Source organism: Microcoleus sp. N3A4 (assembly GCF_036701805.1).
In the GTDB taxonomy this organism is placed as follows: Bacteria; Cyanobacteriota; Cyanobacteriia; order Cyanobacteriales; family Microcoleaceae; genus Microcoleus.
Window position 1 is genome coordinate 57,672 of the sequence record NZ_JAUBRJ010000024.1, and the last position, 43,623, is coordinate 101,294.

The 43,623-nt window shown below is 45.2% G+C and carries 24 protein-coding genes; 13 read left to right on the top strand and 11 right to left on the bottom strand.

Annotated features, from left to right (window positions below):
* A complete protein-coding gene (locus QUA56_RS15960; protein ID WP_333359215.1) occupies nucleotides 1-750 on the bottom strand; it encodes an SDR family oxidoreductase in 750 nt (249 codons plus the stop codon).
* 279 nt (nucleotides 751-1,029) lie between these two features.
* Here QUA56_RS15960 and QUA56_RS15965 point away from each other — a divergent pair, with 279 nt between their 5' ends.
* A complete protein-coding gene (locus tag QUA56_RS15965; protein ID WP_333359217.1) occupies nucleotides 1,030-1,926 on the top strand; it encodes an AraC family transcriptional regulator in 897 nt (298 codons plus the stop codon).
* 490 nt (nucleotides 1,927-2,416) lie between these two features.
* Here the strand turns inward: QUA56_RS15965 and QUA56_RS15970 are convergent, their stop codons facing one another.
* Nucleotides 2,417-3,502 (bottom strand): hypothetical protein, encoded by a 1,086-nt coding sequence (locus QUA56_RS15970; protein WP_333359219.1) that lies wholly within the window; start codon nucleotides 3,500-3,502, stop codon nucleotides 2,417-2,419.
* Nucleotides 3,503-3,589: 87 nt separating this feature from the next.
* Nucleotides 3,590-5,251: a TonB family protein gene (locus QUA56_RS15975; protein ID WP_333359221.1), complete on the bottom strand. Its 1,662-nt coding sequence runs from the start codon at nucleotides 5,249-5,251 to the stop codon at nucleotides 3,590-3,592.
* Between the two features lie 761 nt (nucleotides 5,252-6,012).
* Between QUA56_RS15975 and QUA56_RS15980 the strand changes: the two genes are divergently transcribed.
* Both QUA56_RS15980 and QUA56_RS15985 read left to right on the top strand, forming a co-directional pair.
* Complete coding sequence (locus QUA56_RS15980; RefSeq protein WP_333359223.1) at nucleotides 6,013-6,672, top strand: MotA/TolQ/ExbB proton channel family protein; 660 nt, start codon at nucleotides 6,013-6,015, stop codon at nucleotides 6,670-6,672.
* Nucleotides 6,656-7,057: a biopolymer transporter ExbD gene (locus QUA56_RS15985; protein WP_333359225.1), complete on the top strand. Its 402-nt coding sequence runs from the start codon at nucleotides 6,656-6,658 to the stop codon at nucleotides 7,055-7,057. Before QUA56_RS15980 ends, QUA56_RS15985 begins: the two co-directional genes overlap by 17 nt.
* A 735-nt stretch (nucleotides 7,058-7,792) precedes the next feature.
* Here the strand turns inward: QUA56_RS15985 and QUA56_RS15990 are convergent.
* Entirely contained in the window at nucleotides 7,793-8,395 is a 603-nt protein-coding gene (locus QUA56_RS15990; RefSeq protein ID WP_333359227.1) for a 2OG-Fe(II) oxygenase, read from the bottom strand.
* Nucleotides 8,396-9,164: 769 nt separating this feature from the next.
* Here QUA56_RS15990 and QUA56_RS15995 point away from each other — a divergent pair.
* The 5 genes from QUA56_RS15995 to ilvB all read left to right on the top strand — a co-directional run bounded on the left by QUA56_RS15995 (nucleotide 9,165) and on the right by ilvB (nucleotide 21,192).
* On the top strand, nucleotides 9,165-11,522 hold the full coding sequence (locus QUA56_RS15995; protein ID WP_333359230.1) for a glycoside hydrolase family 31 protein: 2,358 nt from the start codon (nucleotides 9,165-9,167) through the stop codon (nucleotides 11,520-11,522).
* A 148-nt stretch (nucleotides 11,523-11,670) separates the two neighbouring features.
* The gene (locus tag QUA56_RS16000) at nucleotides 11,671-12,279 is read left to right on the top strand and encodes a Uma2 family endonuclease (RefSeq protein WP_333359232.1); all 609 of its coding nucleotides are present in this window, start codon (nucleotides 11,671-11,673) and stop codon (nucleotides 12,277-12,279) included.
* Between the two features lie 230 nt (nucleotides 12,280-12,509).
* Nucleotides 12,510-16,970, top strand: coding sequence for a WD40 repeat domain-containing protein (locus tag QUA56_RS16005; RefSeq protein WP_333359234.1), 4,461 nt, complete (start codon nucleotides 12,510-12,512; stop codon nucleotides 16,968-16,970).
* 75 nt (nucleotides 16,971-17,045) lie between these two features.
* Nucleotides 17,046-18,911, top strand: coding sequence for an ABC transporter ATP-binding protein (locus tag QUA56_RS16010; protein ID WP_333359236.1), 1,866 nt, complete (start codon nucleotides 17,046-17,048; stop codon nucleotides 18,909-18,911).
* 445 nt (nucleotides 18,912-19,356) lie between these two features.
* A complete protein-coding gene (gene ilvB / locus QUA56_RS16015) occupies nucleotides 19,357-21,192 on the top strand; it encodes a biosynthetic-type acetolactate synthase large subunit (protein WP_333359238.1) in 1,836 nt (611 codons plus the stop codon).
* 280 nt (nucleotides 21,193-21,472) lie between these two features.
* Here ilvB and QUA56_RS16020 read toward each other — a convergent pair whose 3' ends face one another.
* The 4 genes from QUA56_RS16020 to QUA56_RS16035 all read right to left on the bottom strand — a co-directional run bounded on the left by QUA56_RS16020 (nucleotide 21,473) and on the right by QUA56_RS16035 (nucleotide 26,727).
* Nucleotides 21,473-22,249: an ABC transporter permease gene (locus QUA56_RS16020; RefSeq protein WP_333359240.1), complete on the bottom strand. Its 777-nt coding sequence runs from the start codon at nucleotides 22,247-22,249 to the stop codon at nucleotides 21,473-21,475.
* Between the two features lie 233 nt (nucleotides 22,250-22,482).
* Nucleotides 22,483-23,205 carry an HAD-IA family hydrolase gene (locus tag QUA56_RS16025; RefSeq protein ID WP_333359242.1) on the bottom strand — a complete coding sequence of 241 codons (723 nt, stop codon included), beginning with the start codon at nucleotides 23,203-23,205 and terminating at the stop codon, nucleotides 22,483-22,485.
* A 98-nt stretch (nucleotides 23,206-23,303) separates the two neighbouring features.
* Nucleotides 23,304-25,226 (bottom strand): S9 family peptidase, encoded by a 1,923-nt coding sequence (locus QUA56_RS16030; RefSeq protein WP_333359244.1) that lies wholly within the window; start codon nucleotides 25,224-25,226, stop codon nucleotides 23,304-23,306.
* A gap of 307 nt (nucleotides 25,227-25,533) precedes the next feature.
* Complete coding sequence (locus tag QUA56_RS16035; protein ID WP_333359246.1) at nucleotides 25,534-26,727, bottom strand: NAD(P)/FAD-dependent oxidoreductase; 1,194 nt, start codon at nucleotides 26,725-26,727, stop codon at nucleotides 25,534-25,536.
* Between the two features lie 375 nt (nucleotides 26,728-27,102).
* Between QUA56_RS16035 and QUA56_RS16040 the strand changes: the two genes are divergently transcribed.
* Complete coding sequence (locus QUA56_RS16040; RefSeq protein ID WP_333359248.1) at nucleotides 27,103-30,174, top strand: PAS domain S-box protein; 3,072 nt, start codon at nucleotides 27,103-27,105, stop codon at nucleotides 30,172-30,174.
* 131 nt (nucleotides 30,175-30,305) lie between these two features.
* The gene (locus QUA56_RS16045) at nucleotides 30,306-30,728 is read left to right on the top strand and encodes a DCC1-like thiol-disulfide oxidoreductase family protein (RefSeq protein WP_333359250.1); all 423 of its coding nucleotides are present in this window, start codon (nucleotides 30,306-30,308) and stop codon (nucleotides 30,726-30,728) included.
* A gap of 109 nt (nucleotides 30,729-30,837) precedes the next feature.
* On the opposite strand, the gene QUA56_RS16050 is transcribed toward QUA56_RS16045, so the two are convergent.
* The 3 genes from QUA56_RS16050 to QUA56_RS16060 all read right to left on the bottom strand — a co-directional run bounded on the left by QUA56_RS16050 (nucleotide 30,838) and on the right by QUA56_RS16060 (nucleotide 39,589).
* The gene (locus QUA56_RS16050) at nucleotides 30,838-31,257 is read right to left on the bottom strand and encodes a hypothetical protein (RefSeq protein WP_333359252.1); all 420 of its coding nucleotides are present in this window, start codon (nucleotides 31,255-31,257) and stop codon (nucleotides 30,838-30,840) included.
* Between the two features lie 281 nt (nucleotides 31,258-31,538).
* The gene (locus QUA56_RS16055) at nucleotides 31,539-37,007 is read right to left on the bottom strand and encodes a protein kinase domain-containing protein (protein ID WP_333359254.1); all 5,469 of its coding nucleotides are present in this window, start codon (nucleotides 37,005-37,007) and stop codon (nucleotides 31,539-31,541) included.
* Nucleotides 37,008-37,204: 197 nt separating this feature from the next.
* Nucleotides 37,205-39,589 (bottom strand): GAF domain-containing protein, encoded by a 2,385-nt coding sequence (locus QUA56_RS16060; RefSeq protein WP_333359256.1) that lies wholly within the window; start codon nucleotides 39,587-39,589, stop codon nucleotides 37,205-37,207.
* A gap of 507 nt (nucleotides 39,590-40,096) precedes the next feature.
* Between QUA56_RS16060 and QUA56_RS16065 the strand changes: the two genes are divergently transcribed.
* The 3 genes from QUA56_RS16065 (at nucleotide 40,097) to QUA56_RS16075 (ending at nucleotide 43,474) form a co-directional block, all read left to right on the top strand.
* Nucleotides 40,097-40,876, top strand: coding sequence for a calcium-binding protein (locus QUA56_RS16065; protein ID WP_333359258.1), 780 nt, complete (start codon nucleotides 40,097-40,099; stop codon nucleotides 40,874-40,876).
* A 306-nt stretch (nucleotides 40,877-41,182) separates the two neighbouring features.
* A complete protein-coding gene (locus QUA56_RS16070; RefSeq protein WP_333359260.1) occupies nucleotides 41,183-41,788 on the top strand; it encodes a Uma2 family endonuclease in 606 nt (201 codons plus the stop codon).
* Between the two features lie 183 nt (nucleotides 41,789-41,971).
* Entirely contained in the window at nucleotides 41,972-43,474 is a 1,503-nt protein-coding gene (locus QUA56_RS16075; protein ID WP_333359262.1) for a tetratricopeptide repeat-containing serine protease family protein, read from the top strand.
* The last annotated feature ends 149 nt before the right edge of the window (nucleotides 43,475-43,623 follow it).

Here is a 43,623-nt window from a genome sequence, read left to right on the forward strand (position 1 = left end):
TCAGTAAGGGCTGGCGGTAGGGCGCACAATGATTTCGCTAACATCAACATCGTTCGGTTGCTCGATCGCAAATGCGATCGCCCGGGCAATTGCATCCGCTGGAATAGCGACCTTGCGGAAGTCCTGCATCACAAATCGCGCTTCGCTATCGGAAATGCTATCAGCCAGTTCTGACACAGTGACTCCAGGCGAAATTACCGTCACCCGAATATCGCTGACTTCCTGGCGCAGTCCCTCGGAAATAGCACCGACTGCGAACTTCGTGGCACAGTAAACGGCTGCGGTAGGGCTGACGGTATGCCCGCCAATCGAAGAAATATTGATAAAATGACCCGAACCCTGTTGCTGCATCAGTGGGAGTCCAGCCGCGATGCCGTGTAGAACACCGCGGATGTTCACATCAATCATGCGGTTCCATTCGTCAATCTTGAGCGCGTCCAGCTTGGAGAGGGGCATCACGCCCGCATTGTTTACCATTACATCAATGCGATCGAACTTTTCCTTCGCAAAGCCGACAAACGCTTGCATATCTTCGAGGCTGGTCACGTCCAAGGCGCGGTATTCTGCCGAGCCACCTTCAGCGCGGATTTCGGATACTAGCGTTTCCAGCCGATCCGTGCGCCGCGCCCCTAGCACGACCTGTAAACCCTTGCCTGCTAGCAGACGCGCTGTTGCTTCACCGATGCCGCTGCTCGCGCCTGTAATCAGTACAACTTTCTGTTTGTGTGCGTCGTTTTCGTGGGTAGTCATTAGATGGTATCTCCGAGTTGTTGTGGGTCTGGATTAATTTGCGGTGCTGGTATTTGATGGAGTAATGTTGCACAAAACCTTGGCTTGATTGCCACCAGTCGATCGCACAATCAATTTAATAGAGTCAGCGTTTGCAGCGGTAGTCTGAATCTGCTGAATTCTTGCCTAATCCTGCATTTGTGCTTCATTGCCTGTGGAAAAAGATAGGCTTGTGCAAGTAGCTGAACTTGTTGCCGCTCCTCGATCGTGTTAGTTTTGTCAAAAATTTGAAAGGACGTGATGGAAGAAACCGTTCCAAAGCAACAGTCTGAACTAGCAGCCCTGATTGCACAAAACGCTGACACAGATGGTGTCCAGGCCACGGCAATCGATCGCTTATTCCTGATTCGCTCCTCGCAACCCACCGCGCCTCTCCACGCTTTGCACGAACCAGCCCTGTGTATCGTCGCTCAGGGCAAGAAGCAGGTGATATTAGCGGATGAGCTTTATGTTTACGGCCCCGACCAATGTCTGGTAGTGTCGATCGATTTGCCTGTCACGGGTCAAGTAATAGAAGCAACGCCAACGGTTCCGTATCTCTGCCTCCGGCTCGATTTAGATCCCGGAGAACTCGGCGCAGTAATGATTGAGGCAAAACTAGAAACTCCAAATAGCCAACAACCGAGACGTGCCTTATCTCTGAGTCCTGTTAGTCCTCAATTGCTTGATGCAGCGATACGACTGATACGGTTGTTGGAAACTCCGCAGGATATTACCATCCTGGCACCTCTGATCGTCCGAGAAATTCTCTACCGTTTGCTATCGGGCGATTGCAGTGTGCGGTTGCGTCAGATTGCCCGCGGAGACGGTCAGCTTTACGCAATCAACCGGGCGATCGACTGGCTCAAATCGAACTACTCAAAACCCTTTCGGATTGATGTGCTAGCGAGCGAAGCGCGGATGAGTCCGTCGGCGCTCCACCATCACTTCAAGTCCGTCACGGGCATGAGTCCTTTGCAATATCAAAAGCAACTGAGACTTCAGGAATCCCGCCGCTTGATGTTGGGGCTGGGCATGGATGCAGCAACCGCCAGCCATCATGTGGGTTATGAAAGCCCCTCACAGTTCAGCCGTGAATACAGGCGGTTATTCGGTACACCCCCGTCTCGCGATATTGCTCGGCTGAAAAATAGTTAAGAAGCTCGATCGTGAAGCGAAGGCTTGTAAGCTGTACTTAAAGTAATTGCTAACACGTTCAAAACTTAAAAAGGCTTTGGATCTGATAAAAATTTTGTAAGGATTCAGGTATCTGAAACGTAGTCACAGAAGGACTTCTAGAATTAAAGCCTTCGCTAAATCAACAGTTTAATTCTCAATAGGTACGAAAATACAAGCTTTCATGGTTTCTTAATAAGAATGTATATTTGATGATTATTCGATCAAATGGTTACACCGTATAGGTTTTACTGCTTTTCACATGACCTGAATCCTTACAAAATTTTATTGTTGCATCTGAGTTTGACAAATACATCAAGTGGAAAGTTGCAGAGTAAGAGCATCTCAATCAGTCTTGACAAAAGAGAGATAACTCCGCCTGAGACCCAAATGGAATAAAACCTAGCCCAATAGTGTTAAAATTGGTTGGGTGCTTTTTTAGAAGGAGAGCGGCGCGAAAAAGGAAAAACGATTATTTTTGAAGTTTACCTTGTTGCCAATTTCCTTCTAGCTTAGTTCCATCTGTATAAATGTAGGAACCTTGACCGTGTTTCTGGCCGTTGAGGAATTCACCTTGATAGCGATCGCCATTGGCGTAAATGCAGCTACCTTTGCCGCTGAACTGACCGTCGCGAAATTCGCCTTCGCAGCGATCGCCATTGGCAAAAACGTAAACTCCTTTCCCGCTCATCTTACCCTTGACAAAAGTGCCTTTATAGCTATTTCCATTGGCGAACTCGCGGACACCTTCACCACTAAATTCTCCACTGTCGAACGGCCCTTGATAACGTCCCCCTTCTTTAAAAGTAAGCAACCCCTGACCTTGAGCGCTGCCCTTCACAAAATCTCCTTCATAGCGGTTGCCGTTCGGATATTCGCGAACCCCTTTGCCGTCAAATTGCCCTTCACTAAATTGCCCCTCATAACGACCTCCTTCAGCAAAGGTATAGGTTCCCTGTCCGTGAGGCAAGTTATTCAGCAACTCTCCTTCGTAGCGGTTTTTATTAGCATATTGACAGACACCTTTGCCGTTAACTTTTCCTTCTTTAATATCTCCTTCGCAGCGAGTGCCATCACTGAACGTAAAAGCCCCTCGACCGCTGGGAGAACTATTGGTAAAAGAGCCTTCGTAACGAATGCCGTTAGTTGAGGTAAAAGTGCCTGTACCGTCGAACTCGCCATTTTTAAAACTTCCTTCGTAGCGGTTGCCGTTAGGAAATTCGCGGACACCTTGACCGTTAAATTCACCCGATGCAAATTCTCCTTTGTATCGACCTTCTTCTTTAAAGGTATAGATGCCTTGACCGTGAGGTTGGCCGTTGAGAAATTGGCCTTCGTAGCGATCGCCGTTGGCATATTGACAGATGCCGGGGCCGCTGAGTTTTCCGTCACTCAATTCTCCCTCGCAACGTCCGCCATCGGGTAAAGTAATCACTCCTGCCATTGCGCTGTGAGGGTTTGCAAATAACTGAGCCATTCCCAAGTTGGCACCAAGTAATAGAGCGAGTCCAAGTCGCTGAAGTTTACTTAATTTTGCTGGCGATCTTCCTAAATTCATAATTCACAAAAAATTAAATTTTTAAGTTTGCACTTGCGTTCCCGGTACTGAATTCCCAGGCAAATTACTGATGTTTCCAGCAATTCCCTAATCATCGAGGCGGAAGGTAATGGATGCTGTTTTTCCTTGCAGGCCACTCTCTGATGAGGCGAATTTCCATTTTTCTACTGTTTTAATCGCTGCGCGATCGAAGTCGTCGTAGTTGCTAGAAATCAAGATCGCGATGTTGAATGCCTTACCGTTGGGGTCAACGTCAAACTTGACTTGCACTCGGCCTTCCCGCCCTTCTTGTCTGGCTGCGCTCGGATAGTCAGGTTTACCGCAGCTAATGCAAGTGCCGGGTGCCGGGCCGGAACCCCGCGAAGGACTCCCCCCTCTTCCTGGATTTGTCGGTTTTGGCACCGATCCCGAACCGCTGCCAAATGGCTCTGACGAAAGCCCGCCGCCATTTCCACCTCCACCGGATGATGAGTTAGAGTCACGTCCTCCAGGGCTTCCAGAGGAGGCGAGGTTTCCTACACCTTCGATCGCATTTCTAGAATTGCCGCCGCCTCCTGGCCTAGTGGCCGTGACTGGCGAGCCCGCCCCGGGCGATCGCTGTATTGGCCCCGAACCAGCCCCAAATGGCTCTGAGGAAGGTATGTCGCCATTTTCGCTGGCGCCGCTGGATGGTGAGTTCGACGCACTTCCTCCAGGGTTTCCGCCTCCAGGGCTTCCAGAGGAGGCGAGGTTTCCTACACCTCCGATCGCATTTCTCGAATTGCTGCCGCCTCCTGGCCTAGTAGCTGTGACTGGCGAGCCAGCCCCGGGCGATCGCTGTATGGGCCCGGAAGAAAAATTTGATGCCTCTGAGGAAGGCTCCCCGCTACCCGCCGAAGCAGATGGCGAGACCGGGTTATTTTTTTCAGGGCTGTCGGAGGACTTGGGGTTTCCAGCATCTTTTGTAAAGTCTGCGGAACTCCCAGCGCTCTTGGGGCGGGAGGCGGTAACGGGTGGTTCCCTGGGAGGCGATTGCTGGGGAGCCGTTGTGCTGGGGCGATCGATTGTTGGCTCGGGCGAGGGGTTTTGGGGTTCGTTGGCGATCGGGGTTTTAGGAGTTTCTGGGGAATTGAAATCTTGTTTAGGTGCGATCGGGGAAGGCTCCACAGGAGTTGGTGGCGAAGTTTCCGTTAAGGGCTGCTCTTTATTATTAATCTCTGGTGGTGGCGCTGCCGCAACCGGTGACTCCTTGGGAATCGGTGGTGGCGCTGCCGCAACCGGTGACTCCTTGGGAATCGGTGGTGGCGCTGCCGCAACCGGTGACTCCTTGGGAATCGGTGGTGGCGTTACCGCAATCGGTGGCTCCTCTGGAATCGGTGGGGGTGTTGCCGCAATCGGTGGCTCCTCTGGAATCGGTGGGGGTGTTGCCGCAATCGGTGGCTCCTCTGGAATCGGCGGTGGCGTTGCGGCTATCGGTGACTCCTCTGGGGGAGTTGGCTCTGGTAGCGGTTCTGGTTTGAACGTCTCAGGCGGGGGAGATACATTTTCTGGAATATCCGGCTTTGGCTTGGTTTCCTCTACTTGAGGCTCATCAACCATGACAACTTCAATGGGCTCCTCTGCAAATTCAGCAGGTTTGACCAACTTGAGGCTCAACGGCAGCGCGACACCGTGCAAAAAGGTTGAGGCTAACAGACTGAGCGCCAGAACTTTTTTGAGAGCTTCTTCTTGTTGTTCTCTTTGCGTCGCCGAAACATTTGAAAAACTCATGCCTTATGAATCTCCTTGATGGATGGGTTGGCAACATTTTCGCTGGCTCCCCCACATAACCCAAAACAACCTACCAACTGCATGTTGAGCTTGCTATCAATGATGAACCTACCAATCCTATAAGAAGACTGTCACCCTGTTCAAGACTCTTGCAATTATTTTTCATTTATTTAATTTTGATAGAGCGAGTAAACGCCACCACTCAGCATTTCGTTTGGGTGGGCCTACGTTGCTCGCACGGGCGCTGTCAATGTTCGGATTCTGGCAGGGCAAGCTTCCAAAATGCGTTAACTCCAATACTCCACCCCCGAATATACCAACAAATTTCAGCATTCTCAAGCTTTTTAGAAGTTTTAATATAATAATTAATTATTGAATAATTTTTAATTATAAGTAAAATCTATATTAAATTGTGGGTGATGGCTTGACATTGCCTGAATTTTGTGGAAACCTAGTTGAGAATCTTTTAAATTATTGAAGATTATTGTCAAGTCCTAACACAAATATTTAGCAAGGAAGCACTGGTAGAAAAATCGGTAGCGATAACAGTAGGAGCATTTTGGGTACAGATTTGGTAAAGACGAAGATAGTCACATACGTGTAGTGCGTTTGTGCGATCGCGATCGCGCTTGAGTGAAACAATTCGCAGTCTGAATCACTTGTGCCGACTTGACGCAGAAACTCTACCAGCCTTCTATCGGGCTAATTGCAGCATTAGGCAGCTTGCGATCACTCAACAGAGCTAGCGAGAGTAAAAACCAATGGATAGTCTCATTTACATTTTTAAGTCAGCAGGCATTGTTGCTTGGCCGCTGTTTGCCTCGTCAATCATAGCAGTCGCACTGATCATAGAGCGTCTTGCGTTTTGGTTTAAGGTAAATCGGCGGCAGCGGCGAGTGGTGCGGGAAGTGCTACAAGTATACAGTCAAAACCCCGATTCCGCGATCAAAAAGTTACAAGTAAACGGCGATTTGCCCCTAGCCCGGATTTTTTTAGAAGCTTTAGAATTAGACTCGCCCAACATCGAAGAATTGCGTTTGGCCCTAGAGAGTGGCGCTCAGGCAGAAATCCCCATCCTGAAGCGATTCAATACAATATTTGACACCATTATCAGTGTTGCCCCGTTATTTGGGTTGCTCGGAACAGTTTTGGGGTTAATTACTACCTTTGGTGCCCTCAAACTGGGGGATGCCGGGGGCACTAATGCCACAGGAGTTACCGCTGGGATTAGCGAAGCCCTCATCTCTACGGCACTGGGGTTAGTGGTGGCAATTTTTACGCTCCTATTTGCCAATATGTTTCGCGGGTTTTACTTACAGCAGATAGCTTATATTCAGGAAGCCGGAGGCCAGCTAGAGTTACTGTACCGTCACCGCTACGAACAACTACTAAGAGAATCTAAATATGCGCCTACCCGATGAACCTGATAATATTCCCCAGATTAACATCGTGCCAATGATTGATGTGGTCTTCGCCATATTGACATTTCTAATTGTTTCCTCTCTGTCTTTATCCAAATCCCAGGGTCTGCCGGTAAATTTACCGAAAGCATCAACCTCTCAGAGTCAGGAAGCACCTTTTAAAATCACCGTCACCATTGATGCTCAGGGAAAATTAATGGTTGATAAAAAGTCAGTCAACTTAGAGCAGATTGAGAGTACGGTGCGACAGGTGATGGGGTCAAATCAGACCTCATTAATTATCCTGAATGCGGATAAAAGCGTCTATCACGGGAATGTTGTTGCAGTTATGGATCGATTACGCGGAATTAAGGGAGCTAAGTTAGGGATTGCTAGTACAAAGTAGAGAGCTAATATAATTCCTAATTTGTAATTCCCTCATACCTTTAAACTGAAATTATCCCGCGCAGATGTACTAAAAAAGCCTGTAAGCCAGATTAAAAAATGAATAAGCTGTTGTGCATTTAAACCACTAACTTGGCTGTTCCGGGTGCGTCATCCGCGCGCGAACACGCTCCGCTTAAACGGGAAACACTTCGGACGCCCGGCACCATACAATCTGTTTTAAATGTTCAACAGCTTACAGGCTTTACTAAGAAATGAGAATTAAATAACTTACACTCTTGAAAGTGGGGAGTAGGGGTTGGGCGTCCCGCCCGCCCTTTTTGGACGGGCGGGACGCCCATCCCACCATAACAATTAAAATTGTAAGTTATTTAATTCGCGATCCTAAGCTGTTGAATATTTAAATATTTTGTAAAAAAAAATTAAAGTCTTGTGGGGTGTCCCGCCCGCGTCGAATATGCAATTTAAATGCCGCAACAGCTTAGTGCAGCATAAATCCGGTAATTTCTTACCCAGAATTGCTGGATATCCCGGTTGATATCTACACAATTAATAAATCCTATTTGTGGTGAAAAGCTGTGTTTTTTCCTATAGCAATCCTAAATGATTTGCTTGCATTATACGCGAGCTTTCTGGCTCGCACTGCAAGGATTCTGGTCTCGCTCGATTTTGCGACAGATTTAGGATTGCTATATATTGACGTTGAACTAATGCGATTCTTTTTATCCAATAGACCTTACTTGCTTTTGGCTTTTACAGCCCTAGACTCCACTGTGAATGCTGGAATATCTTGCAGTTCTGTTGCGCTCAAACTGTACTGTTCGCAAACCAAACTCAAACGAGTCCCGGTACTTTTAACAGCGTTGACAGAATGAGTCAAATCTCCTTGAAAATAGACCAGCGAGTTCGCTTGCGGCTTAATCTGCCCGACTTGCTGTTTGTTGCGCCGCAGTATCAACTCTCCCCCTTGCAAGTTCGGCGGCACTTGTACGTACAAAACGCTGACGGCTGCGGGAGGTTCCACCGTTTTGCAGTACGATCGCAAAGATCGATCGATATGCGGATCGACGCGAGAACCTTCACCCAGCAACAGGGGGTTGAGGTAAAAAGCATTGCATTCAGCCTGTAATGCTTGGTCTAGATAGGGTTTAAACAAGGGAAACCGCCGTTCTACTTCGGCGATTTGGGAACGCTGAAACACCACGGAAAAGCCTTTTGTGCCAATGAAATCGCGGTTGAGGTTGTTGATTGCTAGATATGGGGATGCTAGAATTGCTCCTCGCAAGTCGTTGAGGTAGTCGATCGAGAAAGCGTTAGGATGTTGGCTGTAGTATTTCAAGGCACTAAAAAATCATCAAAGTTTAAGGAAACAGCAGATAGGAATGCAGCAATCGCTCAGACTTGGGATTGCTTGGTTCCTCGCAATGACATACAGCATATTCCAAGTTCGTGAAGTACAGTATAAAGCTATATTGTGCGGTACGTGTTATGTAGGGTGCGTCGCTGCTCATGTTTAATGGAACTTGCTCGCTTTGCGGGTGGCGACGCACCTTACTTACGACCCTTGTTGTGTGTACCGCATATACATGGAATATGCTGTAATGATGTTGATTTATGTCCGCGTACATAAGTCAAAGGTTTTTCTCAACTGCGGGCGATCGCCCGGAAGTGTCGCCACCGATTAGCAACTGCCAAATACTACTATACAGGCGATCGACATACAGGCGATCGTCCGATGGCAAAACTCAGACCAACAAATTTTTTAACCCGCTATAAGTAAGGGGGAGGCGCACCCTACAAATAATGTCGGCGATTTTGAGAGGTTCGCACGCGCGAAGTTCACGCTGGCATTATTTGTATTTCTGAAGGCGACTTGCTGGGAAGCGAATAGATTGCGATCGTCAAAGAAGCTGTTGCTGCAATATATACTGAACTTGAAGCTGGGCGCGATATGGTGAATCGAGTTCTTTACATAGCAGCAAACGGCACAAATAATTTCGAGACTTTACCGCCAAATATGTAAAAAGAAGCATGGTAGTTCAGCCTTTGGCCAGATGACAACTCTTAACTCCTCACAGCAAAATCGATAATATTTCAGGTCAGGGTATATGCCGCAATACTTCGGAAAACTCCAAACTACCGAACAGCCTTGGTCAACGATCGGCTCCGTAGAATCCATCAATAAAACCGATCGCACAATTCACTTCAACTGTACCAACTCCGCTCTCAAAATCAGCATCCTCGCACCGAATTTAATCCGAGTGCGAATGTCACCGACAGGTGAATTTAACAGCCGATCGCACTCAATAACTCTCGATGACGAACAGTGGGAAATTATACCATTTGAAGTGCGAGAAACCGACGAAAAAATCGAAATTGAAACAGCACAAATCACGATTTCAGTCAAGCGCGATCGTCCTGCAATCGAATGCTTTGACAAATCGGGAAAACCGTTTGCTACCGACTGCGATCGCGCGATGGGATGGCGCGCCGGTGCAACCGCAGCTTGGAAGCGCATCGAAGCAGACGAGCACTTCTACGGTTTCGGCGAACGCACCGGCTTTCTCGACAAACTCTCCGAAGTCAAGACAAACTGGACAACCGACTCCCTCGACTACAATTCCCTCACCGATGAAATGTACCAGGCGATCGCATTTTACATCGCCCTGAATCCCGATCGCGCTTACGGCATCTTTTTCAACACGACATTTTGGAGTCAGTTCGACATCGGCGCGGAACAACCGGGGGTTTTGCGGATGGAAACCAGAGGCCCGGAACTCGACTACTACATCATTTACGGCCCGGAACCCGCCCAAATTATCGCCACCTACACCCAGTTAACCGGCCGGATGCCGATTCCGCCAAAATGGGCGCTGGGATACCACCAATGCCGCTGGAGCTACGAATCCGAGGACGTTGTGCGCGAGTTGGCGAAGGAATTTCGCGATCGGGCGATTCCCTGCGATGTCATCCACCTCGACATCGACTATATGCGCGGCTACCGCGTTTTCACCTGGAGCCCGAAGCGTTTCCCCGATCCCGCTAAACTGATCGCAGACTTGAAAGCAGCCGGTTTTAAGGTGGTGACGATTGTCGATCCCGGTGTCAAGTACGAACCGGAAGCAGATTATGAAATATTCGATCGCGGTGTGGAGAACGACTATTTCGTCCGCACCGCCGACGGAAAGCTGTTTCACGGTTACGTTTGGCCCGACAAAGCCGTGTTTCCCGACTTCATGCGGCCGGAGGTGCGCGAGTGGTGGGGCGACCTGCACAAAAGCCTTACAGATATTGGGATTGCAGGTATTTGGAACGACATGAACGAACCTGCGATCGCCGAACGGCCTTTTGGTGACGGCGGCGAACACATCAGCTTTCCCCTGGATGCACCGCAAGGCCCGGAATCCGATCGCGCAACTCACGCGGAAACCCACAATTTGTATGGGTTGATGATGGCGAAAGCTTGTGCTGAGGGGTTGCAAAAACTGCGATCTGGCGATCGATCTTTTGTGCTGACGCGATCGGGTTTTGCGGGCGTTCAGCGTTACTCCTCGGTATGGATGGGCGACAATCAATCGCAGTGGGAACACTTAGAAATGTCCCTACCAATGCTTTGCAATATGGGGCTTTCCGGCGTAGCCTTTGTCGGTTGCGACATCGGCGGTTTTGCGGGGAATGCAACGGCTGAACTGTTCGCGCGGTGGATGCAGGTGGGGATGCTGTATCCCTTGATGCGCGGTCATTCGGCGATTAGTACGGCCCAGCACGAACCGTGGGTTTTTGGCGATCGCACTGAGAAGATTTGCCGCGAATACATGAATTTGCGCTATCAGTTGTTGCCTTACATTTACACGTTGTTTTGGGAAGCTGCGACGGCGGGAACACCGATTTTGCGACCGTTACTATATCATTTTCCGCGCGATCGCACAACTTATCACCTTTACGATCAAGTATTACTCGGCCCGTCGCTGATGGCTGCACCTGTTTACCGGCCGGGAGTTGAGCATCGCGCCGTGTATTTGCCGGAGGGGACTTGGTACGATTGGTGGACGGGTGAATGCTATCAGGGCCCGATGCACATTTTAGCTTATGCACCTTTGGAGAGAATGCCGCTTTACGTCCGGGGAGGAGGCATAATTGCGTTAGCGAAGCCCTCGAAGAGGATCGCACCTGTGAGGCAATTTGTCAGCGAAGAACCGCTTGAGTCATTAAAAATGCGAATTTGGCCCGGAAGCGGTGAATGGACGCTTTATGAGGACGACGGACACAGTTTTGAACATGAAAAAGGTGTCTGGGTTACGACTAATTACAAGGTGTATTTGGAAGGGGAAAAAATCATCGTTGAAATTGCCGCGCGGGAGGGTCAATTTTTGATATCAGAACGCGAAGTTATTGTGGAAGTTGTTGACGTTGGCGAACAGCGATTTACAGATGACGGTACGGTGCGGCGTTTGACATTTGGATAACTTTGGCATAAAGCGGTTTATGCTATCGTGGGATTGATTCAGGGCGATCGCTCGATCTGGTAGAGTTTGAGATGGAAAGGGCGATCGCATCCCTCGATCGAACTCAAAATATAATTATTCATCGACCTATCACTAAAGAGGCTTTCTGATGACTCAAACAATATCCAAGTTAATAACTTTTGATGATTTTCTGGAAGGAAAACCAGAAAACGGACATTATGAATTACATAACGGAGTTATTGTTGAAATGCCAAATCCAACTGGTAAACATTCAGCCAGCGCCGGTTTTCAGGCGATCGAGTTTGGGTTAGAAATCAGGCGACTACAGCTTCCTTACTTTATTCCCAAGGAATGTACAATTAAATTTAGCGATAACTCTGGCTACGATCCCGATGTAATTGTATTAGATAAACAAGCCGTAGCAGCCAATGAGTCTCGATGGGAAAGAGAATCAGTTATTACTCAGGGAAATTCCGTCAAATTAGTTGTTGAAGTTGTCAGCACAAATTGGCGCGACGATTATGCACACAAAATGATTGATTATGAAGCATTAGGCATTTTTGAATATTGGATTGTCGATTATTTGGGTTTAGGTGGTAGCCGTTATATTGGTTCTCCGAAACAGCCTACTTTATCGGTTTATCAGCTAGTAGATGGTGAGTATCAAATTAAACTGTTTCGAGGAGATGAAAGGGTTGACTCGGCAGTGTTTCCAGAGTTGAATTTGACCGCCAAGCAAATTTTTAACGGTGGGTAAGTGTAATGCACTGATAAATTTTCAACCAACCTGGGAAACTTGAGGATAAAGAAACAGAAATTATGTCATCATCATTTACAATGATTAACCGATCATCTGTTATAATCTACATAGATAACTTAGATGAAATTTTATTATCACCACATTTACGGGAAAACCCTATCACCTAGCTAATTTGTTGCTTGTGGCTGCCAAAAAATCAGAAAGTTAATGATTGGGAGAGAAATAGAATGTCTACAACAATTGAAGAAGTTAAGAAGCAGTTATCTAGTGAAAGTGAGCAAGAAAGACTTGCTGCTTTATCAGAGACTCTCAATTATGATCAACAAGGTTTAGAACTATTGATTGAACAGTCTATCAAAGATCAATCAGACAGAGTTAAACAATTTGCCTACAGAGTTTTTCGTGGTGATAATTATTATTTGAGGGAAAATACACCTGAAAGCTTAACACCTTGTCCAACAGATGTTATTACTTCTCTGGCAATAAGTCCAGATAATACTATTTTAGTAGGAGGGAGTTGGGAAAAGATTTGGGTATGGGATTTGCAAACGGGGGCAACAATTCGTAGTATTGAAGGACACTCGCACTGGGTTTTGTCTGTGGCTATTAGTCCTGATGGAAATACTTTGGTTAGCGGAAGTGCCGATAAAACTATTAAGGTATGGAATTTAAAAACTGGGAAGCTTATTCATACATTAAATAGGCTAAGTTGGCATGGTTGGGTTACTGCTGTTGCTATCACTCCTGATGGAAAAACCATTGTCAGCGGTAGCACAAACAAAAATATAAAAATATGGAATTTAACAACGGGCAAATTAAATCAAACTATAGAAAGTTCAAAAAAACTATCTTCTGTTTTGAGCTTATGTATTTCTCATGAAGGAAAATTTATCGTTTGCGGTAGCACTAATAAAAAAATTACAGTATGGAACTTACATAGCGGTCAATTCATACGTAGTCTTGAAGGGGAATCGGATTGGATTCAATCTTTAAGTATTACTTCAGACAACACAACCTTAATTAGTGGAAGTCGTGATGGTGTTGTCAACTTTTGGAAATCACAATCTGAAGAAGGATCTTCAAATAAATTGGGCGCTGGGGTTATTGTTGCAGGTACAGGATTAACTACGGCAATTGGATTTGCATTTGGTGGCCCAATAGGTGCATTAATAGGTGCAGGCCTAGGTGCCGGAATCTTGGGAGGTGGTAACTTTTATACTCAATTTCCGGCTGACAGTTTAGAACTTGTAAATACTTCTAAATATCAAGGATTAATTAATTCTATAGCTTGTCATGTCGAGCAAAATATACTTGTAGTAGGTTTTTCCAAAAAAATTAACATCTTTGATTTAAAAGATAATAGAATCATCTACACTTCACCCGAACAGCCTGAATTGATTAGCTCTGTAGCAATTAATTGTGAGGGAAAAACTCTGGCTGTTGCAGGTAAAGATTGGGTAAAATTGTTGGACACAAAAACAGGAAAACCACTCCATCCTATTAAAGGATGTTCTGAGCCAAAACTAAGCAATATTGTTATTTCTGAAATTCCCCAAGCACTCATTTGTGGTCAAGCCCAGAATTTTACAGTTAAAGGTTTAGACCAGAATAATAGAGAGATGAGCCTTAATAATACAGATGTTAAATGGGAAACTACCGGAGGGAAAATCGAACAAGGTTTATTTACAGCAGGTCAAAGGCAAGGAAGATTTGAAGTTAAAGCAAAAATAAGCTTTTTTGAGGCTTCTGTCACAATTAATATTATTCAGCCTCCTAGAATCACTGAGATTTCTGTTACTCCTTCTAGCATTACTTTGGACTTTGGTAAAGCGCAACAATTTACAGCACAAGTTTTAGATCAACGAAGAAATCTCATGCAGGAAACTGTATTATGGGAAGTAAATGGAGGTGGAACGATTGACCCCAATGGCAATTTTATAGCTGGAGACAAGCAAGGAAATTTTGAAATTAGAGCTTCAGTTAGTTCAATTCATCAAGTTGTTCCCATTACTATTATTGCACCTCCGAAGCTAACAGAACTAATTATTACATCCTCAATATATCGATTAGAGTTTGGGCAGACTTTTCAGTTTCGAGTTAAAGGAGTAGATCAGTATGGTGACAACATACAAACTGGAGCAATTACTTGGTTAGTAAGTAGTGAATGTGGAGCGATTGACCAAAATGGCAATTTTATAGCTGGAAGCAAGCAAGGAGATTTTGAAGTTAGAGCTTCAGTCAGTTCAATTCGTCGAGTTATCCCAATTACGATTATTGCACCTCCGAAGCTAACAGAAATAATTTTTACATCCTCAACATCTCAATTAGAGTTTGGTCAGAGCTTTCAGTTTGAAGTTCAAGGATTAGATCAGTATGGTAACAACATACAAACTGGAAAAGTTACTTGGTTAGCAATTAGTGGAAACATTGATAATCAGGGCATATTTTATGCGACCGACCGAGAAGAAAGTGTTATTATTAAAGCAAGTATAGGGACAATTAACACTTGCACAGAAGTTAAAGTTTACGAACCTTCTCGGTTAACATTCATAGAGATTTTCCCTTCATCTGTTATTTTAGAGCCAGGACAAAGCCAAAAATTTAATGTGGTTTCTTTAAATCAACGAGGTGAAGAAATATCTGTCAGCGATATTGAATGGAATGCAACAGGCGGCTTCATTGATCAAAGTGGCAATTTTTGTAGTGGAGAACAGCAAAAAGGTGATTCTCAAGTAACCGTCAATGTAGGACATTTAAGCGCTAACGCTGAAGTTACTGTTACTCCTGTTTTGAGAGGGCTAAAAATATCTCCTGAACAGGTAGAACTTAAACCAGAAGAAGCATTTACTTTTACTGTAACTGGATTCGATCAAGTCGGCGATCCTTTAGACATAATGAATGTTATATGGAACAGTACAACTGGTGGATTAATTACCAATAAAGGAGCTTTTAAAGGCGATTATAAAAAGCGCGAAGTTACTGTCACCGCAAAATTAGGAAAGCTTAGCGGTACAGCTAAAGTTATCCTGCTACCTGTGTTAAAGCGTTTAGAAATTAAACCTAGTTTTGTTTATCTTAAATCGAGCGAACAACAAACATTTGTTGTTAAAGGATTAGATCAATTCGGCTTTTCAATCGCGCCTGGTGAGGTTGATTGGGAAACAACCGGAGGTGAAATTGCTCAAGATGGTACATTAACTTTTACTCAGAATGAGCAAGGTTATTTTCAAGTAACTGCAACATCTCAATTAGCCCCGAAGTATACGCAAGATATAAGAAAGCTCTTTTTATATACTGGAATTTCTAGCAGAATAATATCTTACTTAATTTCCTATGAAATGCTGCTCCAAGAAATATTTGCTTTAGATTCAGGCTCAACAGATACCGAGGAAAATTTAGATAATTCAATAGTTGATGAGACACAAGAATTAGATATAAGTACAGAGGAATTCGATGCAATTCAAGAGACAGATACGATAGTAGAAGCTGACGAACAACTAGATATAGAGGTATATCAAACAACAGATATTGATACAATTGTAGATCCAAATGTATTAGATTTTCATACGGCTTTAGAAGGGTGGTTTTGGAAAAAGCTGCAAAAGTTAGTAGCTAGGGTTTTCCTATCTATCAGTCGTTTCTGTTTGAATGAAGCGAGTGCAAACTTAAGCGCTTCTGCTGATGTCTTTGTTTTGACTGTTGAATACAATCCCTATCAATATTTTGAGTGTCTTAATACCCTTGATGGTCATTTTGATAGTGATTTGGATCGTGATTTGGGGTTGATTCATACTTCTTTGGCTATTACACCAGATGGACAGAGACTTGTTAGTGGTAGTCCGTGGGACAATACTATAAAAATCTGGAATTTAAACACCGGAGAGTTACTTAGTACGCTAGAAGCCTGTGTTTACTGTGTTGCGATTACTCCAGACGGGCAAACGCTTGTTAGTGCGGGTTGCGATAACACCATTAAAATTTGGGATTTAAAGACTAACGAGTTACGACACTCTCTACATTGTTCAAATGAAGTTTATTTAGTGGTAATTACACCCGATGGGCAAAAGTTAATTGGCGTAGAAGACACCAAGATTATTCAAATATGGGATTTAAACAACCAAGAACTCTTAAAAAAATTTAAAATTTATTCATTTAACTCTTGGTCTCTTTATTGGTGGGATAGTAACTCTATGGTTATTTCTCCTGACCAACAGAGACTAATTGTAAGCCATAAAACCATCAGATCCTATGATTTAACAACCGGGAAATTGCGAACAATTATAGGAAGGAATTTAGGGTGGGTTTATGCTTTGGCTATTACGCCAGATGGTAAAACACTTATTAGCAGCCATGACAAAAAGATTAAAGTTTGGGATTTAACATCAAAGAAATATCCAGAGGTTCGGCTAACTTTAAACAGTTATGCTGGAGAAGTAGAAGCTCTTAAACTTACACCAGATGGTCAAAGAATTGTATCTGCTGGTTATAGATTCATAAAATATGAATCTTATGAGTGGTTTATTGAAATATGGGACTTAAATACTGGAGAAAGACTTCGCTATATAAAAAGGTATTGCACAAGCAATCGTTTCATTTCTCTTGCAATTACGCCAGATGGAAAAAAAATTATTAGTGGTCATGGTGATGGAACTATTCGGATATGGGGAATACCAGAGTTGAGTCTGTAAGAATAGATCCTAAAAAGCACCTTTGTTATAATATAGCGTCCGGGGATGAGTAGACCCGACACCTACCCACAAACTATGCAACCGATCCAAATTACCACATTCCAAGCTTTGCGGCGCAGCTTGGGCCTGATAATCAAAGCCGCACCTATAGAACTCCGCAATTTAATATTACTCAACATCATTCGCGGTGCGGCCCCATCAGGCGTGCTTTTTTTAGATAAATTAATCATTGATGAAGTATCTCGGTTGCTGTCGCAAACCCAAACAGCACAGCCCTTTACTTTGATGCTTTCTCACCCCATATTGCTGTGGAGTATTGGCGGAGTCTTAAGTCTCAAGTTAGTCGGCGACTCCCTCGAAACAATGAGTTCCTTTGCATCGACATCTTTGCGCGATCGCGTTCAAGGATTCGTTGAAGGAAAAGTCCTCGAAAAAGTCGCCAATTTCGACGATATCGCCCTGTTTGAAAACCCCGAACTATTAAATATTGTAGAACTCGCAAAAACCGGAGTATCCAAAATACAGCAACTAGCCTTTACTCTCAGCATGACCATCACGGGGATTTTTATATTTATTCCATCTATTAGCCTTGCTGCTGCCATAGCTTGGTGGGTGCCAGCGCTGATGTTAATCTCATCATCTCCCTCAATTTACATCCAAAGGAAATATAGCAGAATCATCTGGAGAGTTCAAAAAAAGCAAGCTAAAATCAGCCGCGAGATGAACTTATCCTCTAGAGTATTGACGGGAGAAGAATACGCTAAAGAATTGCGTTTGTTTGGCTTGCAGGAACTTTGGCTCAAACGCTGGCAGGGTCAGTTTGTGCAGTTTTTTAGCGAGATGCAACGCATCCGAAAAAAAGGAGCAATTGTTGTACTTTTCTGGTCAGTGTTTAGTAGAGTAGGAGTAGCTTTGCCATTTGTTTATGTGGTAATGGGAGCTTTGGGAGGGCGCTATACTTTGGGGGATTTGGCGCTTTATTCGGGTTTGATTGTTCAGGTGGAGCAAAGTTTGCAATTACTGATTGGCAATTACACTAATTTGTACGATATTTCCCTCGGCGTTAGTCCGATTTTTCAACTGTTGGATCTGAAACCAGAGTTGCAGTCTCCGCTTGTGGATGTGGCATCTCGCCTGCCTAGTTTACCAGATGGCGGGCAAGATTCCCGCCCCACAAAAGATAAAATTGGCATCGAGATTAAGCATTTATCTTTTCGCTATCCCGGTAGCAATAAAAGCACGGTTGAAGATATCAACTTAACCATTAATCAGGGTGAAATGCTAGTGCTTGTAGGGGAAAATGGCGCGGGTAAAACAACCCTTGGCAAACTCCTCGGCCGCCTGTACGATCCTACAAGCGGTACGATCGCCTGGAACGGTCAAGATTTGCGATCGTACTCTCTAGCATACGTGCGATCGCGCATCGCCGTCGTCATGCAAGATTACGCCCGTTTCCCCTCCACAGTCCGCGAAAACGTCGGTTTCGGCGACTTGCTTTCCCTGTCGGATGACAGCGCAATTAACGAAGCTATTTCCGAAGCAGGGATTGCAGCTAAAGTCAACAGTTTAGAGCAAGGTTTAGAGACTCCGTTGGGGAAACAATTAGAAGACGGCATAGACTTATCGGGGGGACAGTGGCAAAGAATTGCGATCGCCCGCGCCTTAATGCGGCTTTCTACAGCCGAAGTGCTAATTTTTGACGAACCAACCGCCGCCCTCGACCCCAAGACAGAACACGAAATTTACAGCATCTTCCGCCAAATAGCCGCCGGAAAAACCACGATTGTCATCAGTCACAGATTGGGATTAGCAAAAATTGCCGATCGCATCGCCGTGATGGAAAATGGTAAAATAGCAGAAATAGGAACTCACGACGAATTGATAGCATCAAACGGAATTTACTGCTCGATGTTCACCCGTCAAGCTAGCAGTTATATTTAGTCATTACTTGTTATTAGTTATTTGTTAGTTGTTATTAGTTATTTGTTAGATAAAATCCGGTGAGATCGGAATTATGTAGTGCGAGCGTCCCCGCTCGCGATCCGCGCAGCGAGCGGGGACGCTCGCACTAAAATCATCCAAATATATGATTCCGATGCCACCGAAAACGATATTAATTGCTGAAACGATTGTTTTTCTTGTCAAATGCCGAATGACGAATGCTATACAAGGGTCATATCGCGGTAAACCGGCATAGAAGCCGCGATTTCCTCTGTTTCTTTTCTGCCTCTGCTGTTCTACAATTTCTCGATCGGGCGAACCCTCTGCGATCGCGAAATCTTTTGTAAAATCTCACCACTTAAATTTTCATAGTTTGATTAATTGAGATTAAAGTGGTATGAAAGCTTTCATTAAAAATCATAATTAGTTTAAGGACGGAACTTCTGTGCAACTAAAAACTAAAGTGGCCATCAGGCGTGCAACTGGTGGATTTGCTCTGATTGACAGCTTGATCCGCCACGGCGTCAAGCATATTTTTGGTTATCCCGGCGGCGCAATTCTGCCGCTTTACGACGAACTCTACCGCGCTGAAGAAACAGGCGCTATCAAACACATTCTGGTGCGGCACGAGCAAGGTGCTGCTCACGCGGCAGACGGGTACGCCCGCGCTACCGGACAAGTTGGGGTTTGTTTCGCTACTTCGGGCCCGGGCGCAACTAATTTGGTGACGGGGATTGCGACGGCCCACATGGATTCGATCCCGATGGTAATTATTACCGGTCAGGTTGCCCGTCCGGCGATCGGCACTGATGCGTTTCAGGAAACTGATATTTACGGGATTACCCTGCCAATTGTCAAGCATTCTTATGTAGTGCGCGAGCCCAGAGATATGGCGCGAATTGTGGCAGAAGCTTTCCACATCGCGAGTACAGGGCGGCCGGGGCCTGTTTTGATTGATGTGCCCAAGGATGTGGGTTTAGAAGAATTTGACTATCTGCCCGTGGAACCCGGATCTGTGAGAATTCCGGGCTACCGGCCGACGGTGAAGGGAAATCCCCGGCAAATCAGTCAAGCAATCTATTTGCTGAAGGAAGCAAAACGTCCTTTGCTTTATGTGGGCGGCGGGGCGATCGCGGCGGCGGCGCACGAGGAAATTAAGGAACTGGCCGAACTTTTCCAATTGCCGGTGACGACAACGCTGATGGGCAAAGGTGCCTTTGACGAAAATCATCGTTTGTCGGTGAAAATGCTGGGGATGCACGGCACTGCTTACGCTAATTTTGCCGTTACCGAGTGCGATTTGCTGATTGCTGTTGGAGCTCGGTTTGACGATCGCGTGACGGGCAAATTAGACGAGTTTGCCGCGCGGGCGAAGGTGATTCACATCGATATCGACCCGGCAGAAGTGGGCAAAAATCGCGGCCCTGAAGTGCCGATTGTCGGAGATGTCCGGCAAGTTTTGATCGATTTGCTGCGCCGCTGTCGGGAAACTGGAGTTTCGCCGAATCCCGGACAGACTGCCGAATGGCTGCACAGGATCGATCGCTGGAAACAGGACTATCCGTTAGTTGTGCCTCATTACCCAGACATTTTGGCTCCGCAAGAGGTGATTTCGGAGTTGGCTACTCAAGCGCCAGATGCTTACTACACAACGGATGTCGGTCAACATCAAATGTGGTCGGCTCAATTCTTGAACAACGGGCCGCGCCGCTGGATTTCGAGCGCTGGTTTGGGCACGATGGGTTACGGGCTGCCGGCGGCGATGGGCGCGAAAATGGCGCTGCCGCACGAGCAAGTGATTTGTATTGCTGGCGATGCTAGCATCCAAATGAATATTCAAGAGCTGGGAACACTAGCACAATACGGCATTAATGTCAAGGTTGTGATTGTAAATAACGGCTGGCAAGGCATGGTGCGGCAGTGGCAGCAGGCGTTCTACGGGGAGCGTTATTCGTCGTCGAATATGACTGTGGGGATGCCGGATTTTGTGATGCTGGCTGAAGCTTATGGCGTGAAGGGGATGCTGGTTTCGCGGCCGGAGGAACTCAAAGATGCGATCGGTCAAATGCTCGCTCACGACGGCCCGGTGCTGATGAACGTGAAGGTGACGAGGGACGAAAACTGCTATCCGATGGTAGTTCCGGGCAAGAGTAACTCTCAAATGGTTGGTTTGCCCGAACGCAGCAAGTTGCAATCTGCAGAGTTGATTTATTGTCCGACTTGCGGCGCTAAGAATGTTTCGACCAATAAGTTTTGTCCTGAGTGCGGGACAAAAGTTTAAGTAGGGACACCTAGCCCGCTCAGGAGTGCGATCGACCTTAACAAGATATAGCAATCTAGTTCGATCGCGGCAATCCAGACCACATCTTTAACGGCACCTAAAGGCGGGCGCTCTTGATTTGGCCGCTTGAGAGTTCATCTCCCGCCTTTAGGTGCCGTTATTCTACCGGGCTGGTGCGAGGACGATCTTGGATCGTGAACTCATCAGACAATATAGTTTAAGTACGATCGCCCTGCCTTACCGCTATTGCGTAAGTCCAGGACACTTATGACTTATTCCTTCAGTCTTGCTGGGTAGTAAACTGGCGGGCACCGATTAAAGAAAAGGCGATCGCAGCCACTAACAAAACAGGTATGCTGTACCAAGGAAACTTTGCCATATCGTAAGCAGCGGCTCTCAATCCAATGCTGGCATAAGTCAGCGGCAACAGATAAACTATTCCTTTCAGGGCTACGGGTAGCGAGGCTGGGTCGAAAAATGTCGCTCCTAAAAATGACATCGGAGTTATCAGAAAATTGTTGTACAATCCCACGGATTCCAGAGATTTTACGGTTAACCCAACTATCACTCCCAGGCCCGCAAATACAGCGGAGTTGAGAATTATCACTAACAAAAATAGCGGATTCAAAAAGACGAGTTTTTGAGTAAACAAAACTGCTACTAAAATTACCGAAACAGAAGTCAGCATTCCCCGCAGTATTCCTGCTAGCATTTTGCCCGCGTGCAAAGCGAGCGGGTGTACTGGCAGCAACAGCAATTCCTCAAATGTTTTAGTAAAAAGGCGTTCGCCGCAAATCGAAAATACTGTGCCGGTAAAACTTACTGTCATCGATGAAAGTGCTACCATTCCCGGCAGCATAAATTCTAGATAATTGCCGCCAATTGCAGGTTTAGGCAAGGAACTTCCCAAGCCAAAACCAAAAGCTAGAATGTAAATTACTGGGGATACTAAACCAGCGGCGGCAACTGGCAGGATTCGGACTCGCAAATCTAACCATTCTCCCCAAAACACGGTGATTGTGTCTGTTAATATAGTTGCCAGCGATGTTTTTTTCATGATTAGATACTACGTTTACCCTATAGCAGTAAAGCTATTGATGTATTAAATCTTGTACGTTAGTTAATAACGGTAAGGTGCACAAGCACCCGGAGGATAACCGTAAGCGCCCCTAAGCTCTTGTAGGGAGACGGCAGTGCCGTGTCCCTACGGCACTCGCCCGAGTTCGCGGTGTACTTCATAAACGTGGAATCTGCTGTATTAAATCTTGTACGTTAGTTAAAATTGTAAAGTTAAAACGCCAAATAATCAAGGCTGCTGCACTGTTCTATTTTTGTTTCAGTTAAAGGCAATTTGCCGGATTCTACTACTTTTTCCGGTTCTCGGTTCAACCAAATTGCTTTTAATCCAGCGGCTTTAGCACCGCAATAATCTGCTTTGAAGCTGTCGCCGATATGCAACACATTTTCTGCAAGGCAGTTGTGCTTTTGCAAAGCAGCGGTAAAAATTTGAGAATCGGGTTTGGCTGCACCTACTTCAGTGGAAATTGTCACTGATGTGAAATATTCAGCTAATTTTAGTGCTTTTAATACTGCATAAATTCGGGAATCGAAATTCGAGACGACGGCTAATTCAATTCCTTGTTTTTGCCACTTATTTAATGCTGGGAATACGTCGGGATAGACGAACCAAGGTTCGGCGGTGGCAAAATGAGCGTAGAGTTCGGCAAAGAATTGGGGAAAGTCGGAAAATTGGTGAAAAACGCCTGCTATTTGAAAAGCTTTTGCGGCAACTGCTTGCCACCACTCAAATTCTAGCTGGGGAATTTTTGCTAATTCTATCCCTGGAAATGCCATCGGACTTGCTGAGGCGAAGCTTTGGGAAAATGCTGCATTTAACTCTTGACTATTAACTGTTACTCCAAAACTATTGGCTAATTGTCGGTAAACTTCGCCGACGCTGCCGCGAACGTCAAACAGTGTACCGGCGGCATCTAAAAAAATTACTTTGGTCATTTGTTATTTGTTATTTGTTATTGGTTTGTAGTAAGGACTTTAGTCCTGGTTGCCTAGGATTTTAGGTTTGAGTTCTTCAGCCCTCACTACAAACTTTTTCAGTTGTGAGTTGTTTGCGGATTCACCACACCCGAATGATTGGCAATATTGCCCGCAGGTTCAAATCTTCCTCCTAAATATTTGGCGAGGAATTCTTCGGCGATCGCATAAAAGTGCAGGCGATTTTCCGGGCGCGCAAATCCGTGTCCTTCATCTGTATAAAGCACGTATTCTACAGGTTTGCCGGCTTGCTTCATGGCATTGACAATTTGCTCGCTTTCTGCTAATTTAACTCGCGGGTCGTTAGCACCTTGGGCGATGAGTAAGGGTTTCTGGATGCGATCGACAAAAGATAAAGGCGATCGCAATTTCAAAAACTCTGGTTCTGTTTCCAAATTGCCGACGCGGTGATACAGACTTGCTTTTCTCGGTTCCCAGTAAGGGGGAATAGTTTGCAGCAGTGTAATCAAATTGCTTGGCCCGACAATATCGACGGCGCAGGCAAAAACATCGGGACTAAAAGTCAATCCGACTAAGGCAGCATAACCACCGTAAGAACCGCCCATAATCGCAATTTTATCCTGTTGGGCAATTCCTGTTTCTACCAGCCAATTAACCCCATCTAGCAAGTCGTCGTGCATCTTAGCCGCCCATTCGCGATTGCCGGCATTGAGGAAGGCTTTGCCGTAGCCGGTGGAACCGCGAAAATTGATTTGCAAAACGGCGTAACCTCGGTTTGCCAGCCATTGGGCTTGTGGATTGTAACCCCAGGTATCGCGTGCCCAGGGGCCACCGTGAACAAGCAAGACTGTCGGTACAGGTGTGGCGACTCCGACAGGTTTTGTCAGGTAGCCGTGAATGGTTAAACCATCTCTTGCGGTGTAAGAAATGGGTTCCATTGAGGATAGCGGTAGCCCTTCGAGTTTAGGTTGGTTGCTGAACAGAAAGGTGCAGGTTTTGGAAGTGCGATCGTAGGTATAGTAGTAAACTGGGTCGTCGTCTGTCCTGTAAGCAATTAGCCAAGTAGTGTCGGCGAGGTTGCGGCTGGTGATGGAGAATTCGCCGGGACGGAATTTGCCGATCGCCTCAAAATCCTCTGCTATACTTTGGTCTAAAATCTGCCACTCTTGCTTGTCTTTGTAGAAGGAAACTGCCTGAATCTCTCGCTTGGTGGGGTGTACGACAATGTTGCCGACATCGTATTCTGGGTCAGAGGCGAGATCGGTTTCTTGTTTGGTTTCCAAGTCTAAGGCGATCAAACGTTTGCCGTTAGCATCGTGATTGCCCATGATGTAAAGAATTTTGCCGTTTTCTGAGAACATGACGGCACCGCCTTCGTCGTCGGGCCCCCAGCTTCGCAGGCTTTCCCAAGACTTCTGTGCAGTTTCCCGAAACACCAATTCTGAGCCGCCGTCGGCAGTTGTGGCTGTGGCCGCCCGCACTTGAAATTGGGCGTCAGCAGTCCAAGTCCGACTGAGGATGTTACCTGGGTTTTTGGTGTCGAGTTCAACGGCACCATTTTTGAGGTTGATGCGGTAAACGTCGTGTTTGCTGCGATCGCGGATGTTCATTCCCACTAATATTTCATTGGGGAAGTTGCGGTCAAAGGCGATCGGCTGAGCTTGAACGCCTTGAAATGGTGTCAAGTCGCGAACCAGATTTGACTGGATATTTACTAAATATAAATGCCAGTTTTCATCACCCTCAGCATCTTGGAGGTAAATTAACTCTTCGCCGCTGTAAGTCCAGAAAAAGATGCGGATGCCGCGTTTTTTATCGGCTGTCAGTTGGCGATCGTCTGCTTGACCGACGGTACGGAGTCGCACTTGCAAGACGTTGTTTTCGTCGGGTGCAATGTAGGCGAGATACTTGCCGTCGGGTGAAAGTTGGGGGCGGGTTTTTTCGGGATTTCCGAACAGAATTTCTCGCTCGATTAGGGGGGGAAGTTCGGTTTTTGGCTTTTTAAATGTATAATTTTGCATTTTTTATTCTGCCTCATATTCTATTATCTACAGTCCTGGATGTATCTCAAAAAAATATAAAATTAGTAGGTTGGGTTGAGGAACGAAACCCAACGAAAGTGACTCGCGAGAGAGTTGAGTTTCGCTCTCGCTTGCGACCAAACCTACTACAACGTTGGGAGTTGGGTTTCGCTTCGCTCTACCCAACCTACTAATGCTGAGGACTAAAGTCCTCACTACAAACTTTCTCGATCGTGGTAATTGATCGGAGCTCATATGACTGAGGCTTAAGTCCTACGATCGACAGTCAACGGTCAACAGTTAACTATTAGTTTTTCAGCAACTCTTGAATCGGCTTGCTAATCCAATTGAAACCAACTTTTAGTTGATGGTCAAATGTGGGCATCCGATAGAGATAGGCTAGGCGGCGAGCAATGTGGGCTAGTTGTCCGTCGAGTTTAATTCCTAAACCGGCGAGGGTGGCGTTGTCAATTCCTAATGTCATCATTTCTCCTAGCGGCTGATAGCGGAAAGGAAGTAATGGGCGGCCGGTGAGGGATGCCCAAATGTTCCAGGCGGTGTAGTCAGCTTGCTGGAAGGCTGTTTGGGCTGTTGCGGGGACTTTTTGACCAGTTGCATCGTGACATTCTGCTAAGTCTCCCAAGGCAAATATGTCTGGATGGTCGATAATTTGCATTGTCGGATTGACTGTTAATTGACCGCGGCGGTTTTGTTTGAGGGGTAGCGATCGCACTGCTTGACTAACTTGAGTTCCTACTGTCCACAATACTATGTCTACGGGGAGAACATCTAATTGTCCTTTGTAAAGTAAGGATATTGTGTCCGCTTCGATCGCCTCTACAGTTGTTTCTAAGTCGATCCACACTTTCCGTTTTTCTAAAGCTTTGCTTGCGGCTTCGCGGTTGAACTCCGGCGATGTCTGCAGAATCCTGTCGCTTTGCTCGACTAACCGCACGCGACCTTTGTCTCCGAGTCGATCGGCTAATTTACAAGCTAATTCTACTCCCGAATAACCGGCGCCGACGATCGCAATCCGAATTTTGTCGGTGTTGCTGGCTTCTAAAAACCGCAGTCTTTCTTCTAAGCGGTAGGCGTCGTCGAGGGTGCGAAATGAGTAAGCGTATTCAACAGCACCTTTGACGGTATCTAGAGGGGTTTCGCCGCCTAAAGCTAACACGAGTCGATCGCACGGAATTTCTGGCCCGTCGTGCAACTGCACTCGCTTTTCCTCCAAGTCGATACCGGAGACAGTACCTTGACAAAAGCGCACGCCTGTGTTTTGCAAGAGTTCGGCAAACGGCGGGGCAATTTCCCAGGTTTGGAGTTCGCCTGTCAGGAGTTCGTACAGCAGGGGAACGAACAAAAATCGATCGCGGCGGTCAACGAGAACAATTTCGGGTTTTTCGGTTTTGGAGAAGGGTAACTGACTCAAGCGCAGGGCTGTGTAGAGTCCGCCGAAGCCTCCGCCGAGAATGCAAATCCGGGGTTGTTGTTGAGTCATGATGTTTTGTTTGAGGGGCGATCGGTAGCAAGGCAAGTTATCTTATTGTAACGAGAGTGGGGGAGTGGGAGTGGGAGAGTGGGGGAGTGGGGGAGTGGGGGATGGGGGAGAGTGGGGGAGTGGAAAAATCTTCCCTGTTTCCCTCGAACCTCAACATCCATCCGTTAAATCCGTTAGACAATGCGTTTCCGAACTGTTTTCTCTATCTCTAGCCTTGATTAGCTTTACCTATTACCCGGCCTCAAATTTTCTGAATGTTCGCAGAAGTAATTTTGTACTATATTAGTTGGTAACGAATTATTTCGCAAATTAAATTCACTTTTTATAGGGTCATCTACTCTAACACTTGCCCCGCACTCTCAAGTGAAAAAACTCATGCAAATTTCCTCGAATTCTTCTAAATATAAGAACGGCGATCGCAATAACGAAGACAGCTCATCTTTGTTAAGCAGCGAAGAAAAATATAAAAATTTAGTAGCTAATATTCCCGGTGCTGTCTACCACTGTACCTGCGACTGTACTGGCGACGGCGAATTAACACGGACAATGGGGTTTTTGAGCGATGCCGTTCAAGAAATATCAGGCTATCCATCTTCTGATTTTATCAACGATCGCGTCCGTTCTTTTGCCAGCATTATCCATCCTCAAGACCGTAAAAATGTGGATGCTACTGTCAAAAAAAGTGTAGCAACTAGAACTCCGTACATCCTTGAATATCGGATTGTCCGGGCTGACGGCGAAATTAGCTGGGTTTGCGAAAAAGGTCAAGCTGTTGGCTGCGAGGCCCAGGAGGCTAGAGGAAAACAAGAGAGAGAAGGGGAAATAGAGGGATTTTTGGCAGCACGGGTTTCGCCGGTTTCGCCGATCGCAAATTCTCTGTCTCGGGTTGTTTATCTCGACGGAGTGATATTGGATATTACGGAGCGAAAACGAGCTGAGGAAAACTTGCGAAACACTCAAGATTTTCTGAATGCGGTACTGCAAAATCTGCCGATTAGCGTCTTTATTAAAGATGCTGTAGAACAAAAATTTATTTATTGGAATACTGCTAGCGAGGAATTGTTTGGCTATTCCAGCGATGAAGTGCTCTTCAACAATGCTGCTGACTTGTTGGAGTCAGAGCAGGCTAATTACTTGCAAGCACAAGATTTAGAAGTCCTTGCAACGAGAAAAGGCGTCGATTTGCCCGAACAAACTATCGAACTTCCGCACCGGGGAAAGCGGATTTTGCACGCGAAAAAAGTTCCTTTGTTTGACGATTCGGGCGCGCCTAAGTACATTCTGGGTATTGCTGAAGATATTACGGAAAGCAAAAAAACTGAAACAGAATTGTCGCGCTTGGCCATTGTGGCTCAAAAAACCCAAAATGGTGTGATTATTACTGATGCTCAAGGCTGCATTGAATGGGTGAATGAAGGATTTACTCGGATTAGCGGTTACGTGCTGGCAGAAATGCAGGGAAAAAAACCGGGTGATGTATTGCAAGGCCCTCAAACAGACCCGCTAGCTATTGCTCAACTGCGATCGGCTTTGGCTGCCGGTGTGCCGTTTAATCAGGAAATTTACAATTACAGCAAGGAGGGAAAGGGTTATTGGGTGGCGCTTTCGATCGCCCCAATTTATCAAGAAACGGGGGAACTCGAAGGTTTTATAGCGGTGCACACTGATATTAGCGATCGCAAACAGACAGAGGAAGTGCTCAGGAAGAGCGAGAGTTATTACCGCTGCATTGTCGAGACGGCTTCGGAGGGCGTTTGGATGTTTGACAGCGAAAGTATCACGACTTTTGCTAACTCTCGGATGGCCGAAATGCTGGGTTATACTGTGGAGGAAATGCTGGGGCGATCGCTATTTGAGTTTATCGACTGCGAATCTAGGGAAATAGCTGAAAGTTATGTCCAGCGCAGGCGGGAAGGCATTCGCGAACGCCACGATTTTAAGTTTACTCGCAAAGACGGATCTCACTTGTGGGCGATCGTGTCGGCGACGCCGATGTTCGACGGTGAGGGCAATTTTTCCGGGGTTTTGCGGATGATTACTGATATTAGCGATCGCAAACAAGCCGAAGCAGAATTGCGCCAAACTCTCAAAGAGTTGGAATTTGAAAAATTTGCTTTGGATCAATCGGCAATTGTCTCGAATACCGACGAATTCGGAGCAATTACCTATGTCAACGATCAATTTTGCGAACAATTTAAATATTCCCGAGAAGAACTGATCGGCAAAACCCACAGACTTGTAAATTCTGGCTATCACCCAGCAGATTTTTTCAAGAAGCTTTGGTCAACCATCCGCCAGGGAAAGGTTTGGCGGGGAGAAATGAAAAATCAAGCTAAAGACGGCACATTATTCTGGTTGGATACTACGATTGTACCTTGCTTAAATACCAGCGGAGAACCCCATCAATATGTAGCAATTCGCAAAGATATTACCAAGCGCAAACGCGCCGAAGAAGCGGTGCAGCTTTCCGAAAGTCAATTGAGGAGTAAGAATCAAGAATTGGCAAAAGCCCTGCGGGACGTGCATAAAACTCAAAGCATGATGGTTCAAAATGAAAAAATGGTAAGTTTGGGGCAATTAGTCGCTGGCGTTGCTCACGAAATTAACAATCCAGTTAGCTTTATTTACGGCAACGTCATGCACGCTAACGATTACTTTAAAGACTTGCTAAAAATGCTGCAACTTTACCAGCAGGAATACCCGCACCCCACACCGGAAATTCAACGAGAGATAGAAGAGATAGATTTGAATTTTATGCTCGCAGATTTGCCGAAGCTGTTAAATTCCATGAAAATGGGAGCTGAGCGAATTCGCCAGATCGTGCTGTCGCTGAAGAATTTCTCGCGCTTGGATGAAGCAGAACAAAAACAGGTTGATATTCACGAAGGGATTGAAAGCACTTTGTTGATTTTGCAGCATAGGTTAAAAGAAACGGCAGGACATCCGAAAATTACGCTGCTCAAGGAGTTCGGAAATTTGCCCCGCGTACAGTGTTATGCGGGACAGTTGAATCAGGTTTTTATGAATATTATCGGCAATGCAATTGATGCTTTGGAAGAGGCAATGGAAACCGGACAGTGGGCCGAGGGGGAAATGGCGCCGATTCCTTATTGTCCTTCGCCGACGCTGCGGATTTGTACGGATGTAAAGTACGAACAGGATGCTTTGATGCAGGGATCTCATGCTATTTCTGATGTTTCGAGGCGGCATCCTTCTCATATTGTGATTCGGATTGCTGACAACGGGCCGGGGATTCCGATAGATGTTCACGAAAGGTTGTTCGATCCGTTTTTTACTACGAAAGAACCGGGTAAAGGTACTGGTTTGGGGCTGTCTATCAGCTATCAAATTGTGGTTGAAAAACACGGCGGGCAGCTTAAATGCCATTCCGCACCGGGTCAAGGTACGGAATTTGCGATCGAGATTCCTGTAGTCAGCAGTCAGTAGTCAGCAGTCAGCAGTCAGCAGTCAGCAGTCAGCAGTCAGCAGTCAGTAGTCAGTAGTCAGTAGTTATTTACTACCAATTACCCATTCCCAATGCCCAATGCCCAATTCCCCATTCCCCATTCCCCACAACCATGAAATATAACGTAATTTACGACGGCAATTGCAATCTATGCGTTACCTTGGTGCAGTTACTAGAAAATTTAGATAAAGGCCAAAATTTTGAGTATATTTCGATGCAAGATTTAGAGGAATTAAAGCGCTTTGGGATAACTTCTGGTGACTGCGAAATGGGGATGATTTTGATAGATGGCGACAATCCCGAACGGCGCTGGCAAGGCAGCGACGCGGCGGAAGAAATCGGCCGGATATTGCCTGCTGGCGAGGTATTTGTGGCTGCTTATCGGGCAATGCCGGGGATGAAGTGGATGGGCGATCGCGTGTACGAACAAGTCCGCGACAACCGCTATACTTTGTTTGGCAAGCGATCGACAAGTTACAAATCTGTTTATGCAGTTGGCTGTAGGTCGATCGACAATTGCGACAATCGGGACTAATACCAAATCTGGCTTAAATTTCCCGGTTATTTCTTAGTCCTCCTCTGCTGGGACGAAAGTTTTTGTGCCCGTAAACCCCGCGATTTCAATCGCCGAGTGAATATCATTTCTAATGATTAAACAAACCGAATATCTCGCGGCAAAAGTCTTTGAGCTTTTGGGCTGACTCCGCAGCGGGTTCGGTTTGACCGAGAAAACTCCAATTTTCCACAGTGGAAAAGCGCCACTGCTGACCAGTATGATCGTAACCGGCCGCCTCAACCCCGATCGCCCGCCGATATCCTTCCACCGGATCTTGGTAAAATCGGATTTGAATCAAGATGCTGCGGCTTTGCAGCAAACGACTTCTACCGGGGAAATGGAACCCAATGTCGATCGAATCTGGATCGACAAGTTCTCTGGTATCCTCGTCATTCATCCAAGGTTTCAAATCGACTTTTGCATCCGGGAATTCGGACTTGAATAAATTAACAACCGCAGCAATTTTGCTCGTAAGTTCTATATTTTTGGCTTGTTCGGCAGCGTTCACTCGAAAAACTCCTATCCAATACAGTTATTACATGATTTAGCTAACAATGTAACTGCATACTGCCGAATGTAGACTGTGAACAGCGGACTTTTTAAGAGATAATTAGGCATTGACAAATTTTCATATATGTGTTCTACCGTTTTTAGCCGAGTCTCGATCCCCCTCGCATCCCCCTTAAAAAGGGGAGTAGGGGTTGACTTTGAGCCTGCTTTTGTCCCCTGCTTATTAAGGGGGGTTAGGGGGGATCTCCGGGTTTTAAAACACGCCATAGTTCCATAATCTTAATTCAAGGGAAGTGCGATCGCAAATTCCGAACCTTCTCCCAGCACCGATTCGCAACTCAGTTTACCGCCGTGGGTTTCTTCCACAATTTGCCTGCTGATAGACAACCCCAAACCCGTACCTTTTCCTACTCCTTTGGTAGTAAATAAATGGTCAAATATTTGAGATTTGACCTCCGATGACATCCCTTCACCGTTATCTTTGATTTTAATCACCACACTGTTGTTATCCTCGGAGACATGAGTAATAATGGCGATCGTATTCGGTAAAGCTTGAATTTCAGCGTAAGTGCTGCCCTGATTGGATTCCTCAAAACAGTCGATCGCATTTGCCAACAAATTCATAAATACCTGATTCAGTTGCCCAAAATAACATTTAACTGGCGGGATATCTCCGTATTCTTTGATGATTTTAATTGCGGGGCGAGTATCTGTAGCTTTCAGGCGATACTGTAAAATCATCAAAGTGCTGTCGATGCCCTCATGAATATTTGCTGACACTTTATTCGCACTGTCAGCGCGGGAAAAAGTCCGTAAAGACGTGCTAATATTGCGGATGCGCTCTGTACCTGATTTCATAGATAAAAGCATTTTTGGCAAATCTTCCACCAAATATTCTAAATCAATCTCCGATGCTTTATCATCTAATTCATCTCCAGGATTAGGAAATTTTTCTTGGTAAAGTTGCAAGTAATCAATCAAATCTAAGCTGGCCTCAGCAGCAGCTTCAAGATTGCCCGCAATAAAACCGAGCGGATTGTTAATTTCGTGAGCAACCCCTGCAATCAAATTGCCCAGAGCAGACATTTTTTCGCTTTGAATCAGTTGCAGTTGCGCCTGTTGCAGTTCATTGAAAGATTTTTCTAACTGTTGAGATTTCTCTTGCTCCCGCGCGTACAAACCAGCATTTTCTACGGCAATAGCAACTTGAGAAATTAACACTTTGAAGACTTCTACTCTCTCTGCTGTAAAAGCTCCTACTGTCAAAGCATTTTCTAAATAAATTATTCCCCGCCGCTGAGATTGATAAATCATCGGCAAACAGAGAATTGATTTGGGTTGATATTTCTGAATGTAGGTGTCCACCTTAAAAGGTTCGACGACAGTCGCATTGTCTAAAACCAGATGCTTTTGACTGCGGTGTACGTAATTAATCACAGACAGGGGAACATCTTGACGAATTTCTACGGGAATAGAGGGTAAAAGTGTCACTTTATCCTCCGCATGAGTGCCAGTAGCTTCTATGCAGAGGATATCGTTTTTCAGCAGCAGCAGCACTACTTTTTGAGCCGCCGCATTTTCTAAAATAATTTTGATTAATTGGGTCAACAATTTTTCTAGAACAATTTCACCGTTAATGGCTTGCGCCGACTTAATAAAAGTAGCTAAGTCTAAGAAATCGCCTAAACTACTACTGGTAGTATTTCCAGTGGTAGTGCGGGTGACATTGAGGGTTGGGGTGTGAATTGTGCGGGTCTGTGCTGCTAAGAAAAGATGTGTTGATTCTAAGTGTTTAACTTTAGCTATGGCTCCCCAATGGATATATCCATAATAGGCTTTAGTCAGATATGCTTGAGAAACTATCTCTTTACCCAAAGCTTGATAAAATTCTCCGGCTAATTCATAGGCTAATGCTTCCTCTTGAATGTAACCGTTTTTGGCGGCTCCATCAATTGCGCGATCGTACAAATCCATTGCTTCGGTATTTTTCCCCAACACTCGCGCTTTCTCGGCTGCTACTAAGTCGTATTTGTGTTGATAATTCATCGGAGCATCAACTGCCCATTTTTTCATCTTCTTTTGGTTTCGCAACACTTTATTCAGATATTGCTTTTGCTCCCCTTTCTCAGCTTGGGGATACAAAGCGAGAAGACTTATAGAAGAGTAAAAATTATTCAGAGAAACTACATAAAATCCGGCTACGGCTTCTTCATATTTCTCAAATAACCTTGAATTTTCTAAGGCTTCCGCGTAGTTTCTGAAGATAAAATTAAGTTGAGTTTTGGCATGATAAACCAAACTCACTAAAAAAAAGTTTTTAGATTCTATTAAAACGGGGAGCGTTTTGACTTCATTAAATTTATCACCAATTAAATGGCAGGGTTCGACAGCTTGACCGAGCAAATTGAGGGTTGTCTGCCTGCCTATACTTAGATACTGTACAGCCATTTCTAGTTGAGATTGCTGCATTATTTTCATATATTTACCAGTCTCCTGATCCACCAAATCAAGAGGCTCTCCTATCGACATTTTTTTGAAGCAATATTGACCTATACAATAACTCGCATACTCCAATTCTCCTGTTTCCATCCCAGTTTGAAAACCTTCCTTGAGAACGCTTAATCCTGAGTTAAGCTCGGTTTTCCAGTGTAGAATAAAACAACCCAAGAGTGTATAAACTCTACTTTTCATTGAACGGGATGGAGATTTGTCTAACATCCTAATGGCCAATTGACCGCATTGGTATGCCAAACTAATGTCCCCTAGCCGGCACATAACTACGCCATAATAAAGGTAGGCAATACTTGCATAAGGCGAATTGCCATGTTTAATGCACAGGTTGACCATCTTAAATGCCAGCAATGGTACAAGGCGGGGTTTTCCCTGAACAGCAGTGCTGATAATCCCTGATAAAATCCGCATGGCTGCTTGTTGATTGGGATCTGTCATTTCTGGCAAGTTAGCTAAATCCTCAATTCGTTTCAACCCCAAGCTCAGTTTTGTCTTCATCAGTCCCGCCACAATATTTAGCGCGTTGGGATTTTGAGGAAAAGAAATGCCTAACAGTTTCAGCACTTCCAGTCCTGTATTTAGTGCTTCTACCAGTCGAATTTGAGCATTGTAAGACTGGATTTGAAGTTGATAAACATTCATTTTTTCCAGTAAATTTTTAGCTTTTTCCAGTACGATATCGACCAGTTTTTTTGAATTTTCATAGTTGATATTTAAGTATTCAGCTTCGGCTGTTGACTCGTAAATTGCTAATGTTAAGTCATACTGACTTTGCCAACAATCCGCTGGCAATAATTCCATAGCAACCCGCAAATACCTAACAGCAGCTTCATAAGCACTCGCGGCTTTTGCCTTGCGTCCAGCCGTTAAATTTAATCTTGCTAAATCAATCTTTTCGACTGGCTGGCTAATCGTGTCAATTCCGACATTCAACTGATTGACAATATCAAAGATGTTTTCTTCGAGCTTTTCGGGTGGAGTATTCTGTAACAGTAATTGACCGATTTTTAAATGGGTGAATTGCTTTTTATCTTCGGGAATTAGGGAATATGCGGCTTGCTGGACGCGATCGTGCAAAAATTTGTAACTAACCCGCGAAGTATCTAATTTGAGATTAATTGATTCGGCTCGATCGAAAACTAAAGGAATCCGATAAGCATCGCTCAAGGGCAGAATCAACCCTGCTTGCAAAGCTGAATAAAGTTCAGTTGCTGTAGTATTAGCTGACTCTTCTCTGACAAGTGACAGCACATCTAGAGCAAATTTATCCCCCACACAAGCTGCTAATTTCAACATTTGTTGCGTGGCTGCGGGGAGTTTTTCAATGCGGCTGGCTACCAGTTCCACCACACTTTTATCGGTAATTCCAATGGCTTGAATTTCATCGATACTCCAATTCCAGCCCCCTTTACATTCTTCATTGGTAACGGGAGATATCATGGGACTAAAGTCATATTTTAAAAGATTTTCTTGATAAAGTGCTTGGAGTAGTTGCGTCAAGAAAAAAGGATTTCCGCCAGTTTTATTGCAGATTAACTCTGCTAGATTCTTTACTTTTTCTATGGGACTGTTAAGTGTTTCAGCGATTAATTCAATCACATTTTCTAACTCCAGCGGTTGCAGCACGATATTGTTGACAACCGTACCCGTCTTTTCAATCTCTTCTAGAGTTTGAATTAAAGGATGAGTGGGACTAACTTCGTTATCTCGATAAGCACCGATTAGCAACAAATATTGCTGGTCAGGGTCAGTTATCAGTATTTGCATTAACTTTAATGTTGCTGAATCTGCCCACTGCAAATCGTCTAAAAAAATCACTAGCGGGTGTTCTTTTTGCGCGAAAACGCGAATAAATTCTTTGAATACTCGATTGAAGCGATTTTGCGATTCTACAGGGCCGATTTCTGAGACTTCTGGCTGTTTGCCAACGATTAATTCAAGTTCAGGAATTACATCGGCAATTACTTTACCGTTTGTTCCTAAAGCTGTTAAAATTTTAGTGCGCCATGTTTCTATAGAAGCAGCGCTTTCTGTTAGCAACTGGCGCAGTAGCGAGTTAAATGCTTGAATCAATGATGCGTAAGGAATATTTCGTTTAAATTGGTCAAATTTGCCGCTAATGAAGTAACCTTTTGAGCGAGTAATTGGTTTGCTGACTTCATTAATTACTGCTGATTTACCGATACCAGAATAACCTGATACTAGCATCAGTTCATTTGTGCCGGATGGGGGCAACTTTTCAAGAAAAGTTGTTAATTTTTCTAAGGAATTGTTAGTTAAACCCCCGCCTACTCGTTCAAATGCTGCTAATAGTTGGTTGACTTGATTTTCCCGACCGTACAATTTCTGGGGAATTAATAACTGACTGAGAATATCTAAGCGTCCGGGGGTAAAATCGGAAACTTTGCCAGTCGTTTCTAACTGATGCAAACAAATTTCTAAATCTGCTAACAACCCGGCTGCACTTTGATATCTATCTTCGGCATTTTTTGCCATCAATTTCATCACTATCTCTGAGATTGCGGCGGGGACTTGTGAATTCAACTGATGCGGTGAAATTGGTTGTCTGGCGATGTGGCTGTAAACTATTTCTAAGGGGTCACTGCTGGCGAAAGGCAGTTTACCTGTCAGCATTTCATACAAGGTAATTCCGAGAGAATAAAAGTCTGTGCGGTAGTCGAGGGTGCGGTTCATTCTCCCGGTTTGTTCGGGAGACATATAAGCTAATGTGCCTTCGACGGAGTTGGGATTGTTAAATTGCGGGTTTTCTTTGTTCAGTTTTGTGGCAATGCCGAAGTCGGTGATTTTTACTTGTTTTGTTTGCGAGTTAATTATGATATTGCTGGGTTTGATGTCTTTGTGAATAATCTGATTTTGATGCAGGTATTCTAAGGCTTTGACGATTTGGACGGCGATGTTTAAATTTGCTTGCAGGCTCAAGGTTTCTCTTTCCAGCAGTTGTCCGAGAGATTCCCCGCCAAAGTCTTCTAACACGATTCCTAATCGGTGGTCAAATGTTTCGAGACTGATGGTTTTGACGATTTGTTCGCTGTCTAAATTTTTGCGGATTTGATATTCGTGTTTGAGGCGGGTAATGGCTTCGAGTGTCGGATATTCGGCTTTCAGGAATTTAAGAATTGTTGGGGGCCGATGAGTTGGTGTCTGTCCGCGATAGATAATTGTTTCGACGCCTTCGTGCAGAATAGAGTCGATGCGGTATTCAGAGAAAGTTAACATAAGTTACTTTAAAAATTAACAGGAGCTAATTCTCATTATTATAACATTAAGTTACCTGGGCTTTGTGCGATCCAGAGCGTGTATTTTTAAATCGCATCACAAGTAAAATACACCAAATATGGGAGCTTTAAGTTGGGAGTTGCGCGTTGCAAGTCAACGTGGAACTCCCAACTTAAAGAAATTTTCAAGGCTGATTTTCAATCGTTTACTACCGTAACTTCACTGACATGAATAATTGATTCTGGTTCCGGTAAAATGCGGACGCGGGCGAATTTTAAACCGCTGACTCCTTGCAGCGATTCTACCATGCCGGTCTGAACTTTTGGCTCAACCCAACCTTCGCGAGACAAGTAGCGCAAGTATTGCTGGTACTCTTCCCACTCGTCCTCGGTTGAATAAACGATTGTCAGCATTCCTGACTGGGTAATTCGCTCTTGTGCGTCTTTGTCAACGGCTTTTTCGATCCGCTTTTTGACGAGTTCGTAGCGGATGTCGCGAGTGCCTTTGACATCAAACATTTTTTCGGTGTTTTCGTTGTGAAAAATGTCGATCGTAGTATTCTGCACTAAGACTAAATGTGCGAGTTCCATGTTAATTTGAGACTCGGCTTGCAGGCGAAAAACTGTGCGGCCGCAGTCGCAAATTGCTCGCAGTTGTTCGTACCGCAAACTGTGCAGGTGAAACGGGCTGAATTTGGGGTCGATCGATTTTCCTACATAAATCATGTGATCGATGCCGTCGGTGCATTCGATGTCGCAATAGTGGGGAAGAATTTGCTGCATTTTTTCTTGCCAGCGGGCCCAGGTTTCTTGGAGTTTGGTGCTGATTAGGTTCAGCATTTGGTCGTAGCGGGTGCGATCGCTATAAACGCAATTGTGTTCGTTGTCGCAGGCGGATCGATAAGCTTCAACCGCTCCCAGAACCGTGGGTCCGCACTGTACAAAGTAGTCAAAATATACTTCTAAACGCTCGTTTAAATACTCGGCTGCTCGCACTTCCATATCGACTGTTACTTTTTCTTTTAAATGCTCGATGTAGTCGAGCAAGTCGAGCCGCAGTTGCTCGCCGAGGTGGGTAGTTTGTGTTTGGCAAACGGCATCAGCTATGGCTAAACCTAAGCGGAATTGTTCGAGCAAATCAGTTTGAATGGCTCGGTTTCTTTCGTCGCTAGAACCGCGAATGTCGGAAATTCCGTACAGCGGATAAACGTCACCAAATAGGATTGTTTCTGGGGGCAGTCCCCAACTTCGCCTTTCTGCTTCTTGGGCGAACCGCCACTCGACTGCGGGGTGGATGTTGTGAATGTGGGTAAACCGCTCTTGGATGGCTTGCCGCAGACCTGCAATGAAGGCGGGAATGAGTTCTTGGGCGTGTTGAGCGTCAATGCCGTTGAAGTGGTTGGGCCGATCGCACAACAGCCCCACCACGCCCAAAATCCGCAGCCCGCACCCCTCGCGGGTGACAGATTTGACTACCAGCGGTATCAGCAGCATCGATCGAGTCCCCATTTTCCGCAAAGTTCGATCGCACTCGGTTTCGCACTCCCTCCGCAAGTCTGGCACGTTCCAAACTTGATTTGCTGCTGCGGCCTTCAAAAAGTGAGAAGCTTCTAGGGAGTGCATTGAATAAAGAATCGGCTGCAAATGTTGGCCGTCTTTTGCAACTAATAGCTGTACCTGATCGCCGTCGGGGCGCAGCAGCAAAGTCCCGTCAGCATTGAAGAGCGATCGCAAACACCGATCGATTTTCTCAAATTTGTCCGGCCGCAGCATCGAATCTCGATCGATCAATAACTGAGTCAGGCGCCGAATTTGCTCCTGCACGGTGACATCAAAACCTTCTAGCAGCAGCAAACCTTCTACGCGGTAATTATCCAACTGCAATCGATCGGTTAAATTTGCCAGTTGATTCGGCTGCATCAGCCAAGCTTCCCGTTCTGCAACAGGCATTAATCTTAAAGAAAAATCCGCAAATTCATCTATTTTGGAGTCAATTCGAGTAATTTTCAACTGTTCCGAACCGAGCCAAAATTCAATAAATCTGGCTTCTCGGTCTTTGGGGTTTTTTACACTCGCCGTGACAGGTTCGTCTAGCACCCGCAAACTGTCGAGGTCAATTTGATAATATTGCTTAAATACCCAGTGCAAAAGGTGGCGGCGGTACAATTGTTCTGCTGTTTTCGCGTCCCAATCCTCGAACATTTCCAACAGAGTGATGCTGGTTTCTGCAAACCAACCATTGGTAGATTGAGTTGCCAAGGACGTTCCCTCCCAACCGGCCAAGCGACAAAATGCCGCGTTAGCGTAACGCAGGGCAAAAGTTCCCGGTTCCATTACTGCGATTGAAACGCGGCGATCGCCCAGAAATTGAAACAGTCGCTTTAAATCTTGTTTCCACGTTTTCAAGCCTTCAATTTCAGCAGATTGGCTGGGTACTTGGCCCGCCAAAGCTTCCAGTAGCTGTTCTATACTTGGTTCGCTCGGCAGATTGTTACTGTCTTGGTCTGTTGGGACGATATCTGCTGCTGGAAGTGATTTTACGGAGTTGTTGTTTTGATGGGAAGACGATTTAGGAGTAGACATGAGTAAAACACCTGAAAGCAGTGGATTTTGCCAAAAAATGTCAGCGATCGGCGATTTATGGCTTTGTCAAGAACTTAGATCCTGTTTGTAAAGTTTGTGTGTGGGTATCGGAAACTGGGTGTTTTCTCGGACGCTCAGCCCAAAAACTTTTACTTTTCTTAACAAACAACCTCTCTGTCTCGACCTTATAGGTGATATTAACGTGTTTACCACCTGCTGGGTAACACCCATTATAAGCGGTAGACAGTAGCGGATAGTGTCAGCAACTCATGCTATTTGACTCAGAGGCGAGATATATAGCAGCTTTGGGTTGAATGAGGCACAGCCCTGGGAATTGGGAATTGGGAATTGGTAATTGATAATTGGTAATTGGTAATTGGCAAGCAGGTGACGAGTCACTAATCTAGTAAATAAAAATTGGCAAGCCATCCAAATAAACTTGCTATTTGGCAATCCAATAATTAAAATATATAATACAGCTAACAGCATTTGTGAAAGGACATAGTTATGGCTTTAACGATTAACAATCTCATCGGTGATCTGACTGGATTTCCTGTATTTGCGGGCGGGGGGCCGCGTTTTTTGGGATTCGCTACATCCGATGAAATTGACGTAGAGGATGGAAATTTGTCGTCTTTTCCCTGGGGAGTTTGGGGACTCGACGGCAACGATACCATAGGAGGTTCGTCGGATTCCAACGAACGGCTGTTAGGAAATAACGGCAATGATGTTATCGGCGGTGGCGGCGGAAATGACATAATTTATGGCGGGAAAGATAACGATCGCCTGGATGGAAATGAGGGCAACGACGTAGTTAGGGGCGACACCGGAAACGACATTATCTTTGGAGGGTTCGGGAGCGATATCCTGCGGGGAGGGCAAGGAGACGACGATTTAGACGGCAATGACGGCAACGATTTCTTATCGGGCGATCGGGGAGTTGACGTGCTCACGGGAGGCTCCGGTGCTGATATATTTGTGCTCAGAAGCAATGAAGGATTTGGAGTCAATGGAGCCGATGTCATTACAGATTTTAGTTTTGACGAGGGCGATCGCATCGGTTTGACTGACGGTTTAACAGAACTAGACCTCCTCTTCACTGACGACAATCTGATCGCTTACGACAACGACGGAATTGTAAATGATATGGTGATTTTCAACCAAAGAGACGGACGAATTTTGGGGATAGTTTTAAACACCAACAGCTTTGAACTTACTGGTGCATTTGAACAAGCTAGTCCGTTTGCATTGGCAGTTAACGGTTCTCAATTCCAGTTTTTGGCTTAGTTATTTGTAGGGAATTAGACTGGCGATCGGGCTAGTTCCTAGTAGGAATACGGCTGTTTTGCGTAGGACACGGCAGTGCCGTGTCCCTACAGTTCTGTACGGTGCTTATGAGGACACGGCAGTGCCGTGTCCCTACAGTTCTGTACGGTGCTTATGAGCGCACCTTACCCGTAAAAATAGCGTTTCAAAAGATTTATGTGTCTGAGTTATATTTAAGTATAAAAGTGCGATCTCTCAATTGTTAAAACAGTTTTTTGCTTTTTAAGCTAATCTAGAAAAAGAAACTCCAACCGGGGAAAAGTATATATGACTATTGCCACTCACTCCAAATTAACGGCGCTGCCAGAACAGCGGTTGATTTTGCCGCTATCAATGACTTGGGAGCAGTTCAAAGCTCTGGATTCCTTGCTAGAGTATACTCGCAGCGTTCGCTTGTCTTACCTAGACGGATATGTGGAAATTATGACACTTTCGCCGGAACATGAAACCATTAAATGCCTGCTGGCATTGCTGCTAGGTCAGTTTTTCTTAGAAAGAGATATTAGTTTTAGACCGACGGGCAGCGCTACACTCCAAGGGGAAACAAAAGGCAGCAGCAAGGAACCAGATTTATCTTACTACTTTGGCGAAGACAGACGGCAGCGAGAAACACCCGATTTGGCGATCGAAGTTATTTTCACTAGCGGAACTATCAACAAACTGGAATACTACCGCCGATTTAACGTAGCGGAAGTTTGGTTTTGGGAAGACGGTGTATTTTGGATTTACCAACTGAACTCGGAGGGTTACGATCGCGTTTTTCGGAGTATGCTGTTGCCGGATTTGGATCTAGAATTGCTGGGGAGATGCCTGCAAATGTCTGAAGAAAAAGAAGCTTTGAAAGTGTTTCGGGATGCAGTACGAGCTGGTTAACCTAAAAGATATACAAATAAAATATGGCATAGTAATGCCGGCAATGGCGGAAATATACGAAATGTACGAAATGTCATAAAAATCGAAATTATCGGGAAACATCCAGCGTTTCTGGTTTTCATAAAATTTATTTTAATCTATACTATTCGGAGTATAAAAAATCTTACTCTTCAGCAATCACCTATGAATAGGGATTATTCGCGCTTTGATTCCCTCGCCAGCATCCTAGCAGGAACGGTAACGGTAGCAGGAATAGTCGTTTTGGCGCCTGCACCGATTTTCGCTATATCTTCGCCAGAAATTGCAAAAATAGCTGAATCTGTCACCGTTCAAATCAATGGAGAAAAAAGCGGTAGCGGGACTGGATTTATTATTGCTAAACAAGGCACTGTTTACACCGTTTTGACATCTAACCACGTTGTTGCTGATACTAAGGATACCTATAAGATTCGCACTAATACGAAAAAAGAATATCAAGTAACCCGTAGTGTACTATTGCGAAAAAGTGACAATGACCCGGATATAGCAGTCGTAACATTTAACAGTGCAGAATCTTATCCTGTTGTGACTTTAGGTGATTCCGAACAAGCGGTAATCAGTACAGAAATTTTTGTAGCTGGCTATCCAGGTAATAAAGCTCAAAAAAGATACGGGCCCAATCGCATTTTTGAGTTTTCAACAGGCTTTATTACCAGCCGTCCCTTGCATCAGACTCTCGGTTATAACTTGCGTTATACTGCTGTAACTAAAGCAGGAATGAGTGGAGGGCCTGTATTTGATAGAGAAGGGCGCGTAGTTGGGGTTCATGGATGGGGCGATCGCGATTATGATTATGTAACAGATACGGACAGAAAAGTTATCACAGGTTTATCCGATACTAACACAGGCTTTAATGCAGCTATTCCCATTAATGATTTTATAGCTAAACTGTCGGAAGCTGGTTTAAATCGATCGGCTATTTTGGTGAATACTTCAACCGCCGCTAATGTACCTCTGAAACTGAACAATCCGCAAGATGCTAAGACTTATTACGTTCGAGGTTTAACTCGGTTTGATCGGGGAGATTTGTCAGGGGCTGTTGCCGATTTTAACCAAGCGATTCAAACTCAATCAGATTATTCTGAAGCTTATTTCTATCGAGCCCTCGCTTATTTCGATTTGAGACAAATGCCCAAGAGTATCGCTGATTATAGCAAGGCGATCGCCCTAAATGCCGGTTATGTTGACGCTTACTACAATCGGGGGCTGGTTTTGTCGGCAATGGGAGATAAACCGGGGGCGATCGCAGATTATACTCAAGTCATCCGCTTGGATAGAAACTTTGCAGCGGCTTACAACAACCGAGGATTAGCACTTTCGGACTTGGGCGATCAAAAAGGGGCGATCGACGATTTCAATCAAGCGCTGCAAATTAATCCGGGTCGGGCTAACACTTATTTTAACAGAGGATTAGCGCTGTTTCGCATCAATAACGATCGCTCTGCCTTAGCTGATTACACTCAAGCAATTCAACTCAATCCCAGTTATGCAAAGGCTTTTGCTAATCGAGGAATTACTTTAGTGAGAATGGGAGATAGACAAGGGGCGATCGCAGATTTGCAACAAGCTGCTCGTTTATTTAGAGCTCAAGGAATGAACGATGATGCTCAAAAAGCATTAGATTTGATTGGTCAACTGCAAAAGTAGTAAATCCTCTGATATAGCGGTTCGAGCGAAAGATTCGCGGACGTAGTTGGGCCCCGGCCCTCAAGCGTCTGGGCAGGGTAGTTTTATTGTGAGGAGAAGAAAACTGAAACGACAGAAAGCACCGCTCAAAGCTCGCGTCTGGGACGCAA

Coding starts and splice junctions, on each gene's coding strand:
- QUA56_RS16055 (WP_333359254.1), bottom strand. CDS start 37,007: ATGTTAACTTTCTCTGAATACCGCATCGACTCTATTCTGCACGAAGGC.
- QUA56_RS16030 (WP_333359244.1), bottom strand. CDS start 25,226: ATGCAAAATTATACATTTAAAAAGCCAAAAACCGAACTTCCCCCCCTA.
- QUA56_RS15960 (WP_333359215.1), bottom strand. CDS start 750: ATGACTACCCACGAAAACGACGCACACAAACAGAAAGTTGTACTGATT.
- QUA56_RS15965 (WP_333359217.1), top strand. CDS start 1,030: ATGGAAGAAACCGTTCCAAAGCAACAGTCTGAACTAGCAGCCCTGATT.
- QUA56_RS16035 (WP_333359246.1), bottom strand. CDS start 26,727: ATGACTCAACAACAACCCCGGATTTGCATTCTCGGCGGAGGCTTCGGC.
- QUA56_RS16070 (WP_333359260.1), top strand. CDS start 41,183: ATGACTATTGCCACTCACTCCAAATTAACGGCGCTGCCAGAACAGCGG.
- QUA56_RS16000 (WP_333359232.1), top strand. CDS start 11,671: ATGACTCAAACAATATCCAAGTTAATAACTTTTGATGATTTTCTGGAA.
- QUA56_RS15970 (WP_333359219.1), bottom strand. CDS start 3,502: ATGAATTTAGGAAGATCGCCAGCAAAATTAAGTAAACTTCAGCGACTT.
- QUA56_RS16075 (WP_333359262.1), top strand. CDS start 41,972: ATGAATAGGGATTATTCGCGCTTTGATTCCCTCGCCAGCATCCTAGCA.
- QUA56_RS15995 (WP_333359230.1), top strand. CDS start 9,165: ATGCCGCAATACTTCGGAAAACTCCAAACTACCGAACAGCCTTGGTCA.
- QUA56_RS16025 (WP_333359242.1), bottom strand. CDS start 23,205: ATGACCAAAGTAATTTTTTTAGATGCCGCCGGTACACTGTTTGACGTT.
- QUA56_RS16010 (WP_333359236.1), top strand. CDS start 17,046: ATGCAACCGATCCAAATTACCACATTCCAAGCTTTGCGGCGCAGCTTG.
- QUA56_RS16020 (WP_333359240.1), bottom strand. CDS start 22,249: ATGAAAAAAACATCGCTGGCAACTATATTAACAGACACAATCACCGTG.
- QUA56_RS16065 (WP_333359258.1), top strand. CDS start 40,097: ATGGCTTTAACGATTAACAATCTCATCGGTGATCTGACTGGATTTCCT.
- QUA56_RS15980 (WP_333359223.1), top strand. CDS start 6,013: ATGGATAGTCTCATTTACATTTTTAAGTCAGCAGGCATTGTTGCTTGG.
- QUA56_RS15985 (WP_333359225.1), top strand. CDS start 6,656: ATGCGCCTACCCGATGAACCTGATAATATTCCCCAGATTAACATCGTG.
- QUA56_RS16060 (WP_333359256.1), bottom strand. CDS start 39,589: ATGTCTACTCCTAAATCGTCTTCCCATCAAAACAACAACTCCGTAAAA.
- QUA56_RS15975 (WP_333359221.1), bottom strand. CDS start 5,251: ATGAGTTTTTCAAATGTTTCGGCGACGCAAAGAGAACAACAAGAAGAA.
- QUA56_RS16045 (WP_333359250.1), top strand. CDS start 30,306: ATGAAATATAACGTAATTTACGACGGCAATTGCAATCTATGCGTTACC.
- QUA56_RS16005 (WP_333359234.1), top strand. CDS start 12,510: ATGTCTACAACAATTGAAGAAGTTAAGAAGCAGTTATCTAGTGAAAGT.
- QUA56_RS16040 (WP_333359248.1), top strand. CDS start 27,103: ATGCAAATTTCCTCGAATTCTTCTAAATATAAGAACGGCGATCGCAAT.